General features: G+C 69.0%; 52 protein-coding genes and 1 tRNA gene. 35 read left to right on the forward strand and 18 right to left on the reverse strand.

Annotated elements, in window-relative coordinates; all coding sequences use genetic code 11:
• The first annotated feature begins 95 nt into the window (after positions 1–95).
• The 15 genes from D5S19_RS16440 to nuoN all read left to right on the forward strand — a co-directional run bounded on the left by D5S19_RS16440 (position 96) and on the right by nuoN (position 17730).
• On the forward strand, positions 96–1388 hold the full coding sequence (locus D5S19_RS16440) for a geranylgeranyl reductase family protein (RefSeq protein ID WP_199730533.1): 1293 nt from the start codon (positions 96–98) through the stop codon (positions 1386–1388).
• A 504-nt stretch (positions 1389–1892) separates the two neighbouring features.
• Positions 1893–2303, forward strand: a complete 411-nt coding sequence (locus D5S19_RS16445; protein ID WP_098514868.1) for an NADH-quinone oxidoreductase subunit A — start codon at positions 1893–1895, stop codon at positions 2301–2303.
• 4 nt (positions 2304–2307) lie between these two features.
• Positions 2308–2856 (forward strand): NuoB/complex I 20 kDa subunit family protein, encoded by a 549-nt coding sequence (locus D5S19_RS16450; protein WP_098511752.1) that lies wholly within the window; start codon positions 2308–2310, stop codon positions 2854–2856.
• A gap of 5 nt (positions 2857–2861) precedes the next feature.
• A complete protein-coding gene (locus D5S19_RS16455) occupies positions 2862–3614 on the forward strand; it encodes an NADH-quinone oxidoreductase subunit C (RefSeq protein ID WP_120024277.1) in 753 nt (250 codons plus the stop codon).
• The gene (locus D5S19_RS16460) at positions 3611–4945 is read left to right on the forward strand and encodes an NADH-quinone oxidoreductase subunit D (RefSeq protein ID WP_120024227.1); all 1335 of its coding nucleotides are present in this window, start codon (positions 3611–3613) and stop codon (positions 4943–4945) included. The genes D5S19_RS16455 and D5S19_RS16460 overlap by 4 nt, the downstream gene beginning before the upstream one ends.
• Positions 4942–5805 (forward strand): NADH-quinone oxidoreductase subunit NuoE, encoded by an 864-nt coding sequence (nuoE, locus tag D5S19_RS16465; protein ID WP_120024228.1) that lies wholly within the window; start codon positions 4942–4944, stop codon positions 5803–5805. Before D5S19_RS16460 ends, nuoE begins: the two co-directional genes overlap by 4 nt.
• Positions 5805–7085 (forward strand): NADH-quinone oxidoreductase subunit NuoF, encoded by a 1281-nt coding sequence (gene nuoF, locus D5S19_RS16470; RefSeq protein WP_120024229.1) that lies wholly within the window; start codon positions 5805–5807, stop codon positions 7083–7085. Before nuoE ends, nuoF begins: the two co-directional genes overlap by 1 nt.
• A complete protein-coding gene (locus D5S19_RS16475) occupies positions 7082–9559 on the forward strand; it encodes an NADH-quinone oxidoreductase subunit G (protein WP_120024230.1) in 2478 nt (825 codons plus the stop codon). Before nuoF ends, D5S19_RS16475 begins: the two co-directional genes overlap by 4 nt.
• Positions 9556–10902 carry an NADH-quinone oxidoreductase subunit NuoH gene (gene nuoH / locus D5S19_RS16480; protein WP_120024231.1) on the forward strand — a complete coding sequence of 449 codons (1347 nt, stop codon included), beginning with the start codon at positions 9556–9558 and terminating at the stop codon, positions 10900–10902. Before D5S19_RS16475 ends, nuoH begins: the two co-directional genes overlap by 4 nt.
• The gene (gene nuoI, locus D5S19_RS16485; RefSeq protein ID WP_120024232.1) at positions 10889–11467 is read left to right on the forward strand and encodes an NADH-quinone oxidoreductase subunit NuoI; all 579 of its coding nucleotides are present in this window, start codon (positions 10889–10891) and stop codon (positions 11465–11467) included. Before nuoH ends, nuoI begins: the two co-directional genes overlap by 14 nt.
• Entirely contained in the window at positions 11464–12333 is an 870-nt protein-coding gene (locus D5S19_RS16490) for an NADH-quinone oxidoreductase subunit J (RefSeq protein ID WP_120024233.1), read from the forward strand. The genes nuoI and D5S19_RS16490 overlap by 4 nt, the downstream gene beginning before the upstream one ends.
• On the forward strand, positions 12330–12629 hold the full coding sequence (gene nuoK, locus D5S19_RS16495) for an NADH-quinone oxidoreductase subunit NuoK (protein WP_120024234.1): 300 nt from the start codon (positions 12330–12332) through the stop codon (positions 12627–12629). Before D5S19_RS16490 ends, nuoK begins: the two co-directional genes overlap by 4 nt.
• Positions 12630–12695: 66 nt before the next feature.
• On the forward strand, positions 12696–14603 hold the full coding sequence (gene nuoL, locus D5S19_RS16500) for an NADH-quinone oxidoreductase subunit L (protein ID WP_120024235.1): 1908 nt from the start codon (positions 12696–12698) through the stop codon (positions 14601–14603).
• 1 nt (position 14604) lies between these two features.
• A complete protein-coding gene (locus D5S19_RS16505; RefSeq protein ID WP_120024236.1) occupies positions 14605–16155 on the forward strand; it encodes an NADH-quinone oxidoreductase subunit M in 1551 nt (516 codons plus the stop codon).
• Between the two features lie 12 nt (positions 16156–16167).
• Entirely contained in the window at positions 16168–17730 is a 1563-nt protein-coding gene (gene nuoN, locus D5S19_RS16510; RefSeq protein ID WP_407641756.1) for an NADH-quinone oxidoreductase subunit NuoN, read from the forward strand.
• 80 nt (positions 17731–17810) lie between these two features.
• Here nuoN and D5S19_RS16515 read toward each other — a convergent pair whose 3' ends face one another.
• Positions 17811–18494: a hypothetical protein gene (locus D5S19_RS16515; RefSeq protein ID WP_120024238.1), complete on the reverse strand. Its 684-nt coding sequence runs from the start codon at positions 18492–18494 to the stop codon at positions 17811–17813.
• A gap of 294 nt (positions 18495–18788) precedes the next feature.
• On the opposite strand from D5S19_RS16515, the gene D5S19_RS16520 reads away from it, so the two are divergent.
• Positions 18789–19826, forward strand: coding sequence for a polyprenyl synthetase family protein (locus D5S19_RS16520; protein ID WP_120024239.1), 1038 nt, complete (start codon positions 18789–18791; stop codon positions 19824–19826).
• A 12-nt stretch (positions 19827–19838) separates the two neighbouring features.
• A complete protein-coding gene (locus D5S19_RS16525) occupies positions 19839–21395 on the forward strand; it encodes a sunset domain-containing protein (protein ID WP_120024240.1) in 1557 nt (518 codons plus the stop codon).
• 423 nt (positions 21396–21818) lie between these two features.
• On the opposite strand, the gene D5S19_RS16530 is transcribed toward D5S19_RS16525, so the two are convergent.
• The 4 genes from D5S19_RS16530 to D5S19_RS16545 all read right to left on the reverse strand — a co-directional run bounded on the left by D5S19_RS16530 (position 21819) and on the right by D5S19_RS16545 (position 26356).
• A complete protein-coding gene (locus D5S19_RS16530; RefSeq protein ID WP_120024241.1) occupies positions 21819–22883 on the reverse strand; it encodes a 2-oxoacid:ferredoxin oxidoreductase subunit beta in 1065 nt (354 codons plus the stop codon).
• A complete protein-coding gene (locus D5S19_RS16535; RefSeq protein ID WP_120024242.1) occupies positions 22880–24805 on the reverse strand; it encodes a 2-oxoacid:acceptor oxidoreductase subunit alpha in 1926 nt (641 codons plus the stop codon). The genes D5S19_RS16530 and D5S19_RS16535 overlap by 4 nt, the downstream gene beginning before the upstream one ends.
• A gap of 329 nt (positions 24806–25134) precedes the next feature.
• Positions 25135–25896: an enoyl-CoA hydratase gene (locus tag D5S19_RS16540; protein ID WP_120024243.1), complete on the reverse strand. Its 762-nt coding sequence runs from the start codon at positions 25894–25896 to the stop codon at positions 25135–25137.
• 16 nt (positions 25897–25912) lie between these two features.
• A complete protein-coding gene (locus D5S19_RS16545) occupies positions 25913–26356 on the reverse strand; it encodes an Lrp/AsnC family transcriptional regulator (RefSeq protein WP_120024244.1) in 444 nt (147 codons plus the stop codon).
• Between the two features lie 74 nt (positions 26357–26430).
• Here D5S19_RS16545 and ddaH point away from each other — a divergent pair, with 74 nt between their 5' ends.
• Together ddaH and D5S19_RS16555 are read left to right on the forward strand one after the other, a co-directional pair.
• Positions 26431–27279, forward strand: coding sequence for a dimethylargininase (gene ddaH, locus D5S19_RS16550; RefSeq protein ID WP_407641755.1), 849 nt, complete (start codon positions 26431–26433; stop codon positions 27277–27279).
• Between the two features lie 89 nt (positions 27280–27368).
• Positions 27369–27977 (forward strand): polysaccharide deacetylase family protein, encoded by a 609-nt coding sequence (locus D5S19_RS16555; protein ID WP_120024246.1) that lies wholly within the window; start codon positions 27369–27371, stop codon positions 27975–27977.
• A gap of 142 nt (positions 27978–28119) precedes the next feature.
• Here the strand turns inward: D5S19_RS16555 and D5S19_RS16560 are convergent, their stop codons facing one another.
• Together D5S19_RS16560 and D5S19_RS16565 are read right to left on the reverse strand one after the other, a co-directional pair.
• Positions 28120–29427 (reverse strand): UDP-glucose dehydrogenase family protein, encoded by a 1308-nt coding sequence (locus tag D5S19_RS16560; protein ID WP_120024247.1) that lies wholly within the window; start codon positions 29425–29427, stop codon positions 28120–28122.
• Positions 29428–29430: 3 nt separating this feature from the next.
• Positions 29431–30651, reverse strand: a complete 1221-nt coding sequence (locus D5S19_RS16565; RefSeq protein ID WP_120024248.1) for a glycosyltransferase family 4 protein — start codon at positions 30649–30651, stop codon at positions 29431–29433.
• 251 nt (positions 30652–30902) lie between these two features.
• Between D5S19_RS16565 and D5S19_RS16570 the strand changes: the two genes are divergently transcribed.
• The 7 genes from D5S19_RS16570 to D5S19_RS16600 are packed head-to-tail and all read left to right on the forward strand — an operon-like array spanning position 30903 to position 37403.
• A complete protein-coding gene (locus D5S19_RS16570) occupies positions 30903–32153 on the forward strand; it encodes a class I SAM-dependent methyltransferase (RefSeq protein WP_120024249.1) in 1251 nt (416 codons plus the stop codon).
• The gene (locus D5S19_RS16575; protein ID WP_120024250.1) at positions 32150–32938 is read left to right on the forward strand and encodes a glycosyltransferase family protein; all 789 of its coding nucleotides are present in this window, start codon (positions 32150–32152) and stop codon (positions 32936–32938) included. Before D5S19_RS16570 ends, D5S19_RS16575 begins: the two co-directional genes overlap by 4 nt.
• A complete protein-coding gene (locus D5S19_RS16580; protein ID WP_120024251.1) occupies positions 32935–33585 on the forward strand; it encodes a PIG-L deacetylase family protein in 651 nt (216 codons plus the stop codon). Before D5S19_RS16575 ends, D5S19_RS16580 begins: the two co-directional genes overlap by 4 nt.
• Positions 33586–33588: 3 nt before the next feature.
• Positions 33589–34617 carry an NAD-dependent epimerase/dehydratase family protein gene (locus D5S19_RS16585; protein WP_120024252.1) on the forward strand — a complete coding sequence of 343 codons (1029 nt, stop codon included), beginning with the start codon at positions 33589–33591 and terminating at the stop codon, positions 34615–34617.
• Between the two features lie 4 nt (positions 34618–34621).
• Complete coding sequence (locus D5S19_RS16590) at positions 34622–35755, forward strand: class I SAM-dependent methyltransferase (protein ID WP_233573977.1); 1134 nt, start codon at positions 34622–34624, stop codon at positions 35753–35755.
• Positions 35752–36693 carry a glycosyltransferase family 2 protein gene (locus D5S19_RS16595; protein ID WP_120024253.1) on the forward strand — a complete coding sequence of 314 codons (942 nt, stop codon included), beginning with the start codon at positions 35752–35754 and terminating at the stop codon, positions 36691–36693. Before D5S19_RS16590 ends, D5S19_RS16595 begins: the two co-directional genes overlap by 4 nt.
• Positions 36690–37403 (forward strand): polysaccharide deacetylase family protein, encoded by a 714-nt coding sequence (locus D5S19_RS16600; protein ID WP_233573980.1) that lies wholly within the window; start codon positions 36690–36692, stop codon positions 37401–37403. The genes D5S19_RS16595 and D5S19_RS16600 overlap by 4 nt, the downstream gene beginning before the upstream one ends.
• A gap of 4 nt (positions 37404–37407) precedes the next feature.
• Here D5S19_RS16600 and D5S19_RS16605 read toward each other — a convergent pair whose 3' ends face one another.
• Positions 37408–38499 carry a glycosyltransferase family 4 protein gene (locus D5S19_RS16605; protein ID WP_120024255.1) on the reverse strand — a complete coding sequence of 364 codons (1092 nt, stop codon included), beginning with the start codon at positions 38497–38499 and terminating at the stop codon, positions 37408–37410.
• 120 nt (positions 38500–38619) lie between these two features.
• Here D5S19_RS16605 and D5S19_RS16610 point away from each other — a divergent pair, with 120 nt between their 5' ends.
• Together D5S19_RS16610 and D5S19_RS16615 are read left to right on the forward strand one after the other, a co-directional pair.
• On the forward strand, positions 38620–39423 hold the full coding sequence (locus D5S19_RS16610; RefSeq protein WP_120024256.1) for a YveK family protein: 804 nt from the start codon (positions 38620–38622) through the stop codon (positions 39421–39423).
• On the forward strand, positions 39420–40949 hold the full coding sequence (locus D5S19_RS16615; protein ID WP_120024257.1) for an O-antigen ligase family protein: 1530 nt from the start codon (positions 39420–39422) through the stop codon (positions 40947–40949). The genes D5S19_RS16610 and D5S19_RS16615 overlap by 4 nt, the downstream gene beginning before the upstream one ends.
• Here D5S19_RS16615 and D5S19_RS16620 read toward each other — a convergent pair.
• The gene (locus D5S19_RS16620; protein ID WP_120024258.1) at positions 40942–41775 is read right to left on the reverse strand and encodes a glycosyltransferase; all 834 of its coding nucleotides are present in this window, start codon (positions 41773–41775) and stop codon (positions 40942–40944) included. The genes D5S19_RS16615 and D5S19_RS16620 overlap by 8 nt on opposite strands.
• Before the next feature lie 274 nt (positions 41776–42049).
• Here D5S19_RS16620 and D5S19_RS32020 point away from each other — a divergent pair, with 274 nt between their 5' ends.
• Both D5S19_RS32020 and D5S19_RS16630 read left to right on the forward strand, forming a co-directional pair.
• Complete coding sequence (locus tag D5S19_RS32020) at positions 42050–43072, forward strand: hypothetical protein (RefSeq protein WP_158605547.1); 1023 nt, start codon at positions 42050–42052, stop codon at positions 43070–43072.
• 186 nt (positions 43073–43258) lie between these two features.
• Positions 43259–44032, forward strand: a complete 774-nt coding sequence (locus D5S19_RS16630; RefSeq protein WP_120024260.1) for a right-handed parallel beta-helix repeat-containing protein — start codon at positions 43259–43261, stop codon at positions 44030–44032.
• Here D5S19_RS16630 and D5S19_RS16635 read toward each other — a convergent pair.
• Entirely contained in the window at positions 43996–45156 is a 1161-nt protein-coding gene (locus D5S19_RS16635; protein ID WP_199730534.1) for an acyltransferase family protein, read from the reverse strand. The two genes, D5S19_RS16630 and D5S19_RS16635, sit on opposite strands and share 37 nt — an antisense overlap.
• 121 nt (positions 45157–45277) lie before the next feature.
• Between D5S19_RS16635 and D5S19_RS16640 the strand changes: the two genes are divergently transcribed.
• Genes D5S19_RS16640 through D5S19_RS16650 form a run of 3 tightly spaced genes read left to right on the forward strand, consistent with a single transcriptional unit; the run spans position 45278 to position 48157 of the window.
• Positions 45278–46207, forward strand: coding sequence for a glycosyltransferase family 2 protein (locus D5S19_RS16640; protein WP_158605548.1), 930 nt, complete (start codon positions 45278–45280; stop codon positions 46205–46207).
• On the forward strand, positions 46204–47712 hold the full coding sequence (locus D5S19_RS16645) for a lipopolysaccharide biosynthesis protein (protein ID WP_233573982.1): 1509 nt from the start codon (positions 46204–46206) through the stop codon (positions 47710–47712). The genes D5S19_RS16640 and D5S19_RS16645 overlap by 4 nt, the downstream gene beginning before the upstream one ends.
• Before the next feature lies 1 nt (position 47713).
• Entirely contained in the window at positions 47714–48157 is a 444-nt protein-coding gene (locus tag D5S19_RS16650; RefSeq protein ID WP_158605549.1) for a DUF2784 domain-containing protein, read from the forward strand.
• Here the strand turns inward: D5S19_RS16650 and D5S19_RS16655 are convergent.
• The 3 genes from D5S19_RS16655 to D5S19_RS16665 form a co-directional block, all read right to left on the reverse strand.
• On the reverse strand, positions 48087–49100 hold the full coding sequence (locus D5S19_RS16655) for a hypothetical protein (protein ID WP_199730535.1): 1014 nt from the start codon (positions 49098–49100) through the stop codon (positions 48087–48089). The two genes, D5S19_RS16650 and D5S19_RS16655, sit on opposite strands and share 71 nt — an antisense overlap.
• A 122-nt stretch (positions 49101–49222) precedes the next feature.
• On the reverse strand, positions 49223–50095 hold the full coding sequence (locus D5S19_RS16660) for an LLM class F420-dependent oxidoreductase (RefSeq protein ID WP_120024263.1): 873 nt from the start codon (positions 50093–50095) through the stop codon (positions 49223–49225).
• Positions 50096–50134: 39 nt separating this feature from the next.
• Entirely contained in the window at positions 50135–51103 is a 969-nt protein-coding gene (locus tag D5S19_RS16665) for a YncE family protein (RefSeq protein ID WP_120024264.1), read from the reverse strand.
• Between the two features lie 142 nt (positions 51104–51245).
• Between D5S19_RS16665 and htpX the strand changes: the two genes are divergently transcribed.
• On the forward strand, positions 51246–52094 hold the full coding sequence (gene htpX, locus D5S19_RS16670) for a zinc metalloprotease HtpX (protein ID WP_120024265.1): 849 nt from the start codon (positions 51246–51248) through the stop codon (positions 52092–52094).
• Between the two features lie 200 nt (positions 52095–52294).
• Here the strand turns inward: htpX and D5S19_RS16675 are convergent, their stop codons facing one another.
• From D5S19_RS16675 to D5S19_RS16695, 5 genes are all read right to left on the reverse strand, one after another.
• Positions 52295–53041, reverse strand: coding sequence for an ESX secretion-associated protein EspG (locus tag D5S19_RS16675; RefSeq protein WP_120024266.1), 747 nt, complete (start codon positions 53039–53041; stop codon positions 52295–52297).
• Positions 53042–53049: 8 nt separating this feature from the next.
• On the reverse strand, positions 53050–54453 hold the full coding sequence (locus D5S19_RS32025; RefSeq protein ID WP_158605550.1) for a hypothetical protein: 1404 nt from the start codon (positions 54451–54453) through the stop codon (positions 53050–53052).
• Positions 54453–55091 (reverse strand): DUF3558 domain-containing protein, encoded by a 639-nt coding sequence (locus D5S19_RS16685; RefSeq protein ID WP_233573984.1) that lies wholly within the window; start codon positions 55089–55091, stop codon positions 54453–54455. The genes D5S19_RS32025 and D5S19_RS16685 overlap by 1 nt, the downstream gene beginning before the upstream one ends.
• Positions 55088–55540, reverse strand: coding sequence for a hypothetical protein (locus tag D5S19_RS16690; protein ID WP_147397425.1), 453 nt, complete (start codon positions 55538–55540; stop codon positions 55088–55090). The genes D5S19_RS16685 and D5S19_RS16690 overlap by 4 nt, the downstream gene beginning before the upstream one ends.
• Before the next feature lie 349 nt (positions 55541–55889).
• A tRNA-Tyr gene (locus D5S19_RS16695) sits at positions 55890–55971 on the reverse strand.
• 127 nt (positions 55972–56098) lie between these two features.
• On the opposite strand from D5S19_RS16695, the gene D5S19_RS16700 reads away from it, so the two are divergent.
• On the forward strand, positions 56099–56590 hold the full coding sequence (locus D5S19_RS16700) for a YajQ family cyclic di-GMP-binding protein (RefSeq protein WP_120024270.1): 492 nt from the start codon (positions 56099–56101) through the stop codon (positions 56588–56590).
• Positions 56591–56651 lie beyond the last annotated feature (61 nt).

A 56651-nucleotide genomic window follows, 5' to 3' on the forward strand; every position in this document is an offset into this window, starting at 1 on the left:
CGTCGTCCGGACCTGAAACAGGTTCAGGCCGGGCTGGCGGTCACCGCCTCCGAGTCCGTGAAGGGCCCCTTCACCGCCCGCTTTAGACTCGAAGCATGACGATCTCCCGCCGCAGCCCGGACCACGATGCCGAAGTGATCGTGGTCGGCGCCGGACCGGCCGGCTCCACAGCGGCCACGTACCTCGCCCGCGCGGGCGTCGACGTGCTGCTGCTGGAGAAGACCGCGTTCCCGCGCGAGAAGGTCTGTGGCGACGGGCTCACCCCGCGCGGCGTCAAGCAGCTGATCGATCTCGGCCTCGACACCAGCGAAGAGGCCGGCTGGGTGCACAGCCGCGGCCTGCGCATCCTCACTGGCGACCTGACGCTGGAGCTCGACTGGCCCGACCTCACCAGCTACCCGCCCTACGGCGTCGCACGCACCCGCCAGGACTTCGACGACCTGCTCGCGAAGACCGCGGTGAAGGCAGGCGCCCGTCTGTACGAACACACCACGGTGACCGGTGCGATCACGAACGCCGCCGGCCGCGTTGTCGGCGTCGAGGCGAAGGTCGGCCCGGAGAAGACACCGGTGCGTTATCGCGCGCCCCTGGTGCTCGCCTGCGATGGCGTGTCCGCGCGGCTAGCGCTGAGCGTCGGCATCGACAAGAACGAGAAGCGCCCGATGGGCGTCGCGGTCCGCCGGTACTACAAGAGCCCGCGGCACGACGACCCGTTCATCGAGGGCCACCTTGAGCTGTGGGACCGCTCGGATCCGCGCAATCCGAAGCTGCTGCCCGGCTACGGCTGGGCGTTCCCGCTCGGCGACGGCACGGTCAACGTCGGGCTCGGCATGCTGTCCACTTCGGCCTCGTTCCGCAACACCGACTACCGCGCGCTGCTGCGTCAGTGGCTCGACGGTACGCCGGAAGAATGGGGCTACCGCGAGGAAAACGCGGTCGGCAAGGTCGGTGGCGCCGGGTTGCCGATGGGCTTCAACCGCACCCCGCACTACCGCGACGGCCTGCTGCTGCTCGGTGACGCGGGCGGCATGGTGAGCCCCTTCAACGGTGAAGGCATTTCGGCCGCGATGGAGTCCGCGCAGCTCGCCGCGGAGGTCGTCGTGCAGGCGCTGGCGCGGCCGGCGGGGCCGTCGCGGGAACGTGCGCTGGCCGGGTACCCGCGGGCGGTGGCCGATCTGATGGGCGGCTACTACCGGCTCGGCAACGTGTTCGCGAAGCTGATCGGCAAGCCCGCGGTCATGCACGCGGCGACCAAGTACGGGCTGCGCATCAACAAGATCCTTCCCTTGGTGTACAAGGGTCTTTCCGGTTGCTACGACGCGCGCGGCGGCGACGGCGTCGACCGCTTGATCGCCGCCCTCGCCCGCGCCACCCCCAGCCCGCGCTGACCCTCGCCGCAACGCTGTGAAGGGACCCTTCACGGACGCTGAGGCTGTGAAGGGACCCTTCACAGCCTTTCCGGGATACGGAACTAACCCAGCTGGAGCAATGGTTGCCCGGCCGGTCAGGTGGGATACGTCACAAGATCGCGTCCGCCGCGGGGTGTGGCACGGTTCCTCAAGAACCCTTTACCGCAGGTCTTGCGCCTGGGCCTGGACACGCACCGGGCTGGCCGTCCGGTCAAGTTAGGCGAGCCTTAAAGTGCGGCCCCTAGGGACAACCGTGTGACTCACGTCCTACACTTCCCCCATGCTTTGTGAATCGCTTCACAACCGCGACGAGTGGCTTGTGAACTATTTCACAAGCTGCCCGCGGCCCGGCCACGGGCCGTAAGGGTGCCCTGACCCTCGGCGGTGTGACCCAGCTCCCTTAGGGTGCCCGCGAGGACTCGGACCACCACCCGAGACGCAACCCGCAGCGGCGCGGAAAGGATGGCGAAAGATCCCGTGCTGATGGTGTCCGTGCTGGCGCAGGCCGATTCCGGACCGGCGGCGCCCGGCCTGAAGGTGTACCTGCCGCTCGTTCTGCTGTTCGTGCTCGCGGCCGCGTTCGCCGTGCTCTCGGTGCTGCTCGGCCCGATGGTCGGCCCGAGCCGGTTCAACCGGGCGAAGTCCGCGGCCTACGAGTGCGGCATCGAACCCTCCCCGCAGCCCCTGGTCGGCGGCGGCCGGATGCCGGTGGCCTACTACATCACCGCGATGCTGTTCATCCTGTTCGACATCGAGATGGTGTTCCTCTACCCGTTCGCGGTGAACGCCAACGCGCTCGGCGTGTTCGGCCTGGTGGAGATCCTGCTGTTCATCGTTACGGTCGGCTTCGCCTACGCCTACGTGTGGCGGCGCGGCGGCCTGGATTGGAACTGAAGCCATGGGCCTGGAAGAGAAGCTCCCCAACGGCATCCTGCTGGCCAGTCTCGAGGGCCTGGTCAACTGGGCGCGCAAGAACTCGCTGTGGCCCGCCACCTTCGGCCTCGCCTGCTGCGCGATCGAGATGATGACCGTCGGCGGATCCCGCTACGACATCGCCCGGTTCGGCATGGAGCGGTTCAGTGCCACGCCGCGGCAGGCCGATCTGATGATCGTGGCCGGCCGGGTGACCCAGAAGATGGCGCCGGTGCTGCGGCAGATCTACGACCAGATGGCCGAGCCGAAGTGGGTGCTCGCGATGGGCGTGTGCGCCTCCTCCGGCGGCATGTTCAACAACTACGCCGTGGTGCAGGGCGTGGACCACGTGGTGCCGGTCGACATGTACCTGCCCGGCTGCCCGCCGCGGCCGGAGATGCTGCTCGACGCGATCCTCAAGCTGCACGCCAAGATCCAGGACGAGCCGATCAACGCCCGCCGCGCCGCCCTTCGCGCGGCCAGCGGGGCGCGCACCGAGCTGGTCCCCTCGTCGATCAAGTACGCGAAGAAGTGAGCCCGGTGCCCGAAAACCCAGCAGAGCGGCCGGAAACCGGCGGCGAGCAGTCCAGTGCCCAGCGGCCGGAGGCCGGTCTGGAACCCCGCAGTGCGGAGCCGGTCGTCGCGGGCCAGGTACGCAAAGGCATGTTCGGCGTCCGCGGCAGTGGCGACACCTCCGGCTACGGCGGGCTGCGGCTGCCCGCGTACAGCCCGCCGCCCGCGGAGCGTCCGTACGGAGGCTGGTTCGACGAGTTCGCCGACGAGCTGTACGCGGCCATGGCCGACAACGAGATCCCGGCGTCCGCGATCCAGCAGACCACTGTGGACCGTGGCGAGATCACCTTCTACGTCGACCGCGACCACCTGGTGCAGCTCGCGACCATTCTGCGCGACGATCCCGGTCTCCGGTTCGAGCTGCTCAGCTCGGTGTCCGGAGTGGACTACGGCGTGGATGTGCCGCAGCGGCTGCACTCGGTCTACCACTTCACCTCGATGACCTACCGGCGCCGGATCCGGCTGGAGGTCACGCTGGACATCGAGGATCCGCACGTGCCCTCGCTGGTCGGGCTGTACCCGACCGCGGACTGGCAGGAGCGCGAGGCCTACGACATGTTCGGCATCGTCTACGACGGCCACCCGGCGCTGACCCGGATCCTGATGCCGGACGACTGGGACGGCCACCCTCAGCGCAAGGACTACCCGCTCGGCGGGATCCCGGTCGAATACAAGGGCGCGGAAATCCCGCCGCCAGACCAGCGGAGGTCGTACTCGTGAGCAGCAACGACGAAACCACGACCGCAGTCCCCGAGGCGGACAGCCGCGACACCACCGAAGGCCGCGTCTACACGGTTTCCGGCGGGGACTGGGACGACGTGCTCGCCGACGCGCAGCACGACGAGCGCATGGTGATCAACATGGGCCCGCAGCACCCGTCCACGCACGGGGTGCTGCGGCTGGTGCTGGAGATGGAGGGCGAGACCGTCACGCAGCTGCGCTCGGTCATCGGCTACCTGCACACCGGCATCGAGAAGAACTGCGAGTACCGCACCTGGACCCAGGGCGTCACCTTCGTGACGCGGATGGATTACCTCGCGCCGCTGTCCACCGAGCTGGCCTACTGCCTCGGGGTGGAGAAGCTGCTCGGCATCCAGGCCCCGCCGCGGGCCGAGCTGCTGCGGGTGCTGCTGCTGGAGATCAACCGGATCGGCTCGCACCTGGTCTACATCGCCACCGGCGGCATGGAACTGGGCGCCACCACCGCGATGACGCTCGGGTTCCGCGAGCGGGAGGAAGTGCTGCACCTGCTGGAGCACCTGACCGGGCTGCGGATGAACCACGCGTTCATCCGGCCGGGCGGGCTGGCGCAGGACATGCCGGCGGACTTCGCCGAGAAGGTCACCGAGTTCTGCAAGGTGATGGACAAGCGGCTGCCGCTCTACGACAAGCTCTTCACCGGTCAGCCGATCTGGCGCAACCGGCTCAAGGACGTCGGCGTGCTGCCGCTGGACGCCTGCCTCGCGCTCGGCGTCACCGGCCCGATCCTGCGGTCCGCGGGCCTGCCCTGGGACCTGCGCAAGACCGAGCCGTACTCGCGCTACGACGAGTTCGAGTTCGAGGTGCCCACTTCGACCGACGCGGACTGCTGGGCGCGGTACCTCATCCGCGTCGAGGAAATGCACCAAAGCCTGAAGATCATCAAGCAGGTGCTGAAGAAACTCGAACCGGGTCCGGTCATGGTCGAGGACAAGAAGGTCGCCTGGCCTGCGCAGCTGTCCATCGGCAGCGACGGGATGGGCAACTCGCTGGAGCACGTCCGCAAGATCATGGGCCAGTCCATGGAATCGCTGATCCACCACTTCAAGCTGGTCACCGAGGGCTTCCACGTCCCGCCCGGCCAGGTGTACTCGCCGGTGGAATCGCCGCGTGGCGAGATCGGCGCGCATCTGGTGTCCGACGGCGGTACCCGGCCGCTGCGGGTGCACATGCGGGAGCCCAGTTTCGTGAACCTGCAGTCGATGCCCGCGATGTCCGAGGGCGGGCTGGTGGCCGACGTGATCGCCGCGGTCGCCTCGATCGACCCGGTGATGGGGGGAGTGGACCGATGACGCACCCGACCGAAGTCCCGGAACCGGGACCACGGGACGCGGAGACCACGCATATGGCCGCGGCGGGCGACACCGACGTCGTCGGTATCGCACCGGATCCCGCGCTGGCGGAAGGAATCCTGGCCGACGGACCGGCCGCGGACATCTTCGACGCGGGCACCGAGCAGCGCGCGCAGGAGATCATCGCGCGTTACCCGGTCGCTCGTTCCGCGCTGCTGCCGATGCTGCACCTCGTGCAGTCGGTGCAGGGATACGTCAGCCAGGAGGGCATCGCGTTCTGCGCCCGCCGGCTCGACCTCAGCGACGCCGAGGTCAGCGCGGTCGCCACGTTCTACACCATGTACAAGCGCCGGCCCTGCGGTGAGCACCTGGTGAGCGTCTGCACCAACACGCTGTGCGCGGCGCTGGGCGGCGACGAGATCTACCGGAAGCTCCAGACCCACCTCGGCTCCGCGGAAAAGCCGTTGGGGCACGAGGAAACCGCGGGTACGCCGGGTGAGCCGGGGTCGATCACGCTGGAACACGCGGAGTGCCTGGCCGCCTGCGACCTCGGTCCGGTGCTGCAGGTCAACTACGAGTACTTCGACAACCAGACCCCCGAGAAGGCGGTCGCGCTGGTCGACGCGCTGCAAGCGGGCAAGAAGCCGGGGCCGACGCGGGGCGCGCCGCTGAGCGACTTCAAGGGTGCCGAACTGCAGCTGGCCGGGTTCTTCCCGGAGGACGAGGCGACCTACCGCGCGGACGTCGACGGGCCGTCGCAGGCCGTTGAAACGTTGCGGGGCGCGCAGCTCGCCGCCGACCGCGGCTGGACGGCGCCGGGCGCGCAGGACGTTCCGCTGCCAGAGTTGGAGAAGAAGTAATGCCTGATCCCATTACTCCGGTCCTGACCAAGCGCTGGCTCTCGCCGCAGTCCTGGCGGATCGAGACCTACGAACGGCTGGAGGGCTACACCGCGGCGCGCAAGGCGCTGGCCGGGACGCCCGAACAGCTCGTGCAGGTGGTCAAGGACTCCGGGCTGCGGGGCCGTGGTGGCGCCGGATTCCCTTCCGGCGTGAAGTGGTCCTTCATGCCGCCCAACGAGGACAAGCCGCACTATCTGGTGATCAACGCCGACGAGGGCGAACCGGGTACCTGCAAGGACATCCCGCTGATGATGGCGGACCCGCACTCGCTGATCGAGGGCTGCATCATCGCCTCGTACGCGATGCGTTCGCACCACTGCTTCATCTACGTCCGCGGCGAGGCGCTGCACTGCATCCGCCGGCTCAACGCGGCCACGCGCGAGGCGTACCAGAAGGGTTACCTCGGCAAGAACATCTTCGGCAGCGGCTGGGATCTCGAACTCACCGTGCACGCCGGCGCGGGCGCCTACATCTGCGGTGAGGAAACCGCGTTGCTGGACTCGCTGGAAGGCCGTCGCGGGCAGCCCCGGCTCAAGCCGCCGTTCCCCGCGGCCGCCGGGCTGTACGCCGCGCCGACCACGGTGAACAACGTCGAGACCATCGCGAGCGCGCCGTTCATCATCAACGCCGGTTCGGCCTGGTTCCGCGAGATGGGCCGGGAGAAGTCGCCGGGGCCGAAGATCTACTCGATCTCCGGTCACGTCGAGAAGCCCGGCCAGTACGAATGCCCGCTCGGCACCACGCTGCGCGAGCTGCTGGAACTGGCCGGTGGCATGAAGGACGGCATCCCGCTCAAGTTCTGGACGCCGGGTGGCTCGTCCACGCCGATGTTCACCGCCGAGCACCTGGACACCCCGCTCGACTTCGAGGGCGCGGCCGAGGCCGGTTCGATGCTCGGCACCACCGCGGTGCAGGTCTTCAACGAGACCGTTTCCGTGCCGTGGGCGGTGATGAAGTGGACGCAGTTCTACGAGCACGAGTCCTGCGGCAAGTGCACGCCGTGCCGGGAAGGCACGTACTGGCTGGCGCAGATCCTGGAGCGGATGGTCGAGGGCCACGGCACCGAAGAGGACATCGACACCCTGCTGGACGTGTGCGACAACATCTTCGGCCGCTCGTTCTGCGCGCTCGGCGACGGCGCGGTCTCACCGATCCAGAGCGGGATCAAGTACTTCCGGGACGAGTTCCTCGCACTGTGCGAGAGCAACAAGCGTGAACTGGTGGGAGCGCAGGCATGACGATCGCGCCCGACAAAGCAACGACCGGCGAGACGCCGGTCCCCGAAGGTCACGTGAAGCTGACCATCGACGGGGAAGAGGTCATCGCGCCCAAGGGTGAGCTGCTGATCCGCACCGCCGAGCGGCTCGGCACGGTCATCCCGCGGTTCTGCGACCACCCTCTGCTCGACCCGGCGGGTGCCTGCCGCCAGTGCCTGGTCGAGGTGGAGATGGGCGGCCGGCCGATGCCGAAGCCGCAGGCCTCCTGCACCATGACGGTGGCCGACGGCATGGTGGTCAGGACCCAGCTCACCTCGCCGGTCGCGGACAAGGCGCAGCAGGGCGTGATGGAGCTGCTGCTGATCAACCATCCGCTGGACTGCCCGATCTGCGACAAGGGCGGGGAATGCCCGCTGCAGAACCAGGCCCTCGCGCACGGCCGCGCGGAATCGCGGTTCGTGGACACGAAGCGCACGTTCGCCAAGCCGCTGCCGATCTCGTCGCAGGTGCTGCTCGACCGCGAGCGCTGCGTGCTGTGCCAGCGTTGCACCCGGTTCTCCGACCAGGTCGCCGGCGATCCGTTCATCGCGCTGCTCGAACGCGGTGCGCACCAGCAGATCGGCACCGCCGAAACCGCCGACGTGCTGGACCTGGCTTCGCGTACCACCAGCGGTGATCCGTTCCAGAGTTACTTCTCCGGCAACGTGATCCAGATCTGCCCGGTCGGCGCGCTCACCAGCGCGGCCTACCGGTTCCGGTCCCGGCCGTTCGATCTGGTGTCCACGCCGAGCGTGTGCGAACACTGTTCGTCCGGCTGCGCGGAGCGCACCGACTTCCGGCGCGGCAAGGTCCAGCGCAAGCTGGCCGGCGACGATCCGGAGGTGAACGAGGAGTGGCTGTGCGACAAGGGCCGCTTCGCGTTCCGGTACCTGCAAGCCGGTGACCGGATCCGCCGTCCGCTGGTCCGCAACGAGGCCGGCGCGCTGGAAGAGGCATCCTGGACCGACGCGCTACGGGTCGCTTCGGCCGGGCTGCTCAAGGCCCGCGAGGGCAACGGCGCGGGCGTGCTGACCGGCGGCCGGCTGACCGTCGAGGACGCTTACGCGTACTCGAAGTTCGCCCGGATCGCCTTGCGCACCAACGATATCGACTTCCGTGCGCGGGCACACTCGGCCGAGGAGCTGGCGTTCCTGGCGGCTACGGTGGTGGGCGGCACGCCGGAGACCGGCGTGACGTTCCGGGAGATCGAACGGGCGCGCACGGTGCTGTGCGTGGCCTTCGAGCCGGAGGACGAGGCGCCGATCGTGTTCCTGCGGCTGCGCAAGGCGGCCCGCGGGAACCGCACCCGCGTTGTCCACTTGGGACAGTGGACCACTTCCTCGGTGCGTAAGACCTTCGGCGAGCTGCTGGCCTGTCTGCCGGGTGCCGAAGCCGCCGCGGTGGACGGGATCGCCCAGCACGCGGCCGATCTCGACGAGGCGCTGCGCGGCGAAGGCGCGGTGATCCTGGTCGGCGAGCGGGCCGCGGAGGTGCCGGGCCTGTTCTCCGCACTGCACCGGCTCACCGAGCGCACCGGCGCCCGGCTGGCGTGGATCCCGCGCCGCGCCGGCGAACGGGGCGCGCTGGAGACCGGTTGCGTGCCGACGCTGCTGCCCGGTGGCCGCGCGGTCACCGATGCGGCCGCCCGTGCCGAGGTCGAAAAGCTTTGGGGCGCTTCCCTTCCCGCCGAGCCCGGCCGGGACGTGACCGGCATCCTGCAGGCCGCTTCCGGCGGCCGGCTGGACGCGCTGGTCGTCGGCGGTGTGGACCCGAACGACCTGCCCGACCCGGATCTGGCCCGGCGCGCGCTGGACAACGCCGGGTTCGTGGTCAGCCTGGAACTGCGGGCGAGCGAGGTGACCGAACGGGCCGACGTGGTCCTGCCGGTCGCGCCGTCCGCGGAGAAGGCGGGCAGCTACCTCACCTGGGAGGGCCGCCGCCGCGAGTTCGCTGTGACGCTCGAAGGCACCGGCTCGCTGCCGGACGGCCGGGTGCTGGACACCCTCGCGGTCGAGATGGACGCGGACCTGTTCACCCAGACCCCGGCCGCCGCCGCGGGCGACTTCGCCAAGCTCGGCAAGGCTGTGAAGGGAACCTTCACGGACTCTGAGTCCCTGAAGGTGGCCTTCACGGACCTGCCGCGGGTGGGGTCGGGGCAGGCGGTGCTCGCCACCTGGCGGCAGCTGATCGACAACGGTTCGCTGCAGGACGACGAGCCCCACCTCAAGGGCACGCAGCGAACCCCGGTCGCGCGGCTGTCGGCGAAAACCGCGGCGGGCCTCGGCGACACCGTGCGCGTGTCGAACGAGCGTGGTTCGATCACGCTGCCGGTCGAGGTCGCCGACCTGCCCGACGGTGTGGTGTGGCTACCCGGCAACTCCGACGGCTCGGCCGTCCGCTCCGCGCTCGCCGCGGGGCACGGCACGCTGGTGCAGATCTCCGGAGGTGACCAGTGAGCCCGCAGCTCACGCAGGTACTGACGCAGTTTCCCGATGCCGCCGAGCGCGCACGGCTGCTCGCCGACGATCCGTGGTGGCTGTACCTGATCAAGGCCGTGGTGATCCTGCTGATCGGCCCGATCCTGACGATCTTCCTGATCGTCTGGGAGCGCAAGGCGGTCGGCCGGATGCAGAACCGGCCCGGCCCCAACCGGGTCGGCCCCGGCGGCTACCTGCAGTCGCTGGCGGACGCGCTGAAGCTCCCGTTCAAGGAGCAGATCATCCCGGACACCGCCGACCGCAAGGTGTACTTCCTCGCGCCGGTGCTGTCCGCGGTGCCCGCGCTGATCGCGCTGGCGGCCATCCCGTTCGGCCCGGTGGTGTCGATCTTCGGCCACCGCACCGTGCTGCAGCTGATCGACCTGCCGGTCGGGGTGCTGGTGATCCTCGCCTGCTCCTCGATCGGGGTGTACGGCATCGTGCTGGCCGGCTGGGCCTCCGGTTCGCCGTACCCGCTGCTCGGCGGGCTGCGCTCGGCCGCGCAGGTGATCTCCTACGAGATCGCGATGGGCCTCTCGATCGTCGCGGTGATCCTCTACTCGGGTTCGCTGCAGACCTCGGAGATCGTGCAGGCGCAGGCGCACGGCTGGTACTTCTACCTGCTCATCCCGAGTTTCGTGATCTACGTGATCTCGATGGTCGGCGAGACCAACCGCGCGCCGTTCGACCTGCCGGAGGCCGAATCCGAGCTGGTAGGCGGGTTCCACACCGAGTACAGCTCGATGAAGTTCGCGATGTTCTTCCTCGCCGAGTACGTGAACATGGTGATCGTCTCGGCGTTCTGCACCACGCTGTTCCTCGGCGGCTGGCGGTTCCCGTTCGTCGGCGACGATTCGCCGCTGAACCAGAACTGGTGGCCGGTGCTCTGGTTCTTCGCCAAGACCTTCGTCCTGCTGTTCGGCTTCATCTGGCTGCGCGGCACGCTGCCGCGGCTGCGGTATGACCAGTTCATGCGGCTGGGCTGGAAGGTGCTGGTCCCGGTCAACCTGGTCTGGATCATCGTGGTGGTGGCGATCAAGACCATCCGGTGGAGCTGGCCGCAGATCCTGGTCGGGGTCGGCATCGTGCTGGTGGTGCTGGTGCTGCTGAGCCTGGCGCTGCCGGACAAGAAGCCGCCGCCTTCGGACTATGTGGACCTCACCGGTGGCGGGCATCCGCTGCCGCCGCTGGACCTGCGGGTCCCGGAGAGCACACCGCGCCAGAAGGCGCTGGCCAAGGCGGAGGCGAGGGCCGCCCGGCGCAAGCCCGCCGAGGTCGGCGCCGCGGCCGGACAGGAAGGGGCAGAAGATGGCGGCAACTGACTTCCTCAATCCCATCAAGGGATTCGGCGTCACCTTCGGGATGATGTTCAAGAAGGTCGCCACCGAGGAGTACCCGGAGGCCGGTGCCCCGGCCGCCCCGCGTTACCACGGGCGTCACCAGCTCAACCGGCATCCGGACGGGCTGGAGAAGTGCGTCGGCTGCGAGCTGTGCGCCTGGGCCTGCCCGGCGGACGCGATCTTCGTCGAAGGCGGGAACAACACCGACGAGGAGCGGTACTCCCCGGGTGAGCGGTACGGGGCGGACTACCAGATCAACTACCTGCGCTGCATCGGCTGCGGGCTGTGCGTCGAGGCCTGCCCCACCCGGTCCCTGACGATGATCAACTTCTACGAGCTGGCCGACGACGACCGGCAGCGGCTGATCTACACCAAGGAAGACCTGCTCGCCCCGCTGCTGCCCGGCATGGAGCAGCCGCCGCACCCGATGCGGCTCGGCGAGAACGAGCAGGACTACTACGTCAACGGGCCACAGCTCGAAGCACGCTTCTCAGCTGAGAGCTCATCGGACGCCGTCGCCCGCGGGGCGCAGGAGGCGAAGCAATGATCAGCGCCCTTCTCGCGCAGGCCCCGGCCGCCGTGGACCAGTCGGTCTCGACGGGCGAGGCGATCGCGTTCTGGATCCTCGGCCCGCTGTGCCTGCTGGGCGCGCTGGGCATGATCTTCTCCCGCAACGCGGTGCACTCGGCGCTGTGGCTGGTGCTCACCATGCTCAGCCTCGGCGCGCTGTACATGACGCAGAACGCGCCGTTCCTCGGGTTCACCCAGGTCATCGTCTACACCGGCGCGATCATGATGCTGTTCCTGTTCGTGCTGATGCTGGTCGGCCGGGAAAGCTCCGATTCGGTGGTCGAAGTGCTGCGCGGGCAGCGGATGGCGGCCACGTTGCTCGGCATCGGGCTGGCCGCGCTGATCGCGGCCGGGGTGTTCCGCTCGCTGGTGAACGTGACCCCGGCGCAGCCACTCGACCCGTACTCGCCGACCGGCGGCGGTGCGGGCGGGCTGGGCCGGATCATCTTCACCCAGTACCTGTTCCCGTTCGAGCTGACCTCGGCGCTGCTGATCACCGCCGCGCTCGGCGCGATGGTGCTGGCGTTCACCGACCGGCACGCCAAGGGCGGCAAGCGCACCCAGCGTGAGCTGGTCCGGATGCGCTTCCGCGGGGAGCACGACCGGCCCTCGCCGCTGCCCGGTCCCGGGGTGTTCGCCACCGCGAACTCGGTGGCCACCCCGGCGCTGCTGCCGGACGGTTCGGTGGCGCCGGAGTCGCTGTCGGAGATCATCGAGTCCACTTCGGCGATCCAGCTCATGCGCGAGCGCAAGCTCATCGCGGACGAGGGGCCGAAACCGGACGCGCATGCACTGGTCGGCGGCACGGACCAGGCCGCGGACGAGAAGGGGGAGGAGAAATGACCCCGAGCTACTACCTGCTGCTCTCGGCGTTGCTGTTCGCGATCGGCGCGGTCGGCGTGCTGGTGCGCCGCAACGCGATCGTCGTGTTCATGTGCATCGAGTTGATGCTCAACTCGGTGAACCTCACCCTGGTCACCTTCGCCCGGATCAACGGCGGGCTGGACGGCCAGGTGATGGCGTTCTTCGTGATGGTGGTCGCGGCCGCCGAGGTCGTGGTGGGCCTGGCGATCATCATGGCGATCTTCCGCACCCGCCGTTCGGCCTCGGTCGACGACACGAACCTGCTGAAGTACTAAGGTGCCGCCTCATCCCCTCCGCCCGCCCTCAACGGAGGCGCCGCGCGCCACTGAAAGGATTCGCGAGTGACCGCATCATCGTGGCTGCTGGTGGCCCTGCCCGCCCTCGGCGCCCTGATCCTCCTGCTTGCCGGGAAACGGGCGCGGACATGGGGACACCTGCTCGGCACCGCGACCGTCGTACTGGCCTTCGTGTACGGCGTGATTCTGTTCTTCGCCGGCGACGGGAAATCCACTGTGGACACCACGGTGTACTCCTGGATCCCGGTCGGACAGTTGCAAGTGGACTTCGGTCTGCGCATCGACGCGCTGTCGCTGACGTTCGTGCTGCTGATCACCGGTGTCGGCATGCTGATCCATATCTACTCGATCGGCTACATGGCCGAGGACGAGGGCCGGTCGCGGTTCTTCGCCTACCTCAACCTCTTCATCGCCTCGATGCTGATCCTGGTGCTGGGCAACAGCTTCGTGACGCTGTACCTCGGCTGGGAAGGCGTGGGTCTCGCGTCCTACCTGCTGATCGGCTGGTATCAGGGCCGTCCGTCCGCGGCCACCGCGGCGAAGAAGGCGTTCCTGATGAACCGCGTCGGTGACGTCGGTCTCGCGCTGGCGATCTTCCTGATGTTCAAGTACACCGGTTCGACCGGCTACGCGCAGGTCTTCGACGGTGCCGCGAACGGGCAGATCCCCCCGGGCGCGATCACCGCGATCGCGATCCTGCTGCTGCTGGGCGCCTGCGGTAAGTCCGGCCAGTTCCCGCTGCAGGCCTGGCTGCCGGACGCGATGGAAGGCCCGACCCCGGTGTCCGCACTGATCCACGCGGCGACCATGGTCACCGCGGGCGTCTACCTGGTGGCCCGCTCGAACGCGATCTTCAGCGCCACGCCGGACGGCAGGCTGGTGGTCACCCTGGTCGGCGCGGTGACGCTGCTGATCGGATGCATCGTCGGCTGCGCCTACGACGACATCAAGAAGGTGCTCGCGTACTCCACGGTCAGCCAGATCGGCTACATGATGATGGCGGTCGGCCTCGGGCCGGGCATCTACGCGCTGGGCATCATGCACCTGGTGGCGCACGGCTTCTTCAAGGCCGGGCTGTTCCTCGGGGCGGGTTCGGTCATGCACGGCATGAACGACGAGGTCGACATGCGCAAATTCGGTGGCCTGGCGAAGAAGATGCCGATCACCTTCGTCACCTTCGGCCTCGGCTACCTGGCGATCATCGGCTTCCCGTTCCTCACCGGGTACTACACCAAGGACGCGATCATCGAGGCGGCGTTCGGCCAGGAAGGCTGGCGCGGCTGGGTGTTCGGCCTCGCGACGGTGCTCGGCGCCGGGCTGACCGCGTTCTACATGACCCGGTTGATGATGCTGACCTTCTTCGGCAAGCCCCGCTGGAAGGACATCAAGAGCAGCGACGGCCGGGACTTCCATCCGCACGAATCGAAGCCGGTGATGTGGATCCCGATGGCGATCCTCGCGGTCGGCTCGGTCGGTACCGGTGCGTTCTTCGTCCTCGGCCACCGGTTCGTCAACTGGCTTTCCCCGGTGGTCGGCCGGTTCGAGGAGGCCGACCACACCCCGATTCCCTCGGGGACGGTGCCGGCGATGACGCTGGTGCTGGCTGCCCTCGGGGTGCTGCTCGCGGTCTGGCTGTTCCGGCCCTCGCGCGACATCCCCGTGGAGCGTCCGGAGCGGGTGGCCTGGCCGGTCCGCGCGGCCCGCAAGGATCTGTACGGCAATGCGCTGAACGAAACGCTGGTCGCCCGTCCGGGCACCTGGCTCGCGCGGGCGCTGGTCTACGTGGACAACCGCGGGGTGGACGGGGCGGTCAACGGGCTCGCCGCGGCACTCGGCGGCGGGTCCGGGCGGTTGCGCAGGCTGCAGACCGGATTCGTGCGGTCCTACGCGTTGTCCATGCTCGGTGGCACGTTCCTGCTTCTGGCGGCCCTTCTGCTGGTGAGGTTCTCCTGACATGACTTGGCTTCTGGCGCTCATCCTGCTGCCCCTGGTGGGGTCGGCGGTGCTGGCGTTCCTGAAGGGGAACGACCGGGCCGCGATCGCCACCGCGCTGGTTGTGTCCATTGTGGAGTTCCTGCTGATCATCCCGTTCTGGGCGAGCTACTCGCCCTCGGGGGAGCGCATCCAGCAGGCGTCCACAATGGACTGGATTCCGACCTTCGGCATCCACATCTCGTTCGGCACCGACGGCATCTCGCTGATCATGATCGCGGTGATCGCCCTGCTGGTACCGATCGTGGTCGGCGCGCTCGGGCTCACCGACAAGCTCCCGGCCGGCCGTACCGCCGGCGGGTTCCTGTCGCTGATCCTGTTGCAGGAGGCGATCACCATCGCCGTCTTCGCGGCGACCGACGTGTTCCTCTTCTACGTGCTGTTCGAGATCATGCTGATCCCGATGTACTTCCTGATCGGCGGCTACGGCGGCGCGAACCGGCAGTACGCGGCGGTGAAGTTCTTCCTGTACTCCTTCCTCGGCGGCCTGATCATGCTGGCCTCGGCGATCGGGGCGTACTCGCTGGCCTCGGACAAGCTGGGCAAGGGCACCTTCGACTGGGCCACCCTGGTCACCGTGGTGCGGGACGCGCCGACCAGCACCCAGGTCTGGCTGTTCCTCGGCTTCTTCCTGGCGTTCGCGATCAAGGCGCCGCTGGTGCCGTTCCACACCTGGCTGCCCGACGCGGCGGGTCAGGCGCCGATCGGCGTGGCGGTGCTGCTGGTCGGCGTGCTGGACAAGGTCGGCACGTTCGGGTTCCTGCGGTACTGCCTGCCGATGTTCCCGGAGGCGAGCAAGACGCTGGCGCCGCTGGTACTGGTGCTCTCGGTGATCGGGGTGATCTACGGATCGATCCTCGCCGCCGGGCAGACCGACATGAAACGGTTCCTGGCCTACGTCTCGATCGCCCACTTCGGATTCATCGCGCTGGGTATCTTCACCTTCAACGAGCAGGCCATGGTCGGCTCGGTGTCCTACATGCTCAACCACAGTCTCTCCACCGGGATGCTGATCGTGGTGGTCGGGCTGATCGTGATGCGCGGTGGTTCGACCCGGATCTCCGACTACGGCGGCATGGCGAAGGTGACCCCGCTGCTGGGCGGGATGCTGCTGCTCGCGGGCCTGTCCGCGCTGTCGCTGCCCGGCACGAACTCGTTCATCAGCGAGTTCCTGGTCCTCCTGGGGTCCTTTGTGGACCATCCGGTGTACACGATCATCGCGACCGTGGGCATGGTGCTCGCCGCGGCCTACGTGCTGTGGCTCTACCAGCGGATCATGCAAGGCCCGGTGCGCGGGGACGCACTGGTCGGCGTCGGAGGAGGGCCGGGGACCGCGATCGCCCCGGAACTCGGTGCGAAGAAGGCCATCAAGGACCTCGGCGGACGCGAGATCGCGATTCTCGCGCCGATGGTCATCCTGATCATCGGCTTGGGCTTCTATCCCAAACCGATGCTCGACACGATCACCCCGTCGGTGCAGGCGACGCTGTCTGCCGTGCAGGGAGGCAAGTAAACCGTGCTCGACATGTTCCTCGCGCAGGCGCCCACCGCGCCCGTGCCAGTGCCCGCGGTGGATTACGCGGCCGTGCTGCCGATGCTGATCGTCTTCGGCGTCGCGTGTGTGAGTGTGCTGGTGGAAGCGTTTGCGCCGAAGGCGACGCGGTGGGGCATCCAGGTGGGGATCTCGATCATCGCGATCCTCGCCGCGGGTGTCTCGCTGATCACCTACGCCAGTGGTTCCTCGCCGAAGGCGGGCACCACCACGTTCTCCGGGGCGATCTCGGTGGACCGGCCGTCGCTGTTCCTCTGGGGCACGCTGCTGCTGCTCGCTCTCGGCGCGGTGTTCCTCATCGCGGACCGGAAGATCGTGCCGGGCGGCGCGTTCGTCGCGCAGGCGGCGATCAGCCCCGGCACCGTGCAGGACCGGGAGCAGGCCGCCACCACATCGCAGACCGAGGTCTTCCCGCTGACGCTCTTCGCGCTCGGCGGGATGATGGCCTTCTGCGCGGCCAACGACCTGCTCACCATGTTCATCGCGCTCGAAGTGCTGAGCCTGCCGCTGTACCTGATGTGCGGTCTCGCGCGGCGACGCCGGCTCATCTCGCAGGAAGCCGCGGTGAAGTACTTCCTGCTCGGCGCGTTCTCCTCGGCGTTCTTCCTGTACGGCCTGGCGCTGCTCTACGGCTACGCGAACTCGGTCAAGCTCGCCGACATCGCCCACGCGGCGGCCGGTTCGGACCGTTCGGACACGCTGCTGTTCGCCGGGCTCGGGCTGCTCGTGGTCGGCCTGCTGTTCAAGGGTTCGGTCGGCCCGTTCCACACCTGGACGCCGGACGTCTACCAGGGCGCACCGACTCCGGTCACCGGATTCATGGCGTCCTGCACGAAGGTGGCCGCGTTCGGCGGAATCCTGCGCGTGCTGTCCGTGGCGTTCTCCTCGACCAGCTGGGAATGGCGCGGGGTGCTGTGGGCGGTGGCGATCATCTCGATGGTGATCGGCGCGATCCTCGGCCTCACCCAGACCGACGTGAAGCGGATGATCGCCTACTCCTCGATCGCGCACGCCGGCTTCCTGCTCGTCGGCGCCATCGCGATGACCGAGAACGGCCTGTCCAGCACGCTTTTCTACCTGCTGGCCTACGGATTCACCACGCTCGCCGCGTTCGGCGTGATCAGCCTGGTCCGGGACGCGAGCGGCGAGGCCACGCACCTGTCCGCCTGGGCCGGGCTGGCGAAACGCTCGCCGATACTGGCCGGGGTGTTCACGTTCCTGTTGCTGGCACTGGCCGGCATCCCGTTGACGAGCGGGTTCGTCGGCAAGTTCGTGGTGTTCTCCGCGGCCCTGTCGGACGGGATGGCGCCGCTGGTGGTGGTGGCGCTGGTGTTCAGCGCCGTGGCCGCGTTCTTCTACCTGCGCGTGATCGTGCTGATGTACTTCTCCGAACCGGCCGCCGACGGCCCCACGGTCACCGTCCCCGGCGGCTTCACCACGGCGGCCATCACGCTCGGCGTGGTGGTGACCCTGGTGCTCGGCCTGGTCCCGGCGTTCGCACTGAACTGGGCCGGATCGGGCGGATTCGCCTCCTGACGCGCGGCCACGCAGCACCGCCAAAGCTGTGAAGGGACCCTTCACGGACTCAGCGTCCGTGAAGGGTCCCTTCACAGCTTTCAGGGGGTCGGGGAGCAGGCCGTGCGGCCGACGGAGACGGAGCCGGAGATCCCGGACGCAGGCGCGAAGTCGATGCGCAGCATGGTGAGGCCGATGCTGCCGTTGCCGGGGGTGGTCTGTGCGTTGAAGACCGCGGTGGCCAGCACGGTGCCGTCGGGCCTGGTGAGCGGTTTCGCGTAGTTCACGGGGATCGGCGAAGGCAGGCCGGTGATCCCGGAAAGCCCGCTGTAGGTCCAATTCGCACTCGTCTGGCGCTGCATACCCGTGCAGGTGACGGTGTAGGAGCCCAGCTTCACCCGCGGTCCGCGCGCGCTGACGAGTGCGGACAGCTCGAAGTTCTTTCCGGTCGTGGTGGACGTGGTCTCCGTGCGGCTGGTGGCCGGATCGGTGATCTTGGTGGTGCAGGAGGACTTCCCGCCGCCGAAGGCGACGCCCGAGGACATAGCCGCGCCGGACGCCTCGGTCTCCGGCCCGTCGACCGAGCACGGTGCGACCGGCGAGATGATGATGGTGCTGGTGCCCTTGGTGAACGCCGCGCTGCCGGCATCGGCCACCCCGGCGAGGCCGGCAGCCGACGCGCCGGAAAGCGGCGCAGCCTGTGCCGTGCCCGGTCCGGCGAGCAGCCCGCCTGCCGCCACCAGCACCCCGGCCAGCCCGGCTCGCCTGATCGTCGTGTTCGGCATGTGCGTCGTCCTCCTTGGTCGAAAGAGCGGTTCCTCTCCGTGACTATCCGCGACCCCGATTCGCCCGTTGCGCGAGACGGCGTTGATCACTCGTCCGGGAGGGTGCGGCAACCTGTTCGGGGGATCCGGTGAACCCGGCCGCGGCGGCCGGGAAGGGGTTTTACCCGCTGTCATCTTCGTCACCGTTTCCCCTGGACAGCGGGTAAACGGGGCGCTTCGGGCAACCACTACCCTGGAGTCGTAAACCCGAGGGGCGGACGAACGAGTCACTGAGAGAGCGGAGCCGACGTGTCTGTGTCTTCACCACCTCCGGGGGCGGCCCGGGATGGCGCTGTGGAGGACCTCCGCGTAACCGTCGGGCTGCCGATCGAGGACGAGCAGCTGCTCCGGTCCGTGGCGAGCGGCCTGAGCGAGGTCGAGCGTCTGCTGCGGGAGGTCGTCCGCAGCGACGTCCCGGCCGTGCACGAGGCCGCATTGCACCTGGTCGAGGCGGGGGGCAAACGTTTTCGTCCGCTGTTCGCGCTGCTGTCCGCGCAGTTCGGCCCGAAGCAGGGGGAGCAGGTGGTCATCGCGGCCGCCGCGGTCGAGCTGGTGCACCTCGCGACGCTCTACCACGACGACGTGATGGACGAGGCGACCATGCGCCGCGGCGCGGAGAGCGTGAACGCCCGTTGGGACAACACCGTCGCGATCCTCACCGGTGACTTCCTCTTCGCGCACGCCTCGCGACTGGTCGCCGATCTCGGCACGGACGCCGCGCGGATCATCGCGGAGACCTTCGGTGAGCTGGTCACCGGGCAGATGCGGGAAACCGTCGGGCCGGGCCCTGGGGTCGATCCGGTCGAGCACTACCTGACCGTGATCGCGCAGAAGACCGGGTCGCTGATCGCCACCGCCGGACGCTTCGGCGGGATGATGTCCGGCGCGGACGAGGAGCAGGTGGAGGCGCTGCGCCGGTTCGGCGACATCGTCGGCACCGCGTTCCAGATCTCCGACGACGTCATCGACATCGCCTCGCCCTCGGTGGAGCTGGGCAAGGCGCAGGGCACCGACCTGCGGGAAGGCGTGCGCACGCTGCCGATGCTGTACGCGCTGGCCGATCCGGAGTGCGATCCGCGGCTGCGCGAGCTGCTGGCCGGGCCGATCGTGGAGGACGCGCTCGTCGGGGAGGCGCTCGGGTTGCTGCGCCGCTCCAGCGGACTCGAACGCGCGCGCGTCACTCTTTCCGACTACGCTTCCCGAGCACGTGCCGAGCTCGCCGCGCTGCCCGCTTCCGCCGCGCGTGACGCTTGCGAGTCGGTCGCCGACTACCTGGTCGCGCGAACGTTTTAAAAGGGGCGCAAAATGTCCATTTTCGGGCAGGTGTGGCTGTGGAGCCTGCTGGCCTTCTTCGTCGGTGTGCTCGTTTCCTGGCTGGTACTGCTCCGGCCGGTGCGCAGACGGGTGCGGGACCTGGAGGACCAGCTGGTCAAGGCGCACGCGGACGCCGCACGCACTCCGGTGAACGCCGGGGCCACCGGTACCGCCGTGCTGCCCCCGGCCCCTGCGGAGACCCCTGCCTGGCGCCCGGACGAGGCCGCGCCCACCGAGCTGCTTCACCAGCCCGTCGGCCGTGGGTTCGAACCGGAGGCGGAGTACGAGGCGGAGTACCGCACGGCTCCCGAGCCGGTGACCGACGACGAGGTCGACGAGGCCTTCGCTCGTGCGGACGCCGAGGAGACCGGCCTGCTCGGCTTGGCGGATTACCGCGCCGCCGAGCAGACCACTGTGGCGGGCTTCGCCGCGCTGGACGGGGCGATCGCTGCCGAACCCGGCCACGCGCGGTCGGAGCCGGGCACTGTGGACGCAGGATTCGCCGGCGGGTCCATAGTGGAGCCGGAGGAGCCCGGCTATCTCGCTGAGCCGGACTATCTGACCTCAGCGGCGGACCGTGTTCCGGCCGAGCAGTCCGGGGTGGACCCGGACTATCTCGCGGCCGAACAGGCCACTGTGGAACCCGGATTCGCCGAGATCGCCCCGGAAGAGTCCACTGTGGATTCCGATGTTGTTGCGGGCAATGGGTTCTCCGGGTTCTCTTCGGATGAGCCGGTGGCGAACGGGGACGCGCCGGTGCACGAAGAGTCCACAACGGACTCGCGCGATCAGTCTGACTACCATGCCGCCGAATACCTGGTCCCGGAAGAAGAGTCCGGTAGTGGCTACCACCGGGCGCCCGAGCCGGAACCGTCCGTTGTGGAGCATCAGCCGTCGTCGGCCGGGGTGGAGCCGGATGAGCCGGTCTCGTTGTTCCAGCCTGCCGCCCGGCCCGCGGACCCGGCGCCGGAGCCGGATTGGTTCGGCGGCGGTGCGGCGGCGGAACGCTCGCCGTTCGAGGAGCCGGCTCCGGTGGGGCACCTTGAGGAGTCCGTCCCGACCGATCATCTCCGGCCCGCCGAGGGGGGCCGCGGCGAACCCGAGCCGGAACCCGTGGACGACGGTGCCCCGGGGCTGCCCAAGCGGCGGCGCCGCGAGTCACCGCGGGGCGGGTTCGACGCGCCGCGGCCGATCCAGCCGTCGATGCGGCCGGTCGAGCGGCGTGACCCGGAGCTGACCGGGGCGCACAGCGGATCCCTTTTCGAGCCGGCCGTGCGGCCGAATCAGGTCCAGCAGGCCGCTCCGCCGGAGCCGTCTCCTGCCCACCGTGGTGCGGTGGATGCGGTTCCGCCGGGGCCGTTCGGTCCGGGTTCGGCGATGCCGCGGCCCGGGGGTGGTCGTCCGGCGGACGGATTCTCGGTGAAGGCGAGCGTCACCGCGTTGCGCTACTGCACGGACGAGTCGGCGCAGTTCCCGAAGATGGTGGCGGAAGTATGGTTCCGCACCGCCGCGGATGCCGAGCGCGTCGGGTTCCGCCCGCTGCACTGACCGTCCACAAGGGTCTCTCGCGCGCGTCTGCCTGCTTTCTCAGAAGGCTGTGAAGGCTCCCTTCACGGACCCAGCGGCCAGGGCGTCGGCAAAGTCGGTGTGGAGGGCCCTGCGCAGCTGCGGAGGGCTGTGAAGGGTCCCTTCACGGACTCTGAGTCCGTCAGGGGCACCCTCACGGACCCGAAACCGGTCGGGCAGCCACGGCTCTCTCTGCTGATCACGGGTCCGCGACCAACTTTGCCGACACCCTGGACCCAGCGGCCGTGAAGGGACCCTTCACGGCACCGCCGGCGTCGTTCCGCACCGCCGCGGATGCCGAGCGTGCGGGGTTTCGCCCCTCGCAGCAGTGTCCGTAAGTGACTGTCCACTTACGACGGTGGCCGCCACCCCGGGGGATGGCGGCCACAGTGGTGCGGGAACGGCTCAGGCGACGGTCCAGGTGTCCCTGCCCCGCAACAGTGCCTGCAGATCCGGCTGCCGGGCCTCGCGCGCCTGTTCGACCTGGGCGCGGGCGCCGTCGTCGTAGGTGGGCCGTTCGACCTGGCGCAGGATGCCGGTGGGCACGTGGTTCAGGTGCTGGTCACCGAGCCGGGACAGCGCGAACGCGTAGGTGGTGTCGGCGATGGCCGGATCGTGCACGACCAGGTTCTCCTCGCCGATCTCGGCGACCTTGCCGACGTCGAGGCCGCCCCAGTCGCCGCGGCGTATGCCGTACTCGCCTTCGCTGCCGAAGCGGATCGGCTCACCCGCGCGCAACGGGATCAGCCGCTGCGCCGCCTCGTCCTTGTCCTTGAGGACATCGAACGCGCCGTCGTTGAAGATCGGGCAGTTCTGGTAGATCTCCACCAGCGCCGAACCGCGGTGCCGCGCCGCGGCTTCGAGCACCTCGGTGAGGCCCTTGCGGTCGGAGTCCAGCGCCCGGCCGACGAACGAGGCCTCCGCGCCGATGGCGAGGGAGAGCGGGTTGAACGGGGTGTCCACCGAACCCATCGGGGTCGACTTGGTGACCTTGCCCGGCTCCGAGGTCGGCGAGTACTGGCCCTTGGTCAGCCCGTAGATCCGGTTGTTGAACAGCAGGATCTTGATGTTCACGTTGCGCCGCAAGGCGTGGATCAGGTGGTTGCCGCCGATGGACAGCGCGTCCCCGTCCCCGGTGACCACCCACACCGACAGATCCGGGCGGGTGGTGGCCAGCCCGGTCGCGATCGACGGCGCCCGGCCGTGGATCGAGTGCATGCCGTAGGTGTTGAGGTAGTACGGGAATCGCGAGGAACAGCCGATCCCGGAGATGAACACGATGTTCTCGCGCTTGAGCCCGAGGGTGGGCAGGAACGACTGCACCGCGTTGAGCACCACGTAGTCGCCGCAGCCGGGACACCAGCGGACTTCCTGGTCGGACTTGTAATCCTTGGCCTTCTGCGCTTCCTCGGTCGTCGGCACCAGGTCCAGCCCGCCGAGCTGGGGGAGGCCGAGGTCGATCGTGGTCACTGAACACCCTCCGGGACGAGGTCGGTGATGAGGTCGGCGAACACGTTCTGCAGTTCCTCGGCCTTGAACGGCAGGCCCGCCACCTTGGTGTAGGAGTGCACGTCCACCAGGTACTCCGCGCGCAGCAGCAGCGCGAGCTGGCCGAGGTTCATTTCCGGCAGCACGACCTTGCCGTAGCCGCGCAGCACCTCGCCGAGGTTCTTCGGCAGCGGGTTGAGGTGGCGCAGGTGCGCCTGCGCGATCGGCATGCCCATCTTCCGCACCCGGCGGCAGGCGGCGCCGATCGGGCCGTAGGACGAGCCCCAGCCGAGCGCCAGCACGCGGGCCTCGCCGGAGGGGTCGTCGACCACCAGGTCCGGCACGTCCACCCCGTCGACCTTGGCCTGGCGCAGCCGCACCATCTTGTCGTGGTTGTCCGGGTCGTAGGAGATGCTGCCCTTGCCGTCCTGCTTTTCCAGCCCGCCGATGCGGTGCTGCAGCCCGGCGGTGCCCGGCACCGCCCACTCCCGCGCCAGCGTCTCCGGATCACGCAGGTAAGGCCAGAACTCCCCGGAGGAATCCGGCGCGTTCGGCTCGGTGGCGAACTCGACCCGCAGGTCGGGCAGGTCCGCGACGTCCGGCACCAGCCACGGCTCGGAGCCGTTGGCGATCGCGCCGTCGGAGAGCAGCAGCACCGGCGTGCGGTACTTCAGCGCGATCCGGGTGGCCTCCAGCGCGGCGTCGAAGCAGTCCGCGGGCGAGCACGGCGCGATCACCGGTACGGGGGACTCGCCGTTGCGGCCGAACATCGCCTGCAGCAGGTCGGCCTGCTCGGTCTTGGTCGGCAGACCGGTGGACGGACCGCCGCGCTGCACGTCGACGACCACCAGCGGCAGTTCGATCATCACGCCGAGGCCGATCGCCTCGGACTTGAGCGCCACACCCGGCCCGGAGGTGGAGGTGACCCCGAGGGCCCCGCCGTAGGAGGCGCCGAGCGCGGCACCGACCCCGGCGATCTCGTCCTCGGCCTGGAAGGTGAGGATGCCGAAGTTCTTGTGCTTGGACAGCTCGTGCAGGATGTCCGAGGCTGGCGTGATCGGGTAGGTGCCGAGCAGGATCTGCAGGCCGGACTGCTGCCCGGCGGCCACGAGCCCGTAGGCCAGCGCGGTGTTGCCGGTGATCTGCCGGTAGGTGCCCCTGGCCAGTTTCGCCGGCGCCACCTCGAAGGTGGTCACGAACGACTCGGTGGTCTCGCCGTAGTTCCAGCCCGCGCGGAAGGCCAGGATGTTGGCCTCGGCGATGTCCGGCTTCTTGGCGAACTTCTCCCGCAGGAAGCGTTCGGTGCCCTCGGTCGGCCGGTGATACATCCAGGACAGCAGCCCGAGCGCGAACATGTTCTTGCAGCGCTCGGCGTCCTTCTTGCCCAGCCCGGTGCCCGCGAGCGCGCCCTGGGTCAGCGTCGACATGGCGACCCGGTGCAGCTGGAAGCCCGAGAGCGTCTCGTCGGCGGTCGGGTCCTCGGCGTAACCGACCTTGACCAGGTTGCGCTTGGTGAACTCGTCGGTGTTGAGGATGATCGTGCCGCCGCGGGGGACGTCGGCCAGATTCGCCTTGAGCGCGGCGGGGTTCATCGCGACGAGCACGTCCGGCCGGTCGCCGGGGGTGAGGATGTCGTAGTCGGCGAAGTGCACCTGGAACGAGGAGACCCCCGGAATGGTGCCCTGTGGCGCGCGGATCTCGGCCGGGAAGTTCGGCATCGTGGACAGGTCGTTGCCGAAGGCGGCCGCCTCGGAGGTGAACCGGTCGCCGGTCAGCTGCATCCCGTCGCCGGAGTCACCCGCGAACCGGATGACCACCCGGTCCAGCTTGTTCACCTCGGTGGTCCGGGTGGCGGTCAGCGCAGCGGAACCGTCGCCGGTCGCGTGGCCGTTCGTCGTGCTCATGGGTCAGGGAATCCCTCTCTCCCGACGTACTGCGGCCCCGGGCCGGCCCCGAGGGTGAACGCCCGTCCGCCGCCGTCGGCAGCGGCTGCGGGCCTGCCTCCGAGGTTACTCGCCGACCTGCTCCCGGTGACCGAAGTGTGGGGTACCCGGACCGGCTCGGTCCGGCCCGGTCGCGACGGCGGGCCACCCCGGCGCAGCTCAATCCGATGGTAGAGGTGCAGACCTCGCCCTCCCGAGTGACACCCGTCTCCCACCAATGGTGCAGCCTGCACTCGTAGCTCGCTCGAACTCCAGTTTTCTCACCAGGTGAACATTGTGCGCGAGGCCGGTCAGCGGGCGCTGATCCGGGCCTTCATCGCGGCCAGCCGTTCCGCGAACGCCGGTGCTGCCAGCGATTCCAGCTGCGGTCGCAGCTCCGCGTCGACCGCGGCCGGGTGTTCGGTGAGGCCGCTGGTCAGCCGCATCGTCCGCTTCGTGGACACCAGCACCTCGCGCGGAGCGGCGACGGCCGGCGCGGCCAGCCCACGTGCGGCGCTGATCAGCGCGTCGTGACCGCCCTCGACCACCCGCAGCGCGAGCCCGGCGCGGACGGCGGTGTGGGCGTCGAGGACTTCACCGAACAAGGTCATCGCGGCGGCCTGCTGAGGGCCGAGCAGACGGTGGATCATCCAGGTCATCCCGCCGCCGGGGTGCAGTCCCAGTTCCAGGAACCGGGCGAGGAACTTGGCGCGTGGACCGGCGAGCCGGACGTCCGCGGCGAGCGCGAGATTCAGCCCGGCCCCGACTGCCGCGCCGCCGACTGCGGCGATCGTGGGCAGGCTGCACCCGGCGACCGCGAGGAACCCGGCGTACACGGAGCGGAGCCCGTCCGCGTCCGCCTCGCCGAGTGCGCTCAGGTCGGCGCCCGCGCAGAACGCCGGCGGAGTCCCGGTCACGATCACGGCGTGCACGTCTTCGTCGGCCTCGGCGCCGGCGACGGCGGCTGCCAGCTCCGCGGACAGGTCGAGGGTGAGCGCGTTGCGGCTGTCCGGGGCGTCGATGGTGAGCAGTGCGACGCCGTGGTCGTGCTCGCTGAGGATGCGGTCGGTCATTCGCCGAGCATCCCACTCACGACGGGGTCGGTGGTCGTTCCAGGAGCCGCGACAGGACGACGGTGGACACCGTCCGGTCGACGATCTCCAGGCCGCGCAGCCGTTCCAGCGCCGTTTCCAGGTGGTGGATGTCGGCCGCCCGCAGGTGCACGATCGCGTCCGCCGCGCCGGACACCGTGTAGGCGGCGACGACCTCGGGCAGCGGTTCGAGCCGGGCGCGGATCCGGCCGGGGGCCACGTTGCCCTGGCAGTGCACCTCCACGAACGCCTCGGTACCCCAGCCGAGTGCCTCGGGGTCGACAACCGCGGTGAACCCGCGCAGCACCCCGGTCTCCAGCAGCCGGTCAACCCGTCTTTTCACGGCAGGGGCGGACAAACCGACCACTTTGCCGATCTCCGCGTAGCTGGACCGCGCATTGGCCAGCAGGCAGGAAACGATTCGCTGGTCGATGGTGTTCACACGCAATGTTTAGCAGGTGTGTGCGCAGCGAACAGTGATTGATTGCGATATCGGCCCGAACTTACCCTGGTCTTATGCAGGGACCGGCCGTACCGCGGGTGCCCACTCCCCGCCAATACCTGATGTGCCCACCGCGGTACTTCGCGGTGAACTACTCGATCAACCCGTGGATGGACCCCACCCAGCCGGTCAGCGCGAAGGTCGCCCTCGCGCAGTGGACCCGGCTGCGGGACACCTATCGCCGTCTCGGGCACGCCGTCGAGGAGATCGAACCCCAGCCCGGCCTGCCGGACATGGTGTTCGCGGCGAACTCGGGCACGGTCGTGGACGGGCGGGTGCTGGGCGCGCGGTTCCGGGCACCGCAGCGGACCGCGGAGGCCGAGCACTTCCGGCGCTGGTTCACCGAGCACGGTTATCGCGATCTGACCATGCCGGAGAAGGTCAACGAGGCCGAGGGGGATCTCGTGTGGACCGGCCGGGTGCTGCTGGCCGGCACCGGATTCCGCACCGACCCGGCCGCGCACGCGGAGGCGCAGGAGGTGCTCGGCGTGCCGGTCGTTTCCCTGCGGCTGGTCGACGCGCGGTACTACCACCTGGACACCGCGCTGTTCGTGCTGGCCGAGGCCACCGACTCGGCCGTCGCGCAGATCGCGTACTACCCGGCGGCGTTCTCGCCGGGTTCGCAGCGGGTGCTACGCCGACTATTCCCGGACGCGGTGCTCGCCACCGCGGCGGATGCGGAGTGCTTCGGCCTCAACGGCGTGTCCGACGGCCGCAACGTGGTGCTCCCGGTGGAAGCACGGGCCACGGGGCTGGGGGAGCAGCTGGTCCGGCGCGGCTACGAGCCCGTCTACCTGGACATTTCCGAGCTGCGGAAGGCCGGCGGCGGCCCGAAGTGCTGCACGTTGGAGATCCGTAAGTAACGGCTCGGGTACCACCGGTCACCTCTCCGCTTGCCAATGCGATTAATCGGATGTCATGATTAATCGCGTTGGCAAGCGGAGGGGTAGGGATGATCACGTTCGCAGTGCACGGCATCGGGCGGCCACAGCGTGCGCTCGATCCAGGTGAGGACGAGCGCTGGCTGACCGTCGAGCAGTTCGACGATCTGCTCGACGTAGTCGCCACCAGTGGCGCCCGGCTGACCTTCGACGACGGCAACGTGTCCGACGTCGAGATCGCGCTGCCCCGGCTCGTCGAACGGAACCTGCGTGCGGAGTTCTTCCCGCTGGCCGGCCGGGTCGGTGAGCGCGGGTACGTCAACAGCGCGGACCTGCGCCGGCTCGTGGACGCGGGCATGCATGTCGGCTCGCACGGCTGGGACCGGCACGACTGGCGTCATCTCGACCGCGCGTTCACGGTCCGTCGCGAGCTGGACGCCGCTCCTCGCCTGCTGGCCGAGTTGAGCGGGAAGCCGGTGCGGCGGTACTCGCTGCCACCAGGGCCTTACGACCGGCGAGTGGTGCGCCACCTGCGTGCCGCGGGGGCGACCAAGGTGTACGCGGGCGGCCGGTCCCGTCCCGGGAGCTGGCTGCACTCGCGCGTCGAGGTCCGCTCGGATCTGAATGCCCGCTGGGCCGCGGGTGCGGTCACCCGGGCCGCATTCCGCTGCTGGCGGTAACCCACGAACACCGGGCCGGACAGAGATCATCGGCCAAGGTCCTGAGCCAGCGCGAAGGACCACGGCAGCAATCCGGCTCCGCCCCGCGGGCGGCACCGATTCCGACGGACGCGGGGGCCGCCGGAATCGGTGCCGTCTGCCCTCACCGCCTGCCGAGACCGGTACTGCGGAAACCGGCCCTGGCGAGCACATCCGGGTCGAGAAGGTTCCGCGTGTCGACCACCACCGGCTGCCGGGTCAGCCCGGCCAGCTTCGCCCAGTCGAGCGTGCGGAACTGCGGCCATTCGGTGAGTACCACGAGTGCGTCCACGTCCTTCGCGGCCAGCTCCGGGTCCGCGGCCACGCTGATCGGCTCCAGGCCCGGGTGCACGGTGTCCGCCGGGACCGCCGGATCGTAGGCGACGAGTTCGGCCCCGTCCTGGCGCAGCATCGCGGCCACCGCCAGCGCGGGCGAATCACGCAGATCACCGGTGTTCGCCTTGAAGGTGAGGCCGAGCAGGCCTAGCCGGGTGTGCGCGAGCGTGCCGGAACGCCGTCCGGTGACCGCGAGCCGGACCTTGTCCACGATCCGCTGCCGCTGCCGCTCGTTGGTGTCGATCGCGGCGCGCAGCAGCCGGAATTCGAAGTCCGCGGAATCGGCGATCTGCAGCATCGCGCGGGTGTCCTTCGGCAGGCACGAACCACCCCAGCCGGGGCCGGGGGTGAGGAAGGACTGACCGATCCGCCGGTCGTAGCCCATGCCCTCGGTGACGTCGGCGATGTCCGCGCCGAGCCGTTCGCAGAGTTCGGCCATCGCGTTGACGTAGGACAGCTTCATCGCCAGGAAGCAGTTCGCGGAGTACTTCACCAGCTCCGCGCTCGCGGCGTCGGTGAGCACGGTCGGCGCGCCGAGCCGGGAGTACAGCGCGGCGACCCGCTCGGCCGCGTCCTGCGACGCACTGCCGACCACGATGCGGTCCGGCTTCAGGAAATCCTCGACCGCGGACCCCTCACGCAGGAATTCGGGATTGCTCACCACGGCGACGTCGTCGCGGCCGAGCAGCTCACGGGTGCGTTCGGCGGTGCCCACCGGCACGGTCGATTTGTTGACCAGTACCGAATCCGGGGCCAGCACGTCGGTGATCTCGGACAACACGGCCTGGATCGAGCCGAGGTCCGCGACGCCGCCGACGCCCATCGGGGTCGGCACGCAGAGGAACACGATCTCGGCGTCCGGCTCGACCGCCTGTCTCGCGCCGAGTACGAAGCTCAGCCGTCCGGCGGCCACGCCCTCGGCGACCAGTTCCGCGAGCCGCGGTTCCAGGATGCCGACCTCACCGCGGGTGAGCCGGGCGACCTTGTCCGGGTCGACGTCGGCGCACACCACGTGGTGCCCGAGCGAGGCGAGGCAGGCGCCGGTGGTGAGGCCGACGTAGCCGGTGCCGATCACGGCGATTCTGCGGACGAACATTGCTCAATTCCCTTCGGCAGCACGGGCTTGGCGCAGCAGCCGGTCGTAGACCCCGACGTAGGTGCGCGCCTGCGGTGCCCAGTCCAGTTCGAGTTCGGCCCGGCGCCGGCCGCGTTTGCCGAGGTCCTCCCGGCGCTGCGGGTCGTCGAGCAGTGCGACGAGTTCGGCGGTGCAGCCCGCGGCGTCACCGGGCTCCACGAACACCGCGCAGTCGCCGGCGGAGATCGCGTTCTCGGTGAGCCGGTAGCCGACCACCGGCAGGCCGTAGGCGAGGTACTCCATCGTCTTGTTCATCGTCGACACGTCGTTGAGCGGGTTCAGCGGGTCCGGGGACAGCCCGGCCGACGCCGTGGAGAAGTACTCCGAGATCTGCGCCGGGCCGACCCGGCCGGGCAGATCCACGTACTTGTCCATGCCCAATTCGGTGCATTGGCGGCGCAGCTCGGCCAGGCAGTCGCCGAATCCGAGCACGGCGAATTGCACGTCTTCACGGCCGTGGTCGAATACCGTGCGGCGGGCGACGTCGAGCACCACGTCCACCCCGTCCTGCGGACCCATGATGCCGAGCCACACGACCAGATGCTGCCGCCCGCGGCGCAGCTCGGGGACGGGCCGGCCTGGCTTCATCACCGTGGTGTCCGGGCCGGAGCGCACCACGCTGGTGTTCTTCTCCGGTACGCCGCCGCGTTCGATCGCGATGCGCTGATAGGAGGTGTTGGTGGAAATGACGTGGTCCGCGGTGCGGAAGGTCATCCGTTCCAGCCAGTAGAGACCGGCCAGCTGCAGGCGGGAGCCCCGGCCTTCCGGTTCGCCGAAGCGGGACCGGAACACCTCGGGGTTGAGGTCGTGGTGGTCGAAGACGAACTTGACCCCGCGCCGCCGCCACAGCCGGGCCAGTGCCCAGTAGGTGTCCGGCGGGTTGCAGGCCTGCATTACGGCGAAAGGCTTGCGCCGCCACACTTTCCGGCTCAGTCTCGCGGTGTGCAGCCAGGACAGGGCGAACTCCAGCGCGTAGCCGAGCAGCCCGCCCGCGGGCGGGGGCGGCGAATACTTGTACAGATGCACTCCGTCAAGTACTTCGTAACCGGGATCTCCTTCGCCACGTGGGCAGATCACCGAAACCTCGTAGCCGGCTCCGGTCAGCGCGCGGCATTCCAGCCACACCCGGCGATCGAGCGGTACCGGTAGGTTCTGAACGATGATGAGCGCGTGGGGACGCGGCATGACGGCCTCTCTTGCAGACGGTCGACGCTCTTAGTTCGCTGGTTCGCCCGGCTCCGTTACCCGAATCCGCAAAGTGCGGCCTGCCGGCGCAAGCCGCTGCGTCAAGTGGTGTGCGGGAAACCTGACCGGCCCGGTTCTCGTCGCCGATTTTCCGGAAATACCACGGGAATTCCGGGGCCGGGCTGTAACGAACACCCCCGCGTGGAGCGAATACCGGACGAAACCAGGCCACCTCCGGAAGTGGGCACCCCATGCTGACCTGCCGACTGTGCGGCTCCGAGCGCCTCGCAGACGTGGCCGACCTCGGCGCGACCCCGCCGTGCGAGCGGTTCCTGACCGCCGCGCAGCGCGACGAGCCCGAGCAGACCTACCCGCTGCACCTGCGCGTGTGCACGGAATGCTGGCTCTCGCAGCTGCCGCCGCTGATCACCCCGGAAGAGACTTTCACCGAGTACGCCTATTTCTCGTCCTATTCCTCCTCGTGGGTCGAGCACGCGGAACGGTTCGTGTCCGGCGCGGTGCAGCGGCTGGGACTCGGTGGCGATTCCTTTGTCGTGGAGGTCGCCAGCAACGACGGCTACCTGCTGCAACACGTGGTGCGGCAGGGGATCGGCTGCCTGGGCATCGAGCCGTCGGGGAACGTCGGGCGTGCCGCCCGCGAGCGTGGAGTGCCGACGCTGACCGCGTTCCTGGACGAAGCGACCGCCGAAAGGGTGCGGAAAGCACACGGGCCGGCGGATCTGGTGGTGGCCAACAATGTCTACGCGCACATACCCGATGTGCTCGGTTTCACTCGCGGGCTGCGCGGCCTCGTCGCGGACGACGGGTGGGTCTCGATCGAGGTGCAGCACCTGCTCACGCTCATCGAGCTGACCCAGTACGACACGATCTACCACGAGCATTTCCAGTACTACACCGTCGCTTCCGCGCAGCGGGCACTCGCGACCGGCGGCCTGGCCGTGGTCGATGTGGAGCTGCTGCCCACACACGGCGGTTCGATCCGGCTGTGGGCAAGACCGGTCGCGGTCGCCGGGGAGCCGAGCACGCGGATGCTGGACGTGCTGGCCCGGGAGAAGGCCGCAGGGCTGCACGAACAGTCCGGCTACGCCGAGTTCGGCCGCCGGATCGCCACCGTGCGCCGGGAGCTGCTCGGCTTCCTCGTCCAGGCGGCGGAAGAGGGCCGCACCGTTGTCGGGTACGGCGCGCCGGGCAAGGGCAACACTCTGCTGAACCACTGCGGCATCCGGCCGGATCTGCTGGCCTACACGGTGGATCGCAACCCGTACAAGCACGGCCGGTACACCCCGGGCACCCGGATCCCGATCCTGGCGCCGGAGCGGATCGCCGAGGACCGGCCGGACTACGTGCTGGTGCTGCCGTGGAACCTGCGGGCGGAGCTGACCGAGCAGCTGGCCTACGTGGCGGAATGGGGAGGCCGGCTGGTGTTCCCGATTCCGCGGCTGGAGGTCGTCGACCCGGCGCGGACGGAGGTTTCGCGATGAAGGTAGTGCTCTTCTGCGGTGGTTACGGCACCCGGATGCAGAGCGGCCCCGGTGACGTGCCGAAGCCGATGCAGCTGGTCGGTCCGCGGCCGTTGCTCTGGCACGTGATGCGGTATTACGCCCACTTCGGGCACCGTGATTTCGTGTTGTGCCTCGGCTACGGGGCGCAGCACATCAAGAAGTTCTTCCTCGACTACGAGGAGAGCGAGTCGAACGACTTCGTGTTGCAGGGCGGTGATCTGGACCTGCTGTCCACCGACATCTCGGACTGGCGGATCACCTTCGTGCACACCGGGATCAACTCGCCGATCGGGGAACGGCTGCGCCGGGTGCGGCACTGCCTCGAAGGCGAGGAGATCTTTCTGGCCAACTACGCGGACGTGCTCACCGACGCGCCGCTGCCGGACCTGATCGATCGGTTCGCCGCGGCGGACGCGGGCGCGTCGATGATGATCGTGCCGCCGCCCGCGACGTTCCACTGCGTCGAAGTCGGGGCGGGCGGGCTGGTTTCGGGCATCACGCCGGTGAGCGAGATGCCGTTGTGGGCCAACGGCGGGTATTTCGCCCTGCGGCAGGAGGTGTTCGACCACATCCCGGAGAACGGCGATCTGGTCGCCGACGGCTGTGCGGAGCTGGCCAAACGCGGCCGCCTGCTGGCCTACCCACACCGTGGCTACTGGCGCCCGACGGACACCATCAAGGAGCGCGCGGCGTTGAACGAGGCGTACGCGCGGGACGAAAAGCCTTGGGCGCTTTGGGAAAACGACCGGGTAGTCGCCGGATGACCGGCTTCCGGCCCGCCGGCCTGGCCAAGCTCGCGATCCTCGGCGCGCACTGCGACGATCTCGCGATCGGCGCGGGCGGTACGTTGCTCACGATCTGCCGGTCGCGTCCCGGTATCGAGATCGAGGCGCTCGTGCTCTCCGGCGGAGGAACCGAACGCGAGGACGAGGAACGGGCCGCGCTGGCGGCGTTCTGTCCTGGCGCACGGCTTTCGGTCACCGTGCTGAAGCTGCGCGACGGGCGATTCCCGGCACAGTGGGAAGAGGCCAAGGAAGCGGTGGAGGCGCTGCGCACGCGGATCGAGCCGGATCTCGTGATCGGCCCCCAGGCCGAGGACGCGCACCAGGACCACCGAGCGCTGGCGAAGCTGATCCCCACGGTGTTCCGCGGTCCGCCGTCGCTGGGCTACGAGATCGTCAAGTGGGACGGCGACCTTGGGAAACCTTCGGTCTACCAACGGCTTTCGCCGGAGAACGCGGAGCTGAAGGTCACGCTGCTGCACGAGCACTACCCGTCCCAGCGGCACCGGCCCTGGTACGACCGGGAGGCTTTCCTCGGGCTCGCCCGCCTGCGCGGTATCGAATGCCAGGCGCGGTACGCGGAAGCCTTCCATACCGGCAAACTCACCCTCGACCTCGCGGGAGACTGATCGATGCGGGTTCTGCTCACCGGACACCAGGGCTATCTCGGCACCGTGATGGCCCCGGTACTCACTGCGGCCGGGCATCAGGTGACCGGCCTCGATTCGGGGCTGTTCGCCGATTGCGTGCTCGGCACGCAACCGGACGATCCGCCCACCATCGCCGCCGATCTGCGTGATGTGACCGTGGATCAGCTCGCCGGGTTCGACGCGGTGATCCACTTGGCCGCGTTGTCGAACGACCCGCTCGGCTCGCTGGAGCCGGACATCACTTACGAGATCAACCACCACGCGTCGACGCGGCTGGCGCGGCTCGCGAAGGAGGCCGGGGTCGGCAGGTTCCTCTACGCGTCGACCTGCTCGGTGTACGGCGCGGGTGGGGAGAACCTCGTGAACGAGGACGCGCCGCTGCGCCCGGTCACGCCGTACGCGGAGTCGAAGGTGCGGGTGGAAGACGATCTCGTCGAACTCGCGGACGGCGACTTCTCCCCGGTTTTCCTCCGCAACGCCACGGCGTTCGGGTTCTCTCCGCGGCTGCGTGCGGACATCGTGGTGAACAACCTCGTCGGTCACGCGGTCCTCACCGGTGTGGTGCGAGTGCTCTCGGACGGCACGCCGTGGCGGCCGCTGGTACACGCCGCGGACATCGCCGCCGCGTTCGCCGGAATGCTGGACGCGCCGCGAGAGGCTGTGCACGCGCGGGCGTTCAACGTCGGGACCGAGCAGAACAACCTGCGGGTTTCGGAAGTGGCGGAAGCGGTCGTGACGGCCGTGCCCGGTGCGGAGCTGCTGATCACCGGGGAAGCGGGCAACGACCCGCGTTCCTACCGCGTGGACTTCTCCCGGATCCGGGCCGCCCTGCCCGGTTTCGACTGCCAGTGGTCGGTGCCCGCCGGTGCCCGCGAGCTGGTCACCGCCTACCGCGAGCACGGGCTCACGCAGGAGGCGTTCGACCGGCGGTTCACCCGGCTGGCCTGGCTGCGCCAGCGCGGCGACAACGGCAGTGTCAACGCCGCGCTGCGCCCGGTCGGGGTCGGCTGAGGTCGTGACCAGTCCGGCGGTACGACCGCTGCCCGGCCCCGCGGCCGAGCCGTTCCAGTGCCGGCATTGCCGTGGCACGACCGGCGAAGTGGTGCTGGATCTCGGCGAGCAGCCGGGGTGTGAGCAGTTCGCCGAGCCCGGGGATCCCGGGCCGGATCCGGTCTTCGGTCTGCGGATGTGGTGGTGCGCGGGATGCGGGCTCGCCCAGCTCGCCGAGGATCCCGGGCTGCCGGAGACGGTGCGCGGAGTGGAACCGGAGGCGATGCGGAACCAGGCCGCGAAGGTGTTGTCGAGGCTGTCCGCGGAAGGCTGGATGCGGGCGGGGCAGACGGCCGTGGAATTCGGTAGCCCGCATGGCAGTGCCTGGCTCCCGAAGGTGCTCGCGCGCGGCCTGATGCGTGCGTCGGAACGCGCTGATCTGGTCCTGGACGTCTATGGCCTGCTGCACGAACCGGATCAGGAGGAAGCACTGCGGCGCCGTGCCGAGCAGCTTGCTCCCGGTGGCCTGCTGATGCTGCAACTGTTCAGCCTCGGCAGTGTGCTGAAGCACGGGCAGTGGGACGAGCTGCGGCACGGGCACTATGCGTACTGGTCGCTGCCCGCGCTGGACCAGGCATTGCGTCGGCACGGACTCGGGATCCACCGTGCGTGGTCGTACCCGCTGGCCGGTGGCACGGCGGTGGTGCTGGCCACGCATGATCCGCAACCGGACAAGGAAACCGAGGCGGCGTGCGCAGAAGAAGTCGCGGCCGGCGTCACCGATCGCGACGCACTCCGCGCGTTGCAGGATCGGGCCGACGCCGACGCGGCGGCGCTGCGTCGCTGGCTCGAGGATCGGCCACGGCGAGTCATCGGTTACGGCGCCGCGTCCCGTTCGGTGCCGTTGCTCTGCCACGCCGGGGTCGACGTCGAGCTGCTGCCCGCAGTCGCCGACGCTTCGCCGGACAAGCAGGGCCGGCGGATCCCGGGCACGCGGATTCCGGTCATCCCGCCGAGTTACCTGGCCGCCGGGCAGCCTGCCGATATGGTGCTGCTCCTGCCACAGCTGCTTGACGAGGTACGGCGGACCTGGCCGGAGATCGAGGCCCACGGCGGCCGGTGGATCAGCGTGAACGACGTCTTGGCGGGGCGCACATGAGCGCGCCGGAGCTGTCGGTGTTGATGGTCACCTACAACGCCGCCGCACATGCCGAACGGACGCTGAGTGCGTTGACCGGCCCGGCGGCGCCTGCCGTGCCATTCGAGATTCTGGTGAGCGATAACGGTTCCACCGACGGGGCAGCAGAGGTCGTGGACCGCGTGGCGGGTCCGGGCACCGTGGCGCGGCTGGGCCGGAACACCGGATTCGCGTACGCGGTGAACCGGGCGGCCGAGCGCGCCTCCGGGCGGTACCTGTTGCTGCTGAACCCCGACGCCGAGCCGAAACCGGGTGCGATCGACGCGCTGCTCGCGCACCTGCGTTCAAATCCGGCGCACGGCATCGTCGGCGGACGCACGCTGGACGTCGCCGGGAAGCTGGAGCCACGCAGCTGCTTCGGCCGGATCACGCCGTGGAGCCTCACCTGTTCTGCGCTGGGGCTTTCCGCGCTGGCCAGAGGATCGCGGCTGTTCGATCCGGAAGCGCTCGGCGGCTGGGCGCGCGATTCAGTGCGGAATGTGGACGTCGTGTCCGGTGGGTTGCTGCTGCTGAGCCGGGATCTGTGGGACCGGCTCGGCGGGCTGTACGAGGGATTCCGGATCTACGGCGAGGACCAGGACCTGTGCCTTCGGGCGCGGCAGCTCGGCTGCCGCCCTTCGATCACGCCCGCGGCCGAGGTGGTGCACGACGTCGGCGCGTCCTCCGGCGGAGACGTCTCCGGCCGGGACGTCCTCGTACTGGCCGGGCGGGCCGGGGTGATCCAGCGGCATCTCGGGCCGTGGCGGGGCTACGGGCTGTTCGCTTTGCGGCTGGGAGTCGGGCTACGGGCGGTGGCGGAGCGGATCCTGCGCCGCCGTCCACGGTGGACAGTCGTATGGCGACGACGGGAAGAATGGGCTTCAGGATGGCCGGGAACCCGGGAGCCGGTGAGCGCGTGAAGAAGGTGCTCAAGGCAGCAGTGCGCTCCGGTACCGGCGCGATCGGTTCGGTTCGCGCGGTGCGCACCACGCAGCCCCACGTCGTGCTGACCTTCGACGACGGCCCGGACCCGGTGGGCACGGAACGAGTCCTGTCGACGTTGGCGGAGCACGCCACGACCGCGACGTTTTTCGTACTGACCGAACGTGTCGCGCGTTTTCCGCGGCTGCTCGCCGAGACCGTGGCCGAGGGGCACGAGATCGCCCTGCACGGCTTCGATCACTGCCGGTTGACGCGGTTCCGCTCCCGCGAAGTCGTCGCCCGGGTGTCCGGGGCACGACGGCAGCTCGAAGACACGCTCGGCGCGCCGGTTCGCTGGTTCCGGCCGCCGTTCGGCGCGCAGACCCCCTCGACCTGGCGAGCCATCCGGCGCACCGGCCTGGAACCCGTGATGTGGGGGCCGACCGCGTGGGACTGGCTCGACGAACCGGTGCGGGATCTGGCCGCCCGCGCGATGGAAAGACTCGTGCGAGGGTCGATTCTGCTTGCCCACGACGGCTACGCCGGTGATCCGGAGCAGCCCTCCGGGATCGCGCCGACCTTCGACCGGGGCGAGCTGACCGCAGCGGTGCTGGAGGGCATCGCCGAACGCGGATTGCGGGGCGTCTCCCTGGCCGATGCGCTCGCGGCCGGAGGCACCGCTGAACGGTGGGCCTGGTTCCGGCGCTGACTCTTCAGCTGAGTTTCGCGGCCACGGTCAGGACTTCCGTGGCCGCCCGCGACCAGCCGGCATGCTCGATCACCGCCGGTGCCTGGCGAACCGTGCGCTCCCGCAGCTCTTCGTCCGCGAGCAGCTCGGCGATCAGCGAAGCCAGCTCGGCGGGGTCCTCGGAGGTGACCAGCCCGCCGTTCTCGCCGGGCCGGATGATCTCCGGCATCGCGCACCGGTCACGACCGACGCACGGCAGGCCGTGGGCCAGCGCCTCGGTGAAAGCGATCCCGTAACCCTCGAAGTGGCTGGGCAGCACGAACAAATCGTGCGTCGCGTACAGCTCCCGCACCTGATCGAGCGGGATCCGGCCGAGGAAGCGCACGCCGTGGGGGATCGGGCCGGGCATCGGCCACTGCGCCGGACCGGCGATGGTGAGTTCGAGTTCGGCATGCCCGTCCCGGCGGAGAATTTCCCACGCGGCCACAACCTGGGGCCCGGCTTTCGTGGTGAAATCCTTGCCCACGAACAACAGCCGCTGCCGCCCGCCGGCCGGGCGCGCCTGGGGCTCGCCCGCGGGCAGCACATTGCAGCCGGGGTTGACCACGTGCACTTTGTCCGCGGGCAGCCCGGTCACCCGGACCAGATGCCCGGCCAGCCACTCGCTCATCGCGAGCACTCCGGCCGCCCCGGCATAGATCTCCCGCTGGCGTTCGGCCAGTTGCTCGATCCGGGTGGCGGACAGATGGGGGAAATGCCGCAGCTGCCGCTCTTCGCGCAATAAGTCGAAACTCAGGTCCTGATAGACCAGATACGGTCCGCGTAACCGGGCGAGATCACCGATCTGCAGGACAACGTCGCAGCCCGCGGGCGTTTCCGCCCGGCGCAACCGCTGCTGGACCAGCGCCTGAGTGAGCCGATGGTGTTTCCAGCCGCTCACCCAGCGTCCCTCGTGCCGCCGCGCCGCAAGCGCTTTCAGCGCCAGCCGCGCGGGCCGGGGCCAGTCCAGCCCGAGGTCGGTGACCGTGGTCTGCTCGCGCAACGCGGCCCGCAACTGCCACGGAGTATGCGACCAGGTCGGCTGCGGCGGGTCGTCCCATGCGCACGCGAATCCCATTTGGGGGCCTGCGACACCAGACAGTGACCCTTCTCCTGTCACGTTCGGGCTGCTTTCATCGATTGACACAACGAGGCGGGGCGGGCAGATCCATCCTCGCGGGTTGCGGAAGGACGGTCAATGGACCTTTTCGGGATTTTCCGGATCGCGCTGCGGCGGTGGTACGTCCTCGTAGCCGCGCTGCTGGTGACCGGAGTGCTCGGGTTCGTGGCCGCGGGCCAGGTCGCCCCGAGCTACTCGATCAGCGGCGTGCTGGTGGTGAACATCCCGTACGCCCAGGACGAGGCCGCGACCGCGCGGCTGGCGGGAAACCCGTATTACGACACGCGCACCGCCGCGTCGGTGATGGGCTCCATCGCCGATTCGCCGGACGTGCGGGACGTGGTCGGGCGCGGCGGCGGCAGCGCGGACTACGTGGTCAATGTGGACAGTGGACGGCCGTTGCTGCTGATCACCATCACGGCGAAGAGCCAGCAGGCCACGCTGAGCACCTACTCGCTGCTGTGGAAGGAACTCGAGCGCCGGATGCAGACGCTGCAGGACGCCAAGCAGATCCCCGGCCAGTTCCGGGTGACCGTGGACGACGCGTTGCAGCCGAAGGAAGCGGCCGTGTCCACCGGCAGCCGGTCGAAGGTGCTGATCGCCGCGCTGGCCATCGGGGTCGTGCTCGCGCTCGGGCTGTCGGTGTACGTCGACTACCTGATCCGCCGCAGGCAGCTCCGCGCGGCCGAGGCGGCCGAGGAGACGGATGCGGACTCGCCCGAGAAGAAGGTGGAAGACCAGAAGGCAGCCGAGCAGCCGGATCGCACCGAGGCGTCGTGGGCTGATCAGCCCACCCGTCAGCTGCGCCCGGTGCGCAGCAACCGCACCGACGGCGACGCGGTCCGGGTGGGCTCGCCGGGTAAGGGCGAACGTCCGCGGTGAGCCTTCTGCAACGGCCTGGGCTGCGTACGCGCCTCGGGCTCGGTGAGTTCATCCCGATCGAGCGGAGCATCGACCGGCACCCGTGGCTGAGTGTTCTGCTGCTGGGCGGCGGTGTGCTCGCCGTGTGCGCGCAGGTCTTCGTCCCGGATCTGGCCTTCCTCGTCCTCGCGATCACCGCGTTGCTGGTCGGCTACATGTTCTCCCCGAAGGACGAGGTCACCGGGCTCACCCTGCTGCTGTCGGCGACTTTCCTGTTGCCGGCCAACCTGGTGATCGGCCCGCTCGGCCAGGCCGGGGTGCCGAGCGGACTGTTCGCCACCGCGTTGCTGCTGGTGTGGTTCTGCCTGCGGTGCGCACCCGATCTCGGGACCGACCGCCAGTTCCAGCCGCTGCGGGTCGTGGTCATGTTCGCGGTGGTGAGCCAGCTGGCCAGTTACGCCGCCGGGCAGATCCGCGGGCTGAGCCCGCTGGAAGCCTCGGGTGCGAACGCGGGCCTGCTCGGCGAGCTGGGCGCGATCGGCGTGCTGCTGTTCACGGCGGACACCCTGCGCGACATCCGCTCGGTTCGCCTGGTGCTGAGCCGGGTGACGATGGGGGCCGCGGTCCTCGCGTTCGTCGCGGCACTGCAGTTCTTCAGCGTGATCGATCTGGCCAAGCTGATCCGGCTGCCCGGCCTGACCGTGCACGCGTCGACCGCGGACTTCGTGCAGAGCCGCGACGGGTTCAATCGGGTGGCCGGGCTGGCCACCCACCCCATCGAGTACGGGGTGGTGCTGAGCATGGCGCTGCCGCTGGCTCTGCACCTGGCCGTCACCGCGAGGCGGCACCGCCCGGCGAGATGGCTGATCGTGGTGATGATCGCGGGCGGGATCCCGTTGTCGATCGGGCGTTCGGCGATCCTGGCCACCGCCGTCGCGTTGCTGATCTACCTGGGTTCGCTGCGGTTGCGCACCCTGCTGAACCTGCTGCCGTTCGCGGTGGTCGGCCTGATCGGGGTCCAGGCGGCCGCGCCCGGCCTGCTCACCAGCATCAAGGGCCTGTTCACCAACGCGGGGACCGATCCGAGCATCGAGGGGCGCACGGACGACTACGCCGCGGTCTTCGGTATCTGGCAGCATCATCCGTTCTTCGGCATCGGGCCGGGCACCTATGTGCCGAAGCTGTATCGGGTACTGGACAACGAGTATCTGTACGAGCTGGTCACCGTGGGGGTGGTGGGGCTGGCGGTCGGGCTCGCCCTGTTCGCGACCGGCTATTCCCTGGCGCGGCGGGTGCGCCGCAGCGCCCCCGATCCGGATGCCCGCGGGATGGGACAGGCGCTGGCCGGTTCGATCGCGGCGGCCGCGGTGGCCGCGTTCACCTTCGACGCCTTCGGTTTCGCGATCATGTTCATCACGACCCATCTGCTGATCGGGTGCGCGGCGGCGCTGTGGCGGGTCTCGGTGCGGGACGTCCCGGAGGCCGAGCGGCTGCCCGCGGGCTGGCTTCGCCGCCTCGCGGACCGGCGGCGATGGGCTGCTACTTGACGGAGCCTCGGTCGGTACCCCAGGAAACGCTCTGGCCGCGGACCCGGCGAACCAGATCGAGAGCGCGGACGATCAGGCTCACCGCGACGAACACGGCCGCGTCCAGCGGCCGGACGGCTCCCGTGCGGACCAGCTTGGCCACGGCGCCCGGCCCGGCGGCGCCCGTGGCGGGTGGCAGACCCATCGCGGCCAGCTGACGATTGCCCGCCCCGACCCGGATCCGCCGGCGGATCATGGCGCGGATCGTGCGGACCGGGGTCACCGCCACTTCCACTTCGGGCAGGATGATTCGCTCTTCCGCGCCGATCCGGCGTGCCACGTAACCGTCGTCGGCGATGAGACTCTCCGGCAGTGGAAAGACGCGCGCGTGTCCGGCCGCGGAGAGCACGTAGACGCCGCGGCCTGCGCTGCTGTCGCGAACACCGGGCAGCTGCTGCCAGGCCGAGAGGTAACGGCGCACGAGCCACGACGCTTCGCCGGTGCGCAAGCGCAGGCTCGGCGCGGCGAGTAGCGCGCCCGATTCGGTCAGTGCTTCGCCGAGCCGCAGCAGACCGGCGGCGTCGATCGCCACGTCCGCATCCACGTACGCACGCGGGAACGTGGTGCAGCTCTCGTCACCGAGATTCAGCGCGTTCGCTTTGCCCGGCGTGCTGGTTTCCAGCACCACGTCGCCGGGGCCGATGGCCGCGCGCGCGGCCTGTGCGGTGCGGTCGGCGCAACCGTTGGCCACGACCACGCACCGCACTCGGCGCGGCCCCGCCGACCACCGGCGAATCGCCTGCCCGACCACGGATTCCTCGTTGTGCGCAGGGATCACCACGTCCACCGGGCCAGCCTAGGGAAGGCCACCGCGGCCGCGGAAGGCGGCCGGGGACACAGGTTGATCAAAATCCGGTGATCATTTTACCGAAAACCGCCGGGAAGATCGTCTCACCTGGAGGTGAAAAGATCAATTTCTGCATTCTGTGCGCCGCTTCTTCGGATGATTCCGGAGATGTTTCCTTGCCAGCGGGGACGCGATTGTGCATAGTCTTCCGTGGTCCATTACGAAACTATCTCGATAGCATTTCGGTCCGTTCGAACTTGGAGGTGAGGCGCTCGTGCGCCGCATCCTTGTCTCCGCGGGAGCGATGGCTGTCGTGCTGACTGCCGCGTTCGTCGTGCTTCAGCTCGGCAGTGCGCCCCGCCACCCGGCCGCGCAGGTCGCCGTGGCGGACGCCGCCTGGCACCGGCCGTCGCAGCATCGCGGCCTGTGCACCGACCCCGCGAAAACCCCCGCCACTGCTTCCCCCGCCCCTTCCCCGTCCTCGTCCCCGACCCGCCCGCCCGCCACGTCCAGCGCACCCCCGGCGACTGCGACGGTCGCGGCGCCGCCACCCGAGCGTTCCGATACTCCCGGCGGATACGGCGTGCCCGCCGGCACCGCTCTCAAGAGCGTGCAGAACCTGACCGCCGATCAGTCCGGCCAGGTCCTCGACGCGCTCGACGTGCGCGGCACGATCACCGTCACGGCCCCCGGCGTGACGATCAAGCGCAGCAAATTCACCGGTACCGGCCAGGATTGGGCGGTACGCACCACCGGAAACGGTTCCGTGCGCATCGAGGACGCCACGTTCACCGGTGATTACCAGGACGCCGCGATCAGCTACCACAACTGGAGCGCCACCCGGATCGACATCTCCGGGATGAGCAACGACGGCGCCAAGGTCGGCAACCACGTGTCCATCACCGATTCCTGGATCCACGACTTCACCCCGGCCGGCGGCGCGCATGCCGACGGGCTGCAGGTGGTCGAGGACGTCGGCGACGTGGTGATGAAGAACAACAAGATCGACATCGGCAAGCTGACGGGAGTCAACGCGGCGATCTTCCTCTCCCCGGACATCGGTCCGCAGAACCCGTCCGCCGGCCCGATCGTGGTCGACGGCAACACCCTCGGCGGTGGCGGCTACACGTTCTACAGCGTGAACGGCCGGGACGGCGCCACGTTGCAGGATGTGTCGGTGACGAACAACAAGTTCCTCAAGAACGCGATTTTCGGCCCGGTGTATCCGAGCGAATTCGTCGCGAAGACGGTGTCCGGCAACACTTATGCCGATGGCAGCACGCTGAAGATGCCGTAGTGGAGGTCCGTGAAGGGTCCCTTCACGGACTCTGAGTCCGTCAGGGGTCCCTTCACGGACCCGAGACCGGTCTGGCAGCCACGGCTTTCCCTGGTGGCCACGGGTCCCCGGCCAACTTTGCCGGGACCCTCCCCACGGGTGGCGCCGGACCGTATCGTCGGATCCGTGCGTACGGGGAGATGGTTGGTGACGGCGGCCGTGGTGGCCGTCGCCGCGGTCGTGGTGGTGGTCGTCCGGGAGGACGACCCACCTGCGGCGGAGCAGCCCGCCGGGTCCATGACCGAGGATCGGCCCGGCGCCGTCCTTTCCGGGCTGAACCTGCGCGGCATGCTCACCGTCACCGCGCCCGGGGTGGTGGTGCGGAACAGCCGCTTCACCGGCGACGGCAGCACTCCGTGGGCCATCCGGACCAACGGCGCGGGGTCCGTGCGCATCGAGGACACCGTGATCACCGGCGATTACACCGATGCCGGGATCTCCTACGGCAACTGGTCCGCGGTCCGGGTGGAAATCTCGGGAATGACCAACGACGGCGCGAAACTCGGGCCGCGCACCTCGATCACCGATTCCTGGATCCACGATTTCAAGCCCTCGCAGGGCGCGCATTCCGACGGGGTGCAGCTCACCGAGGACGTGGGCGACGTGGTGGTGAAGAACAACCGCATCGACATCGGGACGGGGGAAGGCGCCAACTCCGCGGTGTTCCTGTCTCCGGACATCGGTGGCGAGAACCCGAATGCCGGACCCGTCGTGGTCACCGGCAACACCCTTGGCGGTGGCGGATACACGTTCTACAGCGTCGGTGGCAACGAAGGCGCCCGTCTGCAGGATGTGACGTTCACCGGCAACACCTTCCGCCAGGACGCGCGGTACGGCGCGATCTACCCCACGGACTTCGATGTGCGCACGGTGTCGGGCAATGTCTACGAAGGCGGGGCACCGGTTCCGTTGCCAGGCTGAGCATGCCGCTTCGACCGGATCGCGGCGAGCAGCGCCGCCGCCGATCGATGCCGCTGGAACGGCAGCTCGAACACCGCCGCGAAGCCACGCGCGAACAACACCGCCAGCGGCACGGCCAGCACCGCGGTGAGCAGGAATGCCGGGGTGCCGGCCGGCAGCCACGCGCGAACCAGCAGGTGGCTGACCACCGCCACGATCGGCACATGCACCAGATAGAGGCTGTAGGAACACTTTCCGAGGAACCGCAGCGGCGCACTGTCGAGTACCCTGATCAGCCACGACGGCCGCCCCTGCGCCAGGCCGGCGAGCAGGGCCGCGACCGGGAACGCGGCGAGCAGATCGAGCCAGAAGTAATTGCCGATCGCCCGGACTGGGCCGAGCACGGCGATCAGGATTACGAGCGCCGCGCCGCCGGCGAGCGCGAGCCATGGCCAGGGTATCCGGCTGTCCCGCCGGATTCCCGCGGTCACCGCGCCCAGGGTGAAAAGCACCGCGAACTCGGGAGTCAGGTGCAACAGTGACATGAACACCGGCACCTGCCCGGACAGCGCCTCGATCAGCACCACACCCGTGAGCACGCACACAACGAGCGCGACCGCGCCGATGTTTCGCCGCAGCAGCAGCAAGAGCGGGAACAGCAGATACAGCTGGGCTTCCACGGCGATGGACCAGAACGCGCTGTTCGGGCTCGGCGCGGACACCACGTCCTGCACCAGGAACCCGTATGTCAGCAGGGATTTCCCGGTCGGCACCACGCCTGGTGTCTCGGTCACCAACAACCGGGCGACAAGGAAACTGAATATCAGCGCGGCCCAGTAGGCCGGAATGATCCGCCACGCCCGGCGACGCAGAAAGGTGCGGATCCGGCCGAGGCTCCACTCCCGGCCCGCGGGGCCGAGGGCAAGCGAGTAGCCGGACAGCACGATGAACACGACAACGGCGAGATGCCCGTACAGCAGCGGAGAAAGCCACAGCGGCCCGGTATCCGCGGGAAAGCCGGGGAACGAGAACAGCCTGCAGTGATGTACCACCACGAAGAACGCGGCGAGCCCGCGTACCCCGTCGAGTCCGGTGATCCGGTCAGGACCGGTCAGTGCGGGCTTGGGTACCTCGGTCACGTGCACGCCGCCCACTCCCCGGATAACGATGCTGTCCTCACTACATCGATGCCGGGCACCAAGTCGTAACGCCTTCCGGATATTTCCGATTCCGCTGATGGACCGTATGGCGGAAGGTGGCGTGGGGATGAGCAATGGAACGGACGAGCCGGGCAGATCGCGGCCAACGCTGTCGCTGGCGATGCCGATCTACAACGGTGACCGTTTCCTCGCGGAGGCGCTGGACAGCATCCGCGCGCAAGATTTCCCCGATTGGCGGTTGCTGATCTGCGACAACGCCTCCACCGACCGGACGGAGGTGATCGCGAAGGAGTACTGCGCGCTGGACGAGCGCATCTCCTACGTGCGTCACGAGCGCAACCTCGGTGCCGCGCGCAACCACAACTACGGCTTCCATCACACCGACGGCGACTACTTCGCGTGGGTGCACGGGGACAACGTGTACCTGCCCACCTACTTCAGCCGCTGCCTGGCGGAGCTGCGTGCGCATCCGGAGGCATCCTGCGCGCACACCGTCGCGGTGGACATCGACGTCGACGGCGCTCGCACGCACCGGTGGGACGAGCACCTGCGTGCCGGCCACGATGACGTCGCCCTGCGTTTCCGTGATCTGACCGAGCAGGACCACATGTGTTTTGCCTGGTTCGGCGTGGTGAACCGCGATCTGCTCGCGCAGACCTCGCTGCACGCGTCGTTCGACTCGGCGGACCGGCTGGAGATCGTGGAACTGGCGCTGCGCGGCCCGATCCGGCTGATCGACGAGGAGCTGTTCCTGCATCGCGAACACCCGGGCCGGATCATGCGGCAGGCACCCACCGCGCGCTCGCGGTACCTGATCCTGGATCCGGCGTGGCGGGGCCGGATCCCGTTCCCGGTGCTCAACATCGGCAAGCAGTACGCGCTCGCGGTGCTGCGTGCGCCACTGTCCACTAAGGACAAGGCGCGCTGCCTGCTGCAGCTGCGCGGCTGGCTGCGGACCAATTGGGCGCGGATCCTGCGGACGCTGGCCCGAGGCGGATACGAGTACGCGAAGCTCGCGGTGCGAGGCACGCGGTGACGACCCAAGCAGCTCCGCCCCGCTCGACGGCCTCGGCCGCGGCGAACGGCACCCGGTGGACCGTCGCGGCGATGATCGTGCGGCAGTTCGGCCGGCTGGGTTTCGCCGTGGTGCTGGCCCGCCTGCTCGGCCCTACCGATTTCGGTGTGGCCGCTGCGGCCACGGTCTACATCTCGCTGACCGCGGTCCTGCTCGAAGCCGGGCTGTCCTCCAGCATCGTGCAGAAACCGGAGCTGCGCCCGCAGGACGAGGGCGTCACGTTCTGGACGCTCGCCGCGATCGGACTCGCGATGGCCGGCGTGACCGTGCTGTTCTCCGATCAGATCGCCGCCTTCCTGGAGGTACCCGACCTCGGCCCGGTGCTGATCGCGCTGGCCGCCAGCCCGGTCCTCAAGGGAGTGTCCAATGTGGCGGCCGCGAAACTGCAGCGCGGCCTGAGATTCCGGGCGATGGCGATCACCGAGATCGGTGGCACGCTGGCGGGCGGGGTGCTCGGGCTGGTCGCGGCCGAACTGGGGATGCGGTACTGGGCGCTGGTCGTGCAGCAGGTGGGCACCGACCTGATCGTGCTGGTCCTCTGGTTCGCCGCGGCGGGCCTGCCGCGGATCGTGGTCGACCGGGAGGCGCTGCGGTATCTGCGGACCTTCGGCCTGCCGCTGGTGGGCGCGCAGCTGATCGGATACAGCACGCGCAACATCGACAACGTCGTGGTGAGCCGGTTCCTCGGGCAGACCGCCCTGTCGTACTACACCGTGCCGTACCGGATCATGCTGATCCCGGTGAGCCTGCTGGGCAACGTGGCCAACCGCGTCGCGTTCCCGGTGTTCGCCAGGGTGCAGGAAGATCCGGACCGGGTGCGTTCGGTGTTCCTGCGGATCACCCGGGTGATCGGGCTCGTCGTGCTCCCCTCGATGGCGGGCATCGCGGTGCTGGCCGACGACTTCGTGGAGACGGTGTTCGGAGCGCAATGGCTGCCGTCCGCGCCGGTGGTGCAGGCACTCGCGGTCACCGGGATCCTGCAGTCGCTGACTACCCCGGGCGGCTCGGTGTTCATGGGGCTCGGCCGTGCCGACGTGTCGTTCCGCTGGGCGTGGGTGCCGCTGACGTTCGTGGTCCCGGCGTTCTTCCTCGGGCTGCCATGGGGGGTCACCGGTGTCGCGACGGCCTACACGATCGCGACCGTCCTGCTGACGCCGTTCCTGGTCCGTGCGATCGGCCGGGTCGCCGGTTTCCGGCTGGGGTCCTGGGTGCACGCGGTGCTGCCCGCGTTCATCTCGACGATGCCCGCCGTGGCCGCCGCCTGGGTGGTGCACATCGTGCTGCGCCAGCACGATGTGCCCGCGGTGGTCACGCTGATCGCCGGAATGGGCGTCGTGCTCGCCGGGTACCTGATCTTCCTGCGAATGTTCTTCCCGGACCTCTTCCGCGAAGGCCTGGCCGCTGCGCGGCTGCTCACCACTGGCAAGCTCCTGCGGCCCGCTCCGCAGCCCGGATCGGGGGAATAAGTTGCTCTTCGCCCAGTTGCTCGCCTGGACGTTGCTGGTGCTCCACTTCGCGATTCTCGGATTTCTCTCCTTCGGGGGTTTCGTCGCGTGGAGATGGCCCCGCGCGTTATACGCGCACATTCCGCTCGTCCTGTGGGGCGTGGCCAGCTCCGTCTGGCCGCTGGCCTGCCCGGTCACCACCGCGGAGAACTGGGCCCGGGAGGCCGGCGGGCTGATTCCCTACGACCGCGGGTTCGTCGAGACCTACCTGGAAGGCGTGCTCTACGACCCGCACCACGTCAACCGGTTCCGCGCGGTGATGGCCCTGCTCGTGCTGATCGGGTGGGCGGGCGCCGCCTGGTGCGCCCGCCGCCGCAGCCGCCTCGGCCTGAGCCTCAGTCCTGCACCCGCCGCAGCCACGCTTCCCGCCAGTAGATGTAATCCGAGCGCGGGCAATAACGGTTGAACTGCCCGGCGCAGGTGATCTGGTCGACCACCACGCAGTCGCGCAGCTTCAGCATCCGGCCGCTGGACTCGTCGACGATCTTCTCGACCTTCCCGAGCACCCGGCCGCGCCGCCCGGCGTAGGGCAGCATCTCCGCGTCGAACCACAGGCCGCGGTTGCGGTTGTTCGGCCCCAGCGCGGCCATGATCTCGGCCTTGTCCCGGACCTCGACCAGCTCACCCGGTTGCAGATCCAGCCCGGCGGGCGGCTGCTTGGCCGCACCGGTGCCCCGGTAGAACGGGTAGAACGCGCCGTCCCGGATGCGCAGCCGGGCGGGCAGCTTGCGGGAGAGCTTCTGATAGTTGTTGAACACCGAGAGGAACAGGCTCCGCACCGTGGCCGCGAACGAGACGTTCCCGGTGCGCACGTCGTCCACGTACTGTCGCCAGTCGTGTACCGGAAGATAGGATGTGGCGCGGACGAGCTCGGTCGCCTGGCAGCGGTACCGCGGTTCGGCGTCCGTTTCGTCGTCCGGTTCCGGTGCGGCGGTTGTGCCGGACTCGATCACGGTGAGCGGCAACGGGATCGTGCCGGTCGCCGGGACACCGTCGCGGATCGGCGTGCCGTCGAGGCGTTCCAGCCATTCCTCCTTGAAGAACAGCTGGCACCCGGCCTGGCAGCCACCGTGCGCGCTACCGTCGCAGCGTGCTCCGGTCAGGTGTACCGCCCGGTCCATCCGGCGGGTGGTGCCGCGGTGGTTGATGGTGTCGCAGGTTTTGTGCGCACTCAGGTGTACCGGTAGTTCCCGGCCGGCGAAGGCCAGCGTTTCCGGCATCAGCGGAAGCCCGTCGAGGGTGCCGTTTTCGTCCAGTGTCGCGAGAATCTCCTCGGCAGTACGCACGCGGACGCGTTCGCCGGTGCGCAGAATGGGGCGGGAAGGGGCCGACGAGCCGGTGGCAGACATGCGTTTTCTCCCTGGATGGGCCGAGCGGTCTTCCAGGATGTCGTTGCCACCGCCGGGTTTTGTTACCGTGAGCGGCCACCGGAATGTGCCGGGTGGTGGAAAGCCACCACCCGGCGTGTCGATCACAGCCGCGCGGCCACCGGGATGACGTCCGTACCGAACTTCTCGATCAGGCGCAGGTCCGGAACCCCGGGAATCGAGCCGATCGCGGCGTCCACGCCGAGTCCGTGCAGGCGTTCGAGTTCCCGGCACAGTTCGGCGGTCTTTTCGCCGGACGGGCCGATGTCCAGCCGGTGGTAGGCGGTCTTGGTGATCTCGTTGTAGTCGCGGCCCTCGTTCTCACAATGCTGCTTGAGCACATTCAGCTTGTGTTCGAGTTCAGGGGTGTTGAAGATGTTGCAGGCGTCGCCGTATTTCGCGACGAAACGCAGCGTCTTGGTCTCCCCGCCACCGCCGACCATGATCGGCGGGCGCGGGCGCTGCAGGGCCTGCGGCACGTTCAGCAGCCGCTCCGCGTCGAAGTGCTTGCTGGTGAACGGCCCGTCGCCCTCGCCCCACATCTGCAGCACGTACTGGAGGTTCTCCTCCAGCAGCTCGAACCGCTCCTTCATGGGCGGGAACGGGAAGCCGAGGCCGCGGCATTCCTGCTCGTTCCAGCCCGCGCCGATGCCGAGGATCGCGCGCCCGCCGGAAAGCACGTCGAGCGTGGTGATGGCCTTGGCGAGCAGGCCGGGATGCCGGTAGAGCACACCGGTGATCACGGTGAGCAGCTTCGCGCGTTCGGTGTGCGCGGCGAGGTAGCCGAGCGTCGTGTACGCCTCAAGCATGTCGTTGTCGGCCGGGCCGACGCCGCCGATCTGGAAGAAATGGTCCATCACGGCCAGGTACTCGAACCCGGCCTCGTCGGCGGTCCGCGCGACCGCCGCGAGATCCGTGCCGAGACTGGTTGCTCCGCCGCTCCAGGTGAAATCGGGGATCTGCAGTCCAAGTTTCATGTACTCGACGGTATACCTGGAGTAACCCCAGCCGCCCGATCAGAAACCGCGCACGACGGTGACCGTTCCGTGCAGCGGATCGGTCACGTACACCGTGCGGCCGCGCTGATCGACGGCCACGTCACCGGGATTCACGCCGAGGCTCAGCTCGCCGTTGAGCACCTCGTTCTGCCCGTCCACTCGCGACAGTCCATTCTGTCCGCCATTGGTGTACACGGTGCCGGAGTCCTGATGCACGGTGACCGCGGAGGCTTCGCTGCGCAGCAGCACCGTCTTGGTCTGGGTGCGGGTCACCCCGTCGACGATGGACATGTGATGGATCGCGGAGTTCGCGACGAATACCCGGCCGGTGCGCTCGTGCACGGCGATCCCGGTGGGGGAGGCGCCGACCGGGACGCTGCCGGTGAACTTCCCGGCGTCCAGGTCGCAGATCTCCACCGAGTCCGTGCCGGGGCTGGTGCAGTAGGCCCGGCGCCTGCCCGGATCGACCGCGATCCCGGCCAGTGCGGGTTTCGGGGCGGGCAGCAGGGCGGCCTGGGTCAGGCTGACCGTGTCGAGGACCGCGAAGCCGCCGGTGCTGTTGCTGACCGCGTAAACCACCTGGGCGCTCACGTCCACCGCCACCGACGATGCCCCGGCACCGGCCCCGATCACGCTCAGCGCACGGTGGGTCACCCCGTCGAACACCAGCACCGTGCCGGCGGGCGGATTGGCGACGTAGATCCGGTTGACGTTCGCATCCACCGCCAGATCGCTCGGCGCACCGCCGGTGACCAGCACGTCGACCACTTGCCCGGCGTTCGGATCGAGCACGGTGACCGAACCGGACACCGGGTCCGCGGCGTACACCAGCCCGGTGACCGGATTCACCGCCAAGGCGGATGGCGAGCCGCCGACCTGCACCACGCTGACCTGCCCGGTCGCCCCGGCCGGCGTCGCGAGCAACCCCGCGGCACCCACCGTGACCAGCGCGAACAGGCTTCGCCTCGGGAACCGCGGATCCCGCATCGCATCCCCCTGCCCGGTGGCCGGTCGGTTCGGTTGCTCGCCGACCCTAACCCGGGGAAGGATCTCGGGAAGGAACTTCGGATCCCCCGATCGCGTTGTTTCCGTTGAGTAATCACTGTCAGGAGGGACGGAGGCGAGTCGCGTGCACCGGCACCAGAATGGGCTGAAAACGGCGTTGCTGCTCGGCCTGCTGTCCGCGATCATCATCGCGATCAGCGGACTGTTCGGCCGCGGCGCGCTGATCATCGGCCTGGTGCTGGCGCTGGGCATGAACGCGTTCGCCTACTTCAGCTCGGAGAAGATGGCGCTGCGTGCGATGCATGCGCGTCCGGTTTCCGAGGTCGAGCAGCCTGTGATGTACCGGATCGTGCGTGAGCTGGCCACCTCGGCGCGGCAGCCGATGCCCGCGCTGTACGTCAGCCCGACCGCGGCGCCCAACGCGTTCGCCACCGGCCGCAACCCGCAGCACGCCGCGGTGTGCTGCACCACCGGCATCCTGGAGCTGCTCGACGAGAGGGAGCTGCGCGCGGTGCTCGGGCACGAGCTGTCCCACGTGTACAACCACGACATCCTGATCTCGTGCGTTGCCGGGGCGCTGGCCGGCGTGGTCAGCGTGCTGGCGAACATCGCGTTCTTCTTCGGCGGCAACGACCGCGAGGGCAACCCGTTCATGTCGCTGCTGCTGGTACTGGTCGGCCCGGTCGCCGCCGGGGTGGTCAAGATGGCAGTCAGCCGTTCGCGGGAGTATCAGGCGGACGCCTCCGGTGCCGAGCTGACCGGCGATCCGCTCGCCCTGGCCGCCGCGCTGCGCAAGCTGGAGTACGGCACCCGCGCCGCGCCGCTCGCCCCGGAGCCGGCCGTGGTGTCGCAGTCGCACCTGATGATCGCGAACCCGTTCCGGCCCGGCGCGGGGCTGAGCAAACTGTTCTCCACGCACCCGCCGATCGAGGACCGCATCCGGCGGCTGGAAGAGATGGCCCGGGGGCGCTGAGACACTCCACGGTGGCCGTCTCCGGATCGACCCCGTGCGCCTCGGCGTTCGCGAAGATCGCGTCCCGCAGCCAGCCGGACAGCCCGGGCGCCAGGCCGTCGTAGTGGGTGGAAAAGCCATCCTCGCTAGTGAACTTGTCGGCACAGGGCTTCGGTATTCGTCCATGCCGACGAGCATGTGGCCCACCTGCGGGGTCAGGGTCAAGCGAAGTCTTCTTTGAACCCGTTCAGGATGCGGTCGAGCGCGCCGACCAGATCGGTGCGGCCGCCCGTGCCCATGGTGGCGTCCTGCTCGCCGCAAGTCGCCAGGATCCGCCCGGACCGGGTGAGGTCGTACACCGTCAGCGGGACACTGCGGCGCCGGTTGCCGTTGTTCCGGACCGCCGCGTAAATCTTGTGCACGGCAGCACGCTCGGCGCGCATCAGGTGCCGCATCACGTCGGCTTGCCCGGACAACTCCGACAGCGGGTCGGTGTTCGTGCCGTCAAGGTAAGCCGTAGGCACCCGCAGGCGGGAGATCCGGGCCGGCGCGTAGTCCGGCAACGCGTCGACCAGGCTCACCGTCAGGTCTTGCGGCAGAATCGGGTCGAGCTGGATCGTCCGGTGGTCTGTGATCAGTCGGACCGCGCCACGGCCCGACGCGGCGACCTGGATTGCGCCGTCGTTGCCTGCTCGCGGGAAGTTGCTCCATGCGTACAGCTCTCGCTGCGCCGCGGCGAGAACTGTGAGCGTGGCCCGATACTGCGGATCGAGCGCCCCGTCCACGCCGGCCAGACCGAGCCGGGTGAGGGCGTCGATGGTGCTTCGCCGCAGTGCCATGGCGGCGCGGTCCGTCCGGTAGGTCTGATCCGGTCCGATGACGATGGGCGGTTCCGCGAGTCCCGCCAGCTCGCAGGACGCGATGAACACTGGCCGGGGCATGCGCACCGGCTTGTCGATGATGTGCACGGACTCGTTCAGCCCCCGATGGTCGGGGGAGTGGGTGGCAGCCCCGTCCTCGGGTCGAGCAGCCGTTCGCCGTCGTCGTCGGTCAGGCTGAACGCGGAATCGTCGTCCACGCCGTACTTGCGCTGGTGCTCGGCGTCTTCTTCGCCTTTGCCCTTGCCGCCGCCCATCCCCATCCCGCCCATGCCCGACGCGCCGCGTGCCCCGGCCGTCCCACGCCCGGCTGAACCTCGCAGGCCGCCTTCCGCTAGGGCTCCACTGCCCGCACCACTGCCGACGCCTGCACCGGCTCCACTGCCCGCGCCTCGGCCCGCGCCGCTACCGAGGCCTGCTCCGGCTCCGCGGCCTGCGCCACCGCCGGTGCCCGCTCCGCCGTTCAAGCCGCCCCTCAGTCCGCGGCCGCTCGCCCCTTGTCCCACCCCAGACGAGCCACCGGGTCCGAACCCACCCGTAGTGACCCCGCCAGGTCCGAACCCTCCGGCGGCAACCCCGCCAACCGACTCGGGAGCCCATGCCGAACCACCGCCGTTCCCCACGGACAAGCCCGGCATCGACGAAAACGGGAGCGCACCCGGCCGAGAACCGGACCACGACGGCGGAACATACCCCGCCGCCTGCGTCCCATTCCCATCCTGCCCCGGAGAGACGTAGTGATTTCCCGGCGCCGCCCCTGCAGAATTGGCCGCCGGTGCAGCGACGTACGAACTGCCCCCAACATCGGACCGTGGCACCGAATGCCCATTGATTCCACCGGCCGACGCAGGCGAAGAAAGCGACGCGGGGGAATCTTGCGGCGTCAGGGAGATATCGCCGTTAAATCTCGTCAGCTTCCCATAGTCGCCCTTGAGTCCCTGTCCGCTGGTCTGCGCTTGCTGCGCATAACTTTGGTAGCGATCAAGATTTTCCTGCGCCAGCTTGTTGTACCGGTTGATCTGGTCCTCGGTGTCGGTGTCCCACCACGTCGCCTCGTCCCAGAAGTTCTTGTGCGGCGGTGTATTCGGCATCGGCTGCAGCGCCTTCTTCATCTCCTCGAACCCATGCGCGAGATCGGTGAGATTCTGCCCGTTACCGGTGTAAGTCTGCGCCGCCGCCGTGGTCGCCTCAAAGAACTGCTTGATCCGCGCCTGTGCGGCATCCGCCCCACCCCCGGTCCACGCCGATTCCAGCCCCGCACTCAGCCGCTGCACCCGAGACCCGGCCTCGTCTTGCCGACCGGCCAGCTTTCCGGCCTGCTCCGCGCCTTGATGCCAGCTCTGCGCACCTTGGCCGGCCAGCACCTTTTGCACCAGCTCCGGCGCCGGAACCGCCTGATCACCGAGGTTCCCGTGCCACGCGTCCTCGACCCACTGCTCCGCGTCGTTGAATCGCTCGTTGAGCCACTTCACACCATCGCCGACCAAGTCGAAGAACCCCATCACGAACCCGCTTTCTGCCGCAGGTTCGTGACCACCATGTCCGCCACCCGCGCCGTCAGCTGACAGGGGTCGGCCTTGCCCCTTTTGGCATCGCTGAGGCCCAGCGACGCATCAAACGACAGGTCATTTGCGATACCCACACTCACCAGGCACAAATCTGCCGGTGTGCCGGTGTCGGAACCGGACGTCATATAGGCGACGGCGGGAAACCCCTGGATGGGCGGTAGCTCCCGCCACACTTTGGCCTGCGGTTTCGTGTTCTGGTAGATGATGCTCAGTCCGCCATGCGTTTCAACGTCGTAGCCGACCCCCACCACGGCCCCGCTGTCACTGTTATGCCATTTGCAGTCGCGGCCGAGTCCGGGGATGTTGTCCGGCTTACCCGCAGGCGCCATGCCGAGGATCTGCTTGAGTTCGTCCGAGGTCAGTGCTTCCTGACAGGGCTGCCCGGAAAGCGCTGACGCAGGCAGTGGATGCTCGACCTTTGGGGCACCGCTATGGGGCAGCGCTGCGTCGGCGGATGACGATGCCGGTGTGGTGCTCGCCGGTGCGGCGGCAGATCCGCTGGAGCATCCGGCGATCACCGATACGGTCGCAGCTGTGCTGAGCAGCGTGGTGAGCGTTCGCCGCGTCATCATGCGAATCCCTCGCCCTGCCCGCTGGCGGCCGCATTCTTGACGTCGGCTCCGGCTTGCTCGTCCGAGGACTGGATGATCCCCAACGCCTTCTCCAAGCGTTTGACCAGCTCGTCGGCGTGGGCATACAGCTGATTTACCTGAGCCTCACCCGCGACGAATGCACCCGGCGGTTGACCGCGGTTGACAAGGAGTTCGTTGTAGCCGTTGCTGCCCGGCTCGTCCGCCGGCGACGTGACCCGCGTCAGCCTCGCCGCATCGATACGCATGTCCCGGAAGTCTTCACGGACGCCCTTGGCCAGGTTGAGCATGCTCATGGCGTCGTCGTGGCTGAGGGCGAATCCCGGGCCCCCGCTCGTCGCCGCACCGGCTGCTCCTCCCCCGCCGAAGCGATCCCCGACGCTGAAGTTGAGCCCGTCGAGCCAGCCTGGCTGTTGTGCAGGTTGAGACATTCCATCCCCCTCCGATGACGCCCACATCTGTGGACCGCTGTACAAGCGTAGCCAATTGCCCACAAGCAACGTAGCGGAACGGTCACTCTGGGGTGGCCAGTTCACGGAAAGAGACAGCCGTCACCCGGGCCGAGATTTTCGCGCGGCAGCAGCTCCGAAAGGACGGCAGACAAGCGCGGGACGGCGTCGCGAAGGCGCGGCCTCTGAGTCTCGAAACCCGCGGGCGAAATGCGGGCGCGTTTGTGGGGCCGGACAACCGGAAACGGCCGCGCATAACGCACACCGCCGCCCAACACAAGACCACCCCCGTGACCGGTTCCTGCTGGTCACGAGGGTGATGTCGCTGGTGTGGCAGGTGAGGGATTCGAACCCCCGAAGGCTGAGCCGTCTGATTTACAGTCAGATCCCTTTGGCCGCTTGGGTAACCTGCCAAGGCCGGGCGACCGGCCGGGAAGAAGAATACCCAACGCCCGGCTGCGGGGGTCAACCGGGATGCCCCGGGGTGGTCAGGGGCTAGGCTGGTGGCCCCTGACGAGCGAGTACGAGGTGTGAGGACACGTGGCGGATCCCTCTTTCGACGTGGTGAGCAAGGTCGACCGACAGGAGGTGGACAACGCGCTGAACCAGGCGGCCAAGGAGCTGGGCACGCGGTTCGACTTCCGCGGGACCGGGACCGGGATCACCTGGGCAGGCGAGGAGGCCATCGCGATCGAGTCGGAGACCGAGGAGCGGGCGCTGGCCGCGGTGGAGGTCTTCAAGGAGAAGCTGATCAAGCGGAACATCTCGCTGAAGGCCTTCGAGGCGGGCGAGCCGGCCATCTCCGGGAAGATCTACAAGATCGGCGGCAAGATCCTGCAGGGCATCGCCTCGGACAAGGCCAAGCAGATCGCCAAGTTCATCCGTGACGAAGGCCCGAAGGGCGTGCAGGCCCAGATCCAGGGCGACCAGCTGCGGGTGTCGGGCAAGAAGAAGGACCAGCTGCAGGAGGTCATCGCCCTGCTGAAGGGTGAGGATTTCGAGATCGCGCTGCAGTTCACGAATTACCGCTGACGCACGGGTTCCGGCCTGCGGGTATCCGTTCGGGCGGGTATTCGCGGGACTCGGGCCGGCG

This window comes from Amycolatopsis panacis (assembly GCF_003600245.1).
GTDB lineage: Bacteria > Actinomycetota > Actinomycetes > Mycobacteriales > Pseudonocardiaceae > Amycolatopsis > Amycolatopsis sulphurea.

Coding starts and splice junctions, on each gene's coding strand:
- D5S19_RS16440 (WP_199730533.1), top strand. CDS start 96: ATGACGATCTCCCGCCGCAGCCCGGACCACGATGCCGAAGTGATCGTG.
- D5S19_RS16445 (WP_098514868.1), top strand. CDS start 1,893: ATGGTGTCCGTGCTGGCGCAGGCCGATTCCGGACCGGCGGCGCCCGGC.
- D5S19_RS16450 (WP_098511752.1), top strand. CDS start 2,308: ATGGGCCTGGAAGAGAAGCTCCCCAACGGCATCCTGCTGGCCAGTCTC.
- nuoE (WP_120024228.1), top strand. CDS start 4,942: ATGACGCACCCGACCGAAGTCCCGGAACCGGGACCACGGGACGCGGAG.
- nuoF (WP_120024229.1), top strand. CDS start 5,805: ATGCCTGATCCCATTACTCCGGTCCTGACCAAGCGCTGGCTCTCGCCG.
- D5S19_RS16475 (WP_120024230.1), top strand. CDS start 7,082: ATGACGATCGCGCCCGACAAAGCAACGACCGGCGAGACGCCGGTCCCC.
- nuoI (WP_120024232.1), top strand. CDS start 10,889: ATGGCGGCAACTGACTTCCTCAATCCCATCAAGGGATTCGGCGTCACC.
- D5S19_RS16490 (WP_120024233.1), top strand. CDS start 11,464: ATGATCAGCGCCCTTCTCGCGCAGGCCCCGGCCGCCGTGGACCAGTCG.
- nuoK (WP_120024234.1), top strand. CDS start 12,330: ATGACCCCGAGCTACTACCTGCTGCTCTCGGCGTTGCTGTTCGCGATC.
- D5S19_RS16505 (WP_120024236.1), top strand. CDS start 14,605: ATGACTTGGCTTCTGGCGCTCATCCTGCTGCCCCTGGTGGGGTCGGCG.
- nuoN (WP_407641756.1), top strand. CDS start 16,168: ATGTTCCTCGCGCAGGCGCCCACCGCGCCCGTGCCAGTGCCCGCGGTG.
- D5S19_RS16515 (WP_120024238.1), bottom strand. CDS start 18,494: ATGCCGAACACGACGATCAGGCGAGCCGGGCTGGCCGGGGTGCTGGTG.
- D5S19_RS16525 (WP_120024240.1), top strand. CDS start 19,839: ATGTCCATTTTCGGGCAGGTGTGGCTGTGGAGCCTGCTGGCCTTCTTC.
- D5S19_RS16535 (WP_120024242.1), bottom strand. CDS start 24,805: ATGAGCACGACGAACGGCCACGCGACCGGCGACGGTTCCGCTGCGCTG.
- D5S19_RS16540 (WP_120024243.1), bottom strand. CDS start 25,896: ATGACCGACCGCATCCTCAGCGAGCACGACCACGGCGTCGCACTGCTC.
- ddaH (WP_407641755.1), top strand. CDS start 26,431: ATGCAGGGACCGGCCGTACCGCGGGTGCCCACTCCCCGCCAATACCTG.
- D5S19_RS16555 (WP_120024246.1), top strand. CDS start 27,369: ATGATCACGTTCGCAGTGCACGGCATCGGGCGGCCACAGCGTGCGCTC.
- D5S19_RS16560 (WP_120024247.1), bottom strand. CDS start 29,427: ATGTTCGTCCGCAGAATCGCCGTGATCGGCACCGGCTACGTCGGCCTC.
- D5S19_RS16565 (WP_120024248.1), bottom strand. CDS start 30,651: ATGCCGCGTCCCCACGCGCTCATCATCGTTCAGAACCTACCGGTACCG.
- D5S19_RS16570 (WP_120024249.1), top strand. CDS start 30,903: ATGCTGACCTGCCGACTGTGCGGCTCCGAGCGCCTCGCAGACGTGGCC.
- D5S19_RS16575 (WP_120024250.1), top strand. CDS start 32,150: ATGAAGGTAGTGCTCTTCTGCGGTGGTTACGGCACCCGGATGCAGAGC.
- D5S19_RS16580 (WP_120024251.1), top strand. CDS start 32,935: ATGACCGGCTTCCGGCCCGCCGGCCTGGCCAAGCTCGCGATCCTCGGC.
- D5S19_RS16585 (WP_120024252.1), top strand. CDS start 33,589: ATGCGGGTTCTGCTCACCGGACACCAGGGCTATCTCGGCACCGTGATG.
- D5S19_RS16595 (WP_120024253.1), top strand. CDS start 35,752: ATGAGCGCGCCGGAGCTGTCGGTGTTGATGGTCACCTACAACGCCGCC.
- D5S19_RS16605 (WP_120024255.1), bottom strand. CDS start 38,499: ATGGGATTCGCGTGCGCATGGGACGACCCGCCGCAGCCGACCTGGTCG.
- D5S19_RS16610 (WP_120024256.1), top strand. CDS start 38,620: ATGGACCTTTTCGGGATTTTCCGGATCGCGCTGCGGCGGTGGTACGTC.
- D5S19_RS16640 (WP_158605548.1), top strand. CDS start 45,278: ATGAGCAATGGAACGGACGAGCCGGGCAGATCGCGGCCAACGCTGTCG.
- D5S19_RS16655 (WP_199730535.1), bottom strand. CDS start 49,100: ATGTCTGCCACCGGCTCGTCGGCCCCTTCCCGCCCCATTCTGCGCACC.
- D5S19_RS16660 (WP_120024263.1), bottom strand. CDS start 50,095: ATGAAACTTGGACTGCAGATCCCCGATTTCACCTGGAGCGGCGGAGCA.
- D5S19_RS16665 (WP_120024264.1), bottom strand. CDS start 51,103: ATGCGGGATCCGCGGTTCCCGAGGCGAAGCCTGTTCGCGCTGGTCACG.
- D5S19_RS32025 (WP_158605550.1), bottom strand. CDS start 54,453: ATGGGGTTCTTCGACTTGGTCGGCGATGGTGTGAAGTGGCTCAACGAG.
- D5S19_RS16685 (WP_233573984.1), bottom strand. CDS start 55,091: ATGATGACGCGGCGAACGCTCACCACGCTGCTCAGCACAGCTGCGACC.
- D5S19_RS16690 (WP_147397425.1), bottom strand. CDS start 55,540: ATGTCTCAACCTGCACAACAGCCAGGCTGGCTCGACGGGCTCAACTTC.